The organism is Mesorhizobium sp. M0633 (genome assembly GCF_040320645.1).
Lineage (GTDB): Bacteria > Pseudomonadota > Alphaproteobacteria > Rhizobiales > Rhizobiaceae > Mesorhizobium.
On the sequence record NZ_JAMYQC010000015.1, the window covers coordinates 1 to 55,290 of the forward strand.

The following is a 55,290-nucleotide window of genomic DNA, read 5'->3' on the forward strand; positions in this document are numbered from 1 at the left end:
ACCGTCACCCCGTCCTTGGTGATGCGCGGCGCGCCATAGGCCTTGTCGATGATGACGTTGCGGCCCTTGGGGCCGAGCGTCACCTTGACGGCGTTGTTGAGGATTTCGACGCCGCGCAGCATGCGGTCACGCGCGTCGGTGGAGAATTTGATTTCCTTGGCAGACATGATCTTTTCCAGTTCGGTTGTCGTGGCAAGACGCTTGCAGCGCCTGAATCAAAGCTCGGAGCGTCCTTTGCGCGCGCGGGAGGGCGCGCGGCCTTCCAATCAGGCGGCCTTCTTGGCAGCCACGGTCTTGTCGATGATGCCCATCTCGCTTTTTTCGATGATGCCCATGATGTCGGCCTCCTTCATGATCAGAAGGTCCTCGCCGTCTATCTTGACCTCGGTGCCGGACCATTTGCCGAACAGAATGAGGTCGCCGGCCTTGACGTCGAGCGGGATCAGCGCGCCGCTTTCGTCCCGCGCGCCCGGCCCGACAGCGATCACTTCGCCTTCCTGCGGTTTTTCCTTGGCATTGTCGGGGATGATGATGCCGCCCTTGGATTTGGTGTCGCTTTCGGCGCGCCGAATGACGACGCGATCGTGGAGTGGCCGGAATTTCATGGGGACTCTTTCTGGGGCCGGCTTAGGCGGCCGCCCCCTCTCTATAGGCGCCTTGGCACTCGATTGATAGGAGTGCCAAAAAATATTCAGAGGGCATATAAAATATTGAACGTATTATCTTGCCTAGTCATGCCCTGGTGTTCGGGTCTTGCGGAATATTAATGAAATTGAATTTCTGTCTTTGAACACCTATTTTACGATGAAGTTCACATTCATGACTTTCGCTTCAAGGGAGATTTTACCGATGGCCGAAGGCAATCAGAACATCATGGAAAAAGCTCAGGCTCGCTTCATGGAAAATCAGAAGAAGACGGCAGAGCGGAACAAAGCAACTGCCGAATATCTCTCGGAGGCCAAGGCGAGGAGCATCAAAACGGCAAGGCTGAGGGAATTGCGACTGGCCAAGGAAGAGGCGGACCGCGCGGCGGAAGCTCTGAATCCGGTCGCACCAAAGAAGAAGCGGGCGTCGCGGACAGTTAAGAAGGCCGTATCTGCATCGACGGAGGCCAAATCATGAGCCTGACATTTCCCAACCCCAGCCGCAGCTACGACGAGGCAAGCAAACGCATTCGCTTCGTTGGCCATGACGGCATGTTCCAGATTTCCTTCTCTGTCGCAACCGATGCCATTTCCAAGATGCAGCCGGGAACGGCGGCTTCAGAAGCTACCTATCTGGCGGCCTTCGACACGGCTTCCAGCTCAATTCATGACGTCGCCAGGAATGCCTATGCCCGTACCCGCAGGAGCATGTACGTGCTGACTGCAGCCGATTTTCGCTAGATCCTTCGAGATCGCTCACAGGACGGTTGCTCAGGACTTGCGATCCGCCTTGGCTCGCCGCTTGACGTCGCGACTGTTCAGCCGGTCGACTTCATCGCGTCTGCATCGCGCGTATTCATGCCGACCATGAGCTGATGCTTGAGCTCGACCGGCTGGCCGGTGAAGACGTCGAAGACGGTCCAGCTGTGGGGATGCTCCATGCGCAGTGCGTAGCGGTTTGCCATCCTGGCGTCCTTTGGTTTCCGCCCGATCGATGAATGTCGCTCGATGAGGCCTGGGCGATCTCGGTCAGGCCTGGGCGATTAAGAATACTGCCGCTAGGACAAGCTCCGTCCACAAAACGACGGACAGTTTCAAGGCCAGGCTACCGTGCGCCGAGAGCATCTCCCGAGTGCGGCTCACCAAGCTCTTGATGTCATCGACATAGTCGGCGCCGCAATCGCGACCGGCGGCGCCTTGACCCCAAGCTTTCCGCAGCAGCGATGGCTCGCGCAGAAACCGACCTCGAATGTTTGGAAACCAGACATCTTCATAGCACCGTTCTTTCAAACTCCATGCATGCCAAATGAATTCGCGGGTTGGCATCACCCTAAAGGGCGTCCGTGATGCGAAACGTCGCGGGTTGCAGGAGCAGGGCTTATTGCCGAGATCATGAAGGTTCATAATCCGCATGAGACGCGCTGATTCGCGCTTTGCCGGGATGCCTTCATGCAACGCAGCTACGCAGCCGGGAGGTCGAGGCGACGGGCGAAGGGAAAGACGATGACCGCGCCGGCCGTCGAATTGCAGAGGGCCATATTCGAGGCAGTGAACGGCGATCCCCACCTGTCGGCGGCACTGGGCGATGCAAGATTGTTCGACCATGCGCCGGAAAATGTTGCGTTCCCCCACATGACCTTCGGCCGCACCAGCGTCTACGATTGGGCAACGGGGATGGAGAACGACGCAGAACAGTTGCTGACGTTGCATGTCTGGTCGAAATCAGAGGCCAGCAAGGAAACCAATGACATCATGGACCTTGTTAGCACCCGCCTGCGCGATACGGCTCTCTCGCTCGGCGAACATCGCCGCGCCTACCTCAAGCTCGAATTCGCCGAAGCCCGCTACGACGAGGACCTTTCGGCCCATCACGGGCTGCTGCGCTTCCGCGCCGTGATCAAGGACGAGGGCTGACCACCGGGCACTTTTTGCAAATCGGGCAATTTTGTTCTTGCTTTGTGCCGGCAGCTATGCTACTAATTTCCCTATGGTGCTGATGACGCCAGCGACCCGCCGCAGAGGCGGGTTTTTTGTTTCAGGTTCGGTTCGCCTGAACTGCCATCGGTTGTCTTGGGCCGGATGCTTCGTCCTCCCAAATGGTCCTGCCCGCCAGATGATGCCGGTTGTCGGCGAAGGATTGGAGGGCTAGGTTAAACATTGGCGATTTCGCGGAGCCGGGCGGCGAAATGGCAATCCGGTAATCTCGCGCTTCAGGGGTGTGGCGGGCATGCATTCGAGCGTTCACCGTTCATATCACGTTCAGCACCGGCGCGTTAGAACGCTGACCATGAAGATCCTTCGCCCCCACTTCCGGACCGCGGCACTGGCGCTCGCAGCCGCCGGTCTGCTTGCGTCGCAAGCGATGGCGATCCCCGTTGTCGTGCCCGAGCAGCCGCAGCCGGTCGTCCTCGCCGCCTCCGACTGCTACGCGATCGGCCAGCAGGTGGCCGAGCAGAATGGCGGCACCTTGGCCAAGGCCTCGCAGTCGACACGCGGCGGCCAGCCGGTCTGCGTCATCGTCGTGCTCGTTCCGGGCAAGGACGGGCAGCGTCCTCGTCGCTCGGAGATCGTCGTTCCGCTGAACTGAACCGTGCCGTTTCCCAGTCTGCCGGAATCGGCCTATATCTGAACAGCTTCAACAGGCCTTCCGCATGCGCGTACTCGTCGTCGAAGATGACAAGGATCTCAACCGGCAGATCGGCGATGCGCTGGTCGATGCCGGCTATGTCGTCGACCGCGCTTTCGACGGCGAGGAAGGGCACTTTCTCGGCGACACCGAGCCCTATGATGCCGCGGTGCTCGATATCGGCCTGCCGCAGATGGACGGCATCAGCGTGGTCGAGCGCTGGCGGCGCGGCGGCCGCAAGATGCCGGTGCTGATCCTGACGGCACGCGACCGCTGGAGCGACAAGGTTGCCGGCATCGACGCCGGCGCCGACGACTACGTCACCAAACCCTTCCACATCGAGGAAATCCTGGCCAGGGTGCGGGCCTTGATCCGGCGTGCTGCCGGGCACGCTTCGTCCGAACTGACCTGCGGGCTGCTCCGCCTCGACACCAAGGCCTCCAAGGCCGACGTCGACGGCGTGCCGCTGAAGCTGACCTCGCACGAATTCCGCTTGCTTGCCTATTTGATGCACCACATGGGCGAGGTGGTGTCCCGGACCGAGCTGGTCGAGCATCTCTACGACCAGGATTTCGACCGCGATTCCAACACGATCGAGGTCTTTGTCGGACGGCTTCGCAAGAAGATGGGCATCGACATGATCGAAACTGTTCGCGGCATGGGCTACCGCATGCGTAAGCCGGAGGCGTAACGCGGAACCGCTGCCTACAAAACCCGCCGTCTCGAACACGCCGTCGCTGCGGTCATGGCCGCGTTCGGTGGCGTTTCGCGTCATCGCCTTTTCCACGGTCTGGGCGATCCTCACTCTGGTCGTCATCTTCACCTTGATCACCACGCTCTATCGCCAGGCCAGCGAGCGCGGTTTCGACAGCCTGCTTTCGGCGCATCTGTTCAACCTGATCGGCTCGGTCGGCGTTTCTGAAAGCGGCCAATTGACCGGCGCCCCCGACCTTGGTGATTTGAGGTTCTCGGAACCGAATTCCGGCTGGTACTGGTCGGTCGAGCCTGCCTCGGAAGGCGTGCACGGCGATCTCCATTCGTCGTCGATGACCAAGGCGATCCCGTCGCCAAGCGTTGCCGAGGTGCCCTTCAATGCCAGCTTCCAGCGCAGCTATTCAGCGGACGGCATCGAAGGCGAGCAGTTGGAGGTGTTCGAGAGCGAGTTCGTGCTCGATGCGAAAAACCGCGCCGCGCGCTTCCGCGTCATGGGCAACCAGACCGAGCTCGAGCAGGAAATCGCCACCTTCCAGCGGCGCCTTTTGACCTATCTGTCGCTGTTCGGCGTCGGCATGATCGCCATCAATGCGATTGCCATCCTGCTCGGTCTGCAGCCGCTGCGCCGGGTCAGGAATGCGCTTGCCATGGTGCGCGAAGGAACCGCGCAGCGCCTAGACGGCCGTTTCCCGGCCGAGATCGAGCCGCTCGCCAACGAGACCAATGCGCTGATCGAAAACAACAGGCGTATCGTCGAGCGGTCGCGCACACAGGTCGGCAACCTGGCTCACTCGCTGAAGACGCCGCTTGCCGTGCTGCTCAACGAGGGACGGGCGCTGGGTGGCGCCAAGGGCCAGCTGATCGCCGAGCAGGCCGCTTCCATGCAAAAGCAAGTGGACCATTATCTGCAACGTGCCCGCGTCGCCGCGCAGCGCGACAGCGTCGTCTACCGTACGCCGGTGGCGCCGCTGGTCCAGCGCATGGTTCGGGTGCTGCAGAAGCTCAACCCGCAGACGGCGCTGTCGCTCTCACTGCCGGCCACCGACATCGTCTTTGCCGGCGAACGCGAGGACCTGGAGGAGCTGCTCGGCAATCTGCTCGACAATGCGATGAAATGGGCAAGGAGCGCGGTCGCCGTTTCGGTCAAGCCAATCTCCAGCAAGGGTGGCGCTGGCACGGAAGGCGCAGCCAACCTGTTCGAGATCAGCATCGAGGATGACGGCCCCGGCATTCCCGACGACAAGGCGCGCGAGGTGTTGCAGCGCGGCCGGCGTCTCGACGAGACAAAACCGGGCAGCGGGCTCGGACTTGCCATTGTCGCCGACCTTGTCAACGAGTATGGAGGCTCCCTGGCGCTGGAACGATCCGTCATGGGTGGATTGAAGGCGATGGTTCGATTGCGGAGCCTTCAGTAATGCTTTTCCAGATTGCTTTTCCAGGTGGCCGGCTGCGGCCAAATTTCCGACAAACATCGACATTATGGCCGCACCAGCTGCTGACAGCGCGGCGGTCCAGCTCAAGAAAGCCGGTATTGGCATGAAGATTCGCGTCGCGCTCGTTTCCGCCCTGCTCGCCGTCTCCGGCTGCACAACGCTCGACAAGGGCCCGGCCGTTACGGTGACGCCGGCCGCGACGCCCCCCAGCGGCGCCAAGGTGGCGACGACGATCATCTCCGCCATGGGCGGCGGCCTCGTCGGCGGCTCTATCGGCGCCGGCCTGAGTGAGACCGAGAAGCGCAGCGCGCTCGAGGCGGAATACAAGGCGCTTGAATACACGGCGAGCGGCCAGAAAGTGGCTTGGAAGAGCGACGGTTCGGCCCATCGCGGCGAAGTGGTCGCCGCCCAGCCCTATCGCGTCGGCTCGCAGGACTGCCGGCAATACACCCATACGGTGTTTACCGGCACCGCCGGCGCCACCGCGCGCGGAACCGCCTGCCGCAATGCCGACGGCAGCTGGACGCCGCTGACGTAGCTGGCCGGCCGTCGATCCGCCGATTCCGGTCCGGCACTAAAGCGCGTCGCGTTCGACCGGCCTCATGCGACGCGCTTTAGGTTCTTGTTTTGATGCATGGTCGTTATCGCAAAACCGCTGCACACTTTTGCGCGACATGCATTATCGATCGGAGCGGCCCCGCCAAAGCGTCGCAGCACGCTTGTGTTGGCAGGGCAAGGGTCTCGTTCTATTGGAAGAGCCATGCTGTTCTGGGTCATAGCCGCAATCCTGACGCTGGGCGCAAGCCTGGCGGTGCTGCTGCCCTTGGCCGGCGGATCGAAGAACGCGTCCGCTGCCGGCGATCACGATCTTGAAGTCTATCGCGACCAGCTGGCCGAGCTTGACCGCGATATGGCGCGTGGCCTGATCCAGCCAATGGAGGCCGAAGAGGCACGCGCCGAAATCGCCCGCCGCATCCTTCGCCTGAGCAATGCCGGCCACGCCGACGAGACGACGACGCAGCCGTCGCGGTCGACAAGGCTGGTGGCGACGGCGGCCGTGCTGCTGGTTCCGCTGGTCAGCTGGGGCCTCTATGGCCAGCTCGGCTCACCCGACCTGCCGTCGCAGCCGCTCAGCGAACGCCTGGCCAAGAACCCCGCCGACAGCTCGGTCGACGAGCTGATAGCCCGCGCCGAGGCGCACCTGGCGGCCAACCCATCCGATGGCCGCGGCTGGGACGTGCTGGCGCCGGTCTATCTGCGTATGCAGCGATACGCCGATGCGGTGACCGCCTATCGCAACGCCATCCGCCTCGACGGCGACAGCGCCGCCCGCCAGGCGGGTCTTGGCGAGGCGATCGCCAATGCGGCCGGCGGCATTGTCTCCGCCGAAGCGCAGGCGGCTTTCGAGGCGGCGTTGAAGCTCGATCCGGCCAATCCGAAGGCCTCGTTCTATCTCGCCATGGGCATGGCACAGGAAGGCCGCATAGCTGAAGCCACGGCGGCCTGGCAAAAGATGCTTGCCGCCTTGCCGCAGGGCTCGCCGTGGCGCGGCGCCGTCGAGCAGGCGCTGGCCGAATCCGCCGCCCGCAGCGTCGCTTCGGAGGCGCCCGCGAAAGGGCCGACCGCCGAGGATATCGATGCTGCTTCCTCGATGTCGCCGCAGGACCGGCAAGCCATGATCAGCACCATGGTTGCCGGCCTCGACGAAAGGCTTCGGCAAAATCCGCGCGACGAGGAAGGGTGGATGCAGCTCGTTCGTTCCTATGCCGTGCTGGGCAAGACAGATCAGGCGCGTGACGCGCTCAATCGCGGTATCGCCGTCTTTGGCGCGGACAGTGACCAGGCCAGGAAATTCACCGCCTTTGCCGCCTCGCTTGGCGTGACGGCGACGGAGTAGACGATGACGCGCAAGCAGAAACGACTGTCGGTGATCGCAGCGGGGCTAGGGTTTCTCGGTGTTGCCACGGGGCTGACCTTCTATGCGCTTGGCCAGAAGGCCTCCTATTTCTACATGCCGGCTGATCTGGCCACCGCCAGCCTTCAGCCGGGCCAGCGCATCAGGCTCGGCGGTCTCGTCGAAAAAGGCACGGTCGAGCGTAGCCAAGGCGCCACCGTCGCCTTTTCGGTGACCGACAACCAGAAGGACGTCAAGGTCACCTATACCGGCATTCTTCCCGACCTCTTCCGGGAAGGACAGGGCGTGATCACCGAAGGCTCGTTTGGCCCTGACGGAATCTTTGTCGCCGACAGCGTGCTGGCCAAGCATGACGAGACCTATATGCCCAAGGAAGTGGCCGACGGCCTCAAGGCCAAGGGCGTATGGCAGGAGAGCAAGAGTGACTAGCGGGTGCGGTGACAATGGTTGAAACCGGACATTTCGCCCTGATCCTGGCGTTTGCGCTGGCCCTGGTGCAGACGATGGTGCCGCTGTTCGGTGCGCGCACCGGCAACCATAAGATGATGGCCGTCGGCGCACCGGCCGCGCTGACCGGCTTTGCCTTGACGGCGCTGTCTTTCGTGGCGCTGGCAACCGCCTACGCCGGCTCCGACTTCTCGGTTGAGAGCGTCTGGGAGAACTCGCATTCGCTGCAGCCGCTGATCTACAAGATCACCGGAACCTGGGGCAATCACGAAGGTTCGATGCTGCTCTGGGTACTGATCCTGACCTTCTTCGGCGCGCTCGTCGCCGTCTTCGGCGGCAATCTTCCGGCGACGCTCCGGGCCAATGTGCTTGCCGTGCAGGGAGCGATCGGCGCCACTTTCTTCCTGTTCATCCTGACGACGTCGAACCCGTTCGTCAGGCTCAATCCGGCGCCTATCGAGGGCCGCGATCTCAACCCGATCCTGCAGGACCTCGGCCTCGCCATCCATCCGCCGCTGCTTTATCTCGGCTATGTCGGTTTCTCGATCTGCTTTTCCTTCTCTGTCGCTGCCCTCATCGAGGGCCGCATTGACGCTTCGTGGGCGCGCTGGGTAAGGCCGTGGACATTGGTTGCCTGGATGTTCCTCACCGGCGGCATCGCCATGGGCTCCTACTGGGCTTATTACGAGCTCGGCTGGGGCGGCTTCTGGTTCTGGGATCCGGTCGAGAACGCATCCTTCATGCCGTGGCTGGCGGGCACGGCGCTGCTGCATTCGGCGATCGTCATGGAAAAGCGCTCGGCGCTGAAGATCTGGACGCTGCTTCTGGCGATCCTGACCTTCTCACTGTCGCTGCTCGGCACCTTCCTGGTGCGTTCCGGCGTGCTGACCTCGGTGCACGCATTCGCCACCGATCCGACGCGTGGCGTGTTCATCCTCTGCATCCTGACGCTGTTCATCGGCGGCTCGCTGGCGCTGTTTGCCTTACGCGCCTCCCGGCTGACGGCCGGCGGCCTGTTTCACCCGATCTCGCGCGAAGGCGCGCTGGTCCTGAACAATCTGTTCCTGACCACCGCCACCGCCACCGTGCTGGTCGGCACGCTCTACCCGCTCGTCGTCGAAGCCCTGTCTGCCGACAAGATTTCGGTCGGCGCGCCGTTCTTCAACCTGACATTCGGCCCGCTGATGGTGCCGCTGCTGGTCGTCGTGCCGTTCGGGCCGCTCCTCGCCTGGAAGCGCGGCGACATTTTCGCCGTCGCCCAGCGCCTGATGGCGGCTTTCGCGGCGGCGCTGCTCGCCGTGCTGGTGACGGCCCTGTTCATCGATGGCGCTTCGGTGTTGGCGGCACTCGGTGTCGGCCTTGCCTTCTGGCTGATCTGCGGCGCGCTCACCGATCTCGCCGTCAAATCCGGCTTCGGCACCGTCGCGCCCGCCACCATGCTCAGGCGCTTCGCCGGCCTGCCGCGCTCGGTCTTCGGCACAGCGCTTGCGCATCTCGGCCTCGGGCTGACAACGCTCGGCATTGTCGGCACGCTTTGCTTCGGCACCGAAAAAATCTTGGCGATGCATGCCGGCGAGACCGTCGAACTGTCCGGCCACAAGCTGCGCTTCGAGGGGCTCTATCCGGCCCAGGGGCCTAACTACAGTGAGGATCGCGGCCGCTTCGCCCTGCTTGGCGCCGACGGTAGCGTCGCAGGCGAGATCACCTCGGCCAAGCGCTCATATCCGGTGCGCCAGATGACCACAACCGAATCCGGCATCAGGACGATCGGCTTCAGCCAGCTCTATCTTTCGCTTGGCGACGAGGGCAGCGATGGCTCTGTGGTCGTTCGTCTGTGGTGGAAGCCGCTGGTGACGCTGATCTGGGGCGGCGGACTGGTGATGATGGCGGGCGCGGCGATGTCGCTGCTTGACCGTCGCCTGCGCGTCGGCGCGCCGTCGCGCCGCAAGCCGGCGGGCGCGGTGCCATCGGCGAGCTCGTCATGAGGCAAAGGGTCACGCTGGCCTCGCTGGTCCTGCTGCTGGTGCTGTTGTTCGCTGGCGTCGCGCAGGCGGTCAAGCCCGACGAGGTGCTGGCCGACCCGGCGCTCGAGGCAAGGGCGCGGGCTTTGTCGGAAGGCTTGCGCTGCATGGTCTGCCAGAACCAGTCGATCGACGAGTCTGATGCCGACCTCGCCCGCGACCTGCGCATCCTTGTGCGCCAGCGCCTGGTCGCCGGCGATACCGACCGGCAGGTGATGGACTATGTCGTTTCGCGCTACGGCGAATTCGTGCTGCTGAAGCCACGCTTCAATCTGCGCAATGTCTTGCTCTGGGGGACGCCAGTTCTTCTGCTGCTCGTTGGCGGGACATTCATCCTGCTGGCCGCCCGCTCGCGCCGTTCGACGGCGACCGCTGTATTAACTGCCGAGGAACAGGCGGCGCTGGACAAGATGCTCCGCCGCGATTGATCGATACATTACGAAAGTTTCATGTACCGGAAATGGCGCCGTAATGTGCGGCTCTCTATTTCCTTTGTCGAGGATGCCAATCAAGGGGCGTCCCTTGAAAAGAGGATACGAGAACCATGAATGTTGCCCCCAATTCATATCTACGCACCCGCAAACGCCTGCTGGCCGCAGCCGCATCCCTGGCCATTGCCGGCGCGATCGGCTTTGGTGCTGTTGCCACCGGGACAGCCCCGGTGCTGGCCGACGCCGTGCGTGTCGAGGCACCGCAGGTCCCGAGCTTCGCCGATGTGGTCGAGCGCGTTTCGCCGGCGGTCGTCAGCGTGCGCGTCAAGGCCAAGATCCAGCCGACGGCCGATGACGGTTCCGGCCAGATGGACGACGAGGACGGCTTAGGCAATCTTCCCGACAACCCGCAGCTGAAGCGTTTCTTCCGCGAATTCCGCGGCTTTGGCGATCAAGGCGGCGATCAGGGCCCGAACGGAATGCGCCGTTTTGGACACCGTGACCGCAACAACGACCAGCCGCGGCCGGTGGCGCAAGGGTCCGGTTTCTTCATCTCCGATGACGGCTATCTCGTCACCAACAACCATGTCGTCGAGGAGGGCACCGCCTTCACCGTGGTGACCAATGACGGCAAGGAACTCGACGCCAAGCTGATCGGCACCGATCCGCGCACCGATCTTGCGGTGCTCAAGGTCGATGACGGCAACAAGTTCACCTATGTCGACTTCGCCGATGATTCCAAGGTTCGCGTCGGCGACTGGGTGGTGGCTGTCGGCAATCCGTTCGGCCTCGGCGGCACGGTTACCGCAGGCATCGTTTCGGCCCGCGGCCGCGATATCGGCGCCGGTCCCTATGACGACTTCATCCAGATCGACGCCTCGGTGAACCGCGGCAATTCGGGCGGCCCGACCTTTAACCTCAACGGCCAGGTTGTCGGCATCAACACCGCGATCTTCTCGCCCTCGGGCGGCAGCGTCGGCATTGCCTTCGATATTCCCGCTTCGACCGCCAAGCAGGTCGTGCAGGATCTGATGAAGAACGGCACCGTGCAGCGCGGCTGGCTCGGTGTCGAGATCCAGCCGGTCACGCCCGAAATCGCCGAGTCGCTTGGCCTTGGGTCCGGCAAGGGCGCGCTCGTTGCCAGCGCGCAGGACAACGGTCCCGGCAAGAAGGCCGGCATCACCGCCGGTGACGTGATCACCCAGGTGGACGGCAAGGACGTTGCTTCGCCGAAGGAACTCGCCCGCCTGATTGGCGCATACCCGCCCGGCAAATCTGTCGATGTCACGGTGTGGCGCAACGGCAAGAGCGAGGCGGTTAAGGTCGATCTCGGCAAGCTGCCGTCGAGCGACAAGCAGGCCTCGGCCGACCAGCAGCCTGCCCCCGCGCCGAAGACCGACACGCTCGCCGATCTCGGCCTGACCGTCACCAAGTCTGACAATGGCAAGGGCCTTGTGGTGACCGATGTCGACCCGGACAGCGATGCCGCCGATCGCGGCATCCAGCCCGGCGACGTCATCACCTCCGTCAATTCGGCGGAAGTGAACGGCGCCGGCGACGTCGACAAGGCGATGGCCGACGCGGTGAAGTCCGGCCGCAAGGCGGTGCTGATGCAGATCACCCGCGACGACAGCAACCGCTTCGTCGCACTGCCTGTCGCCAAGGGCTGAGCGCATGACCCCGAACACGTATTCCGTTTTCGGAAAGGCTCATGCGCCGATTCAAGGTGCTAGAGCGTCCTTTGCGCGTCCAAGAGGACGCGCGGCGCTCTAGTGGTCGACTTTTCCGGTGCGGCGGTTTTCAACACCCCCGAGCCGCCGCACGGGAAAGCACGGGGCCTGAATACGTTAGTCAGTCATCGTGTTCCGCCCCAGCGGCAGCGGGCCTCCCATCGCCCGCTGCCGCTCGAACATGCCGCTCAAGGCGTGAAGCGGTTTTAGGCTACGACATGCTAAAACAAAGACTTACCGCGTATCCCTGAATCACTTTGTTCGCGATACGCCATGGAGAAGGCCACGATGCATATGCCGGCCACTCAATCTTCCAGCGAAATCGCGTATAACGGTTCTATGAAGATTCTCGTCATAGAAGACGATCGCGAGGCAGCCGACTACCTGCAGAAGGCGTTCGCCGAGGCCGGCCATACCGCCCATGTCGCCGGCGACGGCGAAACCGGCTTCGCGCTCGCCGATTCCGGCGACTATGACGTCATGGTCGTTGATCGCATGATGCCGCGCCGCGATGGCCTGTCCGTCATTGCCGGGCTCAGGTCCCGGGGCAATACGACGCCCGTGCTGATCCTGTCGGCGCTCGGCGAAGTCGACGACCGGGTCACCGGTCTGCGCGCTGGCGGCGACGACTATCTGACCAAGCCCTACGCCTTTTCCGAACTGCTCGCCCGCGTCGAGGTGCTGAACCGCCGCGCCAGCGCCAGGGAAGCCGAAACCGTCTACCGGGTCGGTGATCTCGAACTCGACCGGCTGTCGCACTCGGTGCGCCGCGCCGGGCGCGAGATAACGCTGCAGCCGCGCGAGTTCCGCCTGCTCGAATATCTGATGCGCCATGCCGGCCAGGTGGTGACGCGCACCATGCTGCTCGAGAATGTCTGGGACTACCATTTCGATCCGCAGACCAACGTCATCGACGTTCATATCTCGCGGCTGCGGGGCAAGATCGAGAAGGGCTTCGACAAGCCGATCCTGCACACGGTTCGCGGCGCCGGCTACATGCTGAAAAGCGGCTAGAACCCCATGACTCTTTCCGTGCCGGCCATCATGAAGACGACGGCAGCGCGGCTTTCGGCGCTCTACCTCCTGCTGTTCGCCATCTGCGCGGTGCTGCTCGTGTTCTACATGACCTCGCTGTCGGCGCGCATGCTGACCGGCCAGACCCAGGACACGATCAACGACGAGGTGCTCGGCCTCGCCCGCGCCTATCAGCGCGGCGGCTTGCCGCTGCTGGTCCGTGTCGTCGAGCAGCGCTCCCGCCAGCCCGGCGCCAATCTCTATCTGATCGCCGATGCCAACGGCCAGATCCTGACCGGCAACGTGCAGAGCCTGGAGCCGGGCGTGATCGAGGCCGAGGGCTGGACCACCGAGCCGTTCTCCTACCGCCGCTTCGGTGAGGGCGAGCTCGAGCGGCAGCGCAACCCGGTCTCCGACCCGAACGAGCCCGCCCAGAGCGAAGTCCAGGCCGAAGGCGAGAAAGGCCACAACGCCATTGCCCTGGTGCTGCGCCTGCCCAACCAGATGATCATGCTGGTCGGCCGCGACCTCGGCGAGCCGGAGCGCTTCCGCGCCGTCATTCGCCGCGCCTTGATGCTGGCGCTCGGCATGATGGGCGTCGGCGGGCTGCTGATCTGGTTCTTCGTCGGGCGCGCGGCGCTGAAGCGCATCGACAGCGTGTCCGAGGCGAGCCGCCGTATCATGGGCGGCGATCTTTCCGGCCGGCTGCCGGTCACCGGCGCCGGCGACGAGTTCGACCGGCTGTCGGAAAACCTCAATTCCATGCTGGCCAGGATCGCCACGCTGAACGAGGGCCTGAAGCAGGTCTCCGACAACATCGCCCACGACCTGAAGACGCCGCTGACCAGGCTGCGCAATCGCGCCGAGGCGACGCTTTCCGGCAAGCACAACACCAGCGACTACCGGCAGGCGCTGGAAGGAACGATCGCCGAATCCGATCAGCTGATAAAGACCTTCAACGCCATCCTGATGATCTCGCGACTGGAAGCCGGCTATTCCTCGGAAAGCACCACCAGGGTTGATCTGGCCGCTGCCGTGCACGACGTCGTCGAACTCTACGAGCCGGTAGCGGAGGAGGCGGGCGTGACGCTCGAAACTTCGGTGCAAGGTTCCTTCGCCGTCAACGGCAATCGCGAGCTGATTGGCCAGGCGCTGTCCAACATCGTCGACAACGCGATCAAATATTCGACCGACTCGACCTCCAGGCCTACGGTTCGCGTGACGCTGGAGCGTGTCGGTAGCGAGATCAGACTCGCCGTCTCCGACAACGGCCAGGGCATTCCCGACGATGTCGACCGCGCCAGGGTGACCGAGCGTTTCGTGCGGCTGGAAAAGAGCCGCTCGCAGCCGGGTTCCGGCCTTGGCTTGAGCCTCGCCAAGGCGATCGTGACGTTCCACAATGGACGGCTTGAGCTTCTGCCCGGCAATCCCGGATTGTCCGTCGTCATGAGTTTTCCCGGGCGGGAGGATCGCTGATAGTGGCGAGGATGGCAGTGCGACGCCTCGAAACGGACTGGCTGTTGAAGCCGGCGATAAAGCTCGTTCCGCTGGATGCAAGCCGCGCCAGGCAGGGATTGTCGGAGATCGCCGACGCCGCGCGGCAAAAAGAACTGCCGCGACTGGCGAAATTCTTGGCAGGCAAGGGGGTCGTCCAGGATTTCCTCGCCGCCGTGTTCGACCTGTCGCCGTTCCTGCGCGATACCGCGCGCCGCCGGCCGCGGAGACTCGATGCGCTTTTCGACGAGACCATCGAGGCGCGGCTATCATCGATCGGCGCCGCGGTCGACAAGGCAGCACGCGTACAGGCCGTCTCCGAAAGCAGCCTGATGATGGAGCTGCGCCAATGCAAGGCGGAGGCGCATTTCCTGATCGCCTTGGCCGATCTCGCCGGCGAAGCCGAGACCTCGCTGACGGTGCGGCGACTGAGCGACCTTGCCGACGCCTGCACGCGTGCGGCTGTCGATTTCCTGCTCCGCGACGCGCATGAGCAAGGCAAGCTCCGATTGCCGGATGCCAAAAATCCGGCGCGACGCTCGGGCTGGATCCTGCTCGGCATGGGCAAGCTCGGCGCGCATGAGCTGAACTTTTCCTCCGACATCGACCTCGTCGTCTTCTTCGACCCCGATGCGCCAGCTGTCGTCGATCCGCTCGATGCAACCGAGCTGTTTTCGCGCCTGACCCGCCGGCTGGTCCGCATTCTCCAGGACCGCACCGAGCATGGTTATGTCTTCCGCACCGATCTCAGGCTTCGTCCCGACCCCGGCTCGACGCCGCTGGCGATCCCGGTCGAGGCGGCGCTGCGCTACTATGAGGCGCGCGGCCAGAACTGGGAGCGCGCCGCCATGATCAAGGCGCGCCCGGTGGCCGGCGATGTTGCCGCCGGCGCCGCGTTCCTGAAGGAGCTGCAGCCCTATATCTGGCGCAAATACATGGACTATGCGGCGATTGCCGACGTCCATTCGATCAAGCGCCAGATCCACGCCCACAAGGGCCATGGCGAGGTCGCAGTCAAGGGCCACAACGTCAAGCTCGGCCGCGGCGGCATCCGCGAGATCGAGTTCTTCGTCCAGACCCAGCAGCTCATCGCCGGCGGCCGCTTTCCCGAACTGCGCGGCCGCGAGACCGTGTCGATGCTCGGCGAGCTCTCCGCCCGCGGCTGGATCACCGCCGACGCGCGCGATGCACTCACCAGGCAATACTGGTTCCTGCGCCGCGTCGAACATGCCATCCAGATGGTTGCCGATCAGCAGACGCATATCCTGCCGGAGGACGAAGAGGGGCTGGAGCGCGTCGCCCGCATGCTGGGCTTTGCCGATGCGGCAGGCTTTGCCGAAACGTTCCGCGCGGCGCTGCACCAGGTCGAGCGCCACTATGCAGCGCTGTTCGAAACCGCGCCGGAGCTTTCGGCCGGCATCGGCAATCTGGTCTTTACCGGCGACGTCGACGATCCCGATACCTTGCAGACCTTGCAGCGGCTCGGCTTCCAGCGGCCGAGCGACATCTGCCGGGTTATCCGCGGCTGGCACTTCGGCCGCTACCGCGTCACCAGGTCGGCGGAAGCGCGCGAGCGGCTGACCGAACTGACGCCGGCGCTGCTGCAAGCCTTCGGCCAGACGCGGCGGGCGGACGAGGCAGTGATCCGCTTCGACGAATTCCTTGCCGGCCTGCCTGCCGGCATCCAGCTGTTTTCGCTGCTGCAGTCGAATCCGGCTTTGCTGAAGCTGATGGCGACTATCATGGGCGCGGCACCGCGGCTGGCCGCCATCATCACGCGCCGGCCGCATGTCTTCGATGGGCTGCTCGATCCGGCGCTGCTGAGCGAACTGCCAAACCGCGCCTATCTGTCGGCGCGCCTTGCCGCCTTCCTCGAAGGCGACAGAGCCTATGAAGACGTGCTCGACCGGCTGCGCATCTTTGCTTCGGAGCAAAAATTCCTGATCGGCGTCAGGCTGCTTGCCGGGTCGATCGACCCGCCGCGCGCCGGCCGCGCTTTTTCCGATCTCGCCGACCTGACCATCGAGGCGGCATTGCAGGCGGTGATGGCGGAATTCGCTTTGCGTCATGGCTATATTGCCGGCGGCCGGGTCGCGCTGCTCGGCATGGGCAAGCTCGGCAGCCGCGAACTGACGGCGGGCTCCGACGTCGACCTCATCCTGCTCTACGATCACGACGCCCATGCGGAGGAGTCCGACGGCGACAAGCCGCTTGCCCCGTCGCATTACTACAGCCGGCTGACACAGCGGCTGATCGCCGCCGTTTCCGCGCCGACCGCCGAGGGCGTGCTCTACGAGCTCGACCTTCGCCTGCGGCCGTCCGGCAACAAGGGGCCGGTGGCCACCCATGTCGACGCCTTCAAGAAGTATCAGCGCCAGGACGCCTGGACATGGGAGCACATGGCGCTGGCGCGCGCCCGCGCGATCGGCGGCGATGCCGAGCTCTGCCGCGAGGTCGAGGGAGAGGTTGCCGCAGTGCTCGCTCTGCCGCGCGATCCAGCCAAGGTGATGGCCGAGGCATCCGAGATGCGCGCCATGGTCGACAAGGAGAAGCCGCCGCGCGATCCCTGGGACATCAAGCAGATCCCGGGCGGCCTCATCGATCTCGAATTCATTGCCCAGGTTGCGCTGATCACCGGAAAGATCGAGGCAGGCCGCAGGGCCACCGGCACGGCTGAGGTCCTGTCGCGCCTGGCGCCGGATTTCGCCAGCGCCCAGGTCAGGCAGGAACTGGTGGATGCCTATTCGCTCTATCTGGCGCTGACCCAGATGATACGGCTTTGCCTCACCGGCGCGTTCGAACGCGACGACGTTCCGCCAGGGCTTTCGGATCTGCTTCTGGCCGTCACCGACCTGCCGGATTTCGGGGTGCTTGAAGCGCATCTCGGGGAGACGTCGCAGAAGGTCAGAAAGGATTTCGACCTTCTGCTTCGTGCGAGACAGCCGTGACGGTAACGGGCCGTAGGGTCGTTTCGGAAAGCATCGGGGGTGACGATGCAACAGGAGAAGACCATGAGAAAGACAACCAGACTTGCGCTCGTTTTCGCAGCCCTGGCCGGCGCCGTCGGCACCGCAGCCTATGCCGACGAGCACTCCGGCGCAGGGCCGCGCGACGGCATGATGATGCGCCTCGACAAGGTCATGAAGGACAATGACGGCACCATCACCTTCGACCAGTTCTCCGACGCCATGAACGCGCGGCTGAAGAAGATGGTCGCTGACAATGGCGGCAAGCTGACCGTGGCACAGCTCGCCGACGCGCTGGAGAAAGCACGCTTCGAGCAGATGGCCAGGCGCATCATCGCCCGTTACGACACCAAGGGCGACGGCACGCTGACCGCCGATGACATCACCAGCCGCCAGAAGAAGGTCTTCGCAGTGCTCGACCGTGACAATGACGGGAAAATCGAGAAGAACGAACTGCCGAAGGGTCCCGGCCGTCACCGCCAATGGGACGGCGAGGGCAATGATGGCGCTGACGGCATGCAGTGAGAATTGACAACCGCTCCGGCGGCGCGAGCCGCCGGAGACTTATTTTGTCATTCAGGCAGCGGCCCTGACCGCCTGCGCGGCTTTCTTGATCGGGATGCGTACCGAGACGATCGTGCCGACGCTTTCGGTCGAGCGGATCTTCAACGCGCCACCCTGAAGCTCGGCCAGCGAGCGCGAGATGGCGAGGCCGAGGCCGGAGCCGGCATGGCTCTTGGAGAACTGGTTTTGCACCTGTTCGAATGGCCGCCCGAGCTTGCTCAGCGCCGCCTTCGGGATGCCGCAGCCATTGTCCTCGATCGTCAGGATCAGCGCGCTGGAAATGCTGCGGGCTCTGACCGAGATGTGGCCGCCTTGCCCGGTGAACTTCACCGCATTGGACAGAAGGTTGATGAGGATCTGCTTGATCGCCCTGCGGTCGGCGAACAGCGTCAGCGAATCGGCGATGCGGGTTTCGACGGTGATCGACTTTTCCGCCGCCTGCAGAGAAACGACGCGAACCGTCTCCCTGATGAGCGGGCAGAGATCGATTTCTTCCTGATCCAGGGCGAACTGGCCGGCCTCGATCTTCGACATGTCGAGGATGTCATTGATCACACCGAGAAGATATTTGCCGCTGCCGTTGATGTCGGTGGCATACTCTTCGTAGCGCGGCGAACCCAGCGGCCCGAACAGCCGCCGTTCCATCAGTTCCGAGAAGCCGATGATCGCGTTGAGCGGGGTGCGCAACTCGTGCGACATGTTGGCCAGGAATTCGGATTTGGCCCGGTTTGCCGCTTCGGCGCGCTCGGTTTCCTTCATGTATTTGCGATTGAGTTCGACGAGCTCACGAGCCCGTTCTTCTTCCGCGCGGCGGGCAAGGCTGAGGTCATGGATTGTCGCCATCAGCCGGCGCTCGCTGTCGACCAGCTTCTCCTGGTGCAGCTTGATCTGGGTGATGTCGGAGCCGACGGAGACGGTACCGCCGTCCCTTGTCCGCAACTCGTTCACCTGCAGCCAGCGGCCGTCGGCAAGCTGGCGCTCGAAGGTCACGCCTCCCTGCGGTCCGTTGGTGTTGGCAAGCCGCCGCTCCGAGGCGAAGGCCAGCATGCGTTCCTCCAGAACGGCGCGCGGAGCGCCCGGCATCACGTCGCGATCCAACAGGCCGTTGTCCTGCTGGTATTTGGAATTGCACATGATCAGGCGCTCGGACGAATCCCACAGCACGAAAGATTCGTTGATGTTTTCGATGGCCGTTCTCAGGCGCAGGTCCGCCGCTTCGGAGCGCAGCGCCAGATGCCGCTGCTCGGTGACGTCGACGGCGATGCCGATCAGCTGGATCTCCGGCGCTTCCGGGTCGATAACGTGTGCTCTTGCGCGCATCCAAATCCATTGCCCGTCGGCATGGCGCATCCGGAACACCTGGTCGATATGGTCGATCTCGCGTGCGACGATCCTGTTGGCGAGTTCGAACAAATCGCCGTCCTCGGGATGAATGATTTCATCGACTTCGCCGAACGACAGCATCGTGTCACAAGGCTCGTAGCCCAGCATGTCGTACATCGAGCGCGACCAGTACATCTTGCCGCGCACCATGTCCCAATCCCACAGGCCGCAGCGGCCGCGCACCAGCGCCATGTCGATGCGCTGGTGGGCTTCGAGATAGATGCGATCGGCGGCCTGGGCGCGCGCCGCCTGGCCGAAATAGGCGTAGAGGATGATGATCAGCACGCCGGCCGTCAGCACGAACAGCGTGACGTTGAGCGAGACCGTCTTGCGCCAGGCGTCAAAAACTGCCTCCTGCGGCACGAACGCGGCCGCGGCACCCCTTCGGCCATTCGCCAGGCTCACTGCCGCGTACCAGTCCTGTCCGCCGATGTTGACCTCCATTACCCCGGCGCGGTCGCCGAACATGAACAGCGGCTGCCCGCCCTGCACGACGCCATCGAGCGATCGCCCCTCCCAGTGCATCGACTGCGGCGATACGGCAATGATCTTGAAGGCGCTATCGGTGATCGCCAGTACGTGGCTTCGGCCCATCGCGCCCTGACGACCGGTGCTCTCCAGCAGGTCCTGGATCGCGCCGGGCGCGGAAACCATGGTCGCGTCGGCGATCGAACTGGCCAGTTGGCCGGCGGCCAGCGCAAGGATCGCCTTGGCGTCGCGCTCGATCTCGTCGCGCTCGTTCATCAGCGACAGAAAGCGCAGTACTGCGATGATCAACAGAAACATGATGATGAGGGCCGGGATCGATCGCCGCAACAGCGGCTCGGCTGCCAGCAGCCGTCGGTAGGCAGGTTCGGCGATGAGCCGCGTATTGCCCGCGAGACCGTCGCTTCGCGCCTCGCGACGCTCAAACGCCGTCCCACCGGGCGCGCCCCACGCGTCCGCCTTCGCCATAAATGGCACTCCCCGATTTTCTGTCCCGCTTGACGATCCGGCAACGCCGCACTTCCGAATCGTCACTAAAGAATCAAAGGTGATTCGCCTTGTCCAGAGGCGCGACGAAAAAAGATTAAAAATCGACTAAAATAATGGGGTTTTCGGGTGGTCTTCCCTTTTTCCCACAAGGGGAGAACGGGAGGTCGCTTACGCCAGGGTGCGCTCGACGATGTCTCGCAAATCGGCCGACAGCTTCTCGGTATTGGCGATCGAAAGCAACGCCTCCCTTGCCTTGGCCTGCCGCACCGGTTCGAGCGAGCGCCACGACCTGAGCGCCGTCGCCAGCCTGGCGGCCACCTGCGGGTTGCGTTTTTCGACCTGCAGCACCGTTTCGACGAAAAGCCGGTAGCCTTGGCCGTCGGCGCGATGGAAGCCGGTCTGGTTGGCGCTGGAAAACGTACCGATGAGTGCCCGTACCCGGTTCGGGTTGGCCATCGAGAACGCCGGGTGGCTGGTCAAGGCGCGCACCGCGTCCACGGTTTGCGGGCCGGGCACGCTGGCCTGGGTCTGGAACCATTTGTCCATGACCAGCGGATCGGTTCCATATTTCGCCTCGAAATCGGCCAGTGCCATGGTCGCCTCAGGTGAGCCATGGTGACGGTGCGCAAGAACGGTCAACGCCGCGGCACGATCCGTCATGTTGGTCGCCGATTGGAAGTGCCCGGCAGCGAGTCCCGCACCTCCCGGCAGCAAGGAGAGATAGTCCAGCAGGACATTGCGCAGAGCCCGCCGCCCGGCACTGGCCGCGTCCGGGCTGAACGGGCCATTGTCGGCGAGCCGATCGTAAAGTTTGGAGAATATCTCGCGGTTGGCCTCGGCGATCGCAACTGCCAGCGCCTCGCGCGCCGCGAAAATGGCGTCGGGGTCGATGTTCTTGCCGATGTCGCGGGCGATATCGGCCTCGCCGGGCAGCGCCAGGGCCAGTGCCCGATAGGCGGGTTCGAGTGCTTCGTCGCCGGCTGTCTTGCCGGCAAGCTCGGTCAGCCGGGCGCTGATCTCGGTTGGCCTGTGGTCCAGGATCTGGCGGAAACCGGCAATCAGCGCATCGGTCAAAAGCGTGTTGAACGACTGCCAGCGCGAGAAGGCGTCACTGTCGTGGCCAGCCAGAAAAAACTGGTCGTCGGGCCGCTGCTCGACCGAAAGTGTCACCGGCGCCGAAAAGCCGCGGTTGAGCGACATGGCCGGACGCTCGACAATCCCGGAAAACCTGACGACATGGCGGCGTTTGCGGATATGGATGACACCGTCCTCGACATTCGCCCCTTCGACGCCGCTATGGGCTATCGCCTCGCCACCGGCGCCAACCAGGCCGAAGGCAAGCGGAATGTGCATCAGCCGCTTTCGGCTTTCCGCCGGTGTTGGCGGCACCGACTGCTCGATTTCGAGCGTGAATTCCCGCGCCGCCGGATTATACGCCGAACTGACGGTCAGGTTCGGCGTACCGGCCTGATGATACCACAGCGAAAACTGCGACAGGTCGCGACCTGAGACGTCTTCGAACACTTTGATGAAGTCTTCGATCGTCGCCGCCTGGCCGTCGTGACGTTCGAAGTAGAGGTCCATGCCGGCGCGGAACGTCTCGGCGCCGAGGATGGTATGGATCATGCGCACGACTTCCGAGCCTTTTTCGTAGACCGTCGCCGTGTAAAAATTGTTGATCTCGCGGTAGCGGCGAGGCCGGACCGGATGCGCCAGCGGCCCTTGGTCCTCGGGAAACTGATGGGCGCGCAGCGTACGCACCTCGGCGATGCGCTTGACGGCGCGCGAGCGCTGATCGGCCGAGAATTCGTGGTCGCGGAAAACCGTCAGCCCTTCCTTCAGGCAAAGCTGGAACCAGTCGCGGCAAGTGATTCTGTTACCTGTCCAATTGTGGAAATACTCATGCGCGATGATGGCTTCGATATTGGCGAAATCGGCGTCGGTCGCAGTTTCCTGGTCGGCAAGAACGTACTTGTCGTTGAAGATGTTGAGGCCCTTGTTCTCCATTGCGCCCATATTGAAGTCGGACACGGCGACGATGTTGAAGACATCGAGGTCGTATTCGCGGCCGAATGCCTCCTCGTCCCATTTCATTGACCGTTTCAAAGCGTCCATGGCGTAGCCGGCGAGCCTCTCCTTGCCCGGTTCGACATAGATTCCGAGCTCGACCTTGCGGCCAGACAGGGTGACGAGACTGTCCGAGATCTTGCCGAGGTCGCCCGCCACCAGCGCAAACAAATAGGACGGCTTGGGGAAGGGGTCGTGCCAGACCGCATAGTGCCAGCCGCCGGCAAGCTCGCCGCCATCGGCCGGGTTGCCGTTGGACAAAAGCAGCGGCGCCTCACGGCGCTGAGCTTCGATGCGGACCGTATAGACCGACAGGATGTCGGGACGGTCGAGGAAATAAGTGATGCGGCGAAAGCCTTCGGCCTCGCATTGTGTGCAATAGACGTCGCTCGAGCGATAGAGGCCCATTAGCGCTTCGTTCTGCGCCGGCGCCAACACGGTTTCAATTCTCAGCTGGAAGCGCCTTGTCGCAGGGGGGCTGATGATTGTCAGTTGATCGGGCGTGGCGAGAAAATCCGCAGGGCTCGGTTCCTGGCCGTCGATGGCGATGCTGCGGAGCGTCAGCCCGTCGCCATCCAGCACCAGTGGCACCGACGCCGCAATCCCGTCGCGGCGTTCGACCGTCAGCACGGCGGTCACATGCGTTGCTTCAGGCGAAAGGCGGAAAGTCAGGCTGGTTTCCGGAATGAGATAATCACTGGGGCGATAGTCTTCGAGCTTGAAGACCTGGCCGGTATCTGTGCGCATTCCTTGATTTTTCCTGTCGATCCGGGAGCGGCGGGCGGGTCCGCTGGTCCAAATAATTTGAAGTCTGCGCTCTTTACACGAAACGTTCCCTCGACAAAACTGCAGCGACGTCTATTTCAGGCGATCATTTCCCAAGCATCATCGCGAGGCTTCCATGACCGTCGTCACGCCGAAATTCGGAACGAGCGCCTCTGTGTTGCGTCGCGAGGATATGGCCTTCATCAAGGGCGCGCGGGAGGCGGGTACGATCGGGTCGACGCCTGCCGCGCTCAATGCGGTGACCGACGCGCTCTACCGCACCTACGGCATCAGGCATATCGACATGCCGGCAACGCCGGCGTGCATCTGGGCGGCGATCGAGGAAGCAAAAGGGGCGTGACAGCCAGACCGGATTTGCCAGTGCTTGCAGCTGGCGACCTTGCCGGCGAGCACAGCACGCTGACCGGGATCTTGCTCAAGATCGTATCGGTGGCGGTCTTCGTCGGCATGTCGTCCTGCATCAAGGCGGCAGGCACCGTGCCGGCGGGCCAGATCGTCTTCTTCCGCTCCTTCTTTGCCATTTTTCCGATCATCGCCTTCCTCGCCTTCCAGGGAAAACTCGGAACCGCCTTTTCGACAAAGCGCCCGCTCAACCACATTGCGCGCGGCGTCGTCGGTGTCTGTGCCATGGGGCTCGGCTTCTTCGCGCTGACGCGGCTGCCGCTGCCGGAGGCGATCACACTCAACTACGCGCAGCCGCTGCTGGTCGTGGTGTTCAGTTCGATCTTCCTCGGCGAAGCCATCCGCATCTATCGCTGGAGTGCGGTTGCCGTCGGCCTGGTCGGGGTGCTGATCATCTCGTGGCCGGAACTGACGCTGCTCAGTTCGGGCGCTGCCCTTGGCGATCAGGAGGTGCTTGGCGTCATCGCCGCCCTCATAGCCGCGGCGATCTCGGCCATCGCCATGCTCCTGGTTCGCAACCTCGTCCAGAGCGAGCGGACGGCGACCATCGTGCTGTGGTTTTCGGTAACCGCGAGCGTCATGGCGCTGCTTTCGCTGCCATTCGGCTGGCAGGCGCTGACGCCAGCACAGGCGGGGCTTCTGATTGCCGCGGGTTTTTGCGGCGGGCTTGGCCAGATCCTGATGACCTCGGCCTATCGCCATGCCGAGGCTTCCGTCGTAGCACCTTTCGAATACACTTCGATGATCCTCGGCGTCGTCGTCGGCTATCTGGTCTTTGGCGACGTCGCCACGATCAACATGCTGGTCGGCGGCATGATCGTGGTTGCGGCGGGGATTTTCATCATCTGGCGCGAGCGCCAGCTGGGTCTCGAACGCACCCGCACCCGCAAGGCCGTCGCGCCGGAAGGGTGATCAGCCCGCTGCGTCGGTCCGCTCTTTCGCCAGCCGCATCAGCACCGCCCGCGTCTGCTCGTCGGCGGGGAAAAAAGATTCGATCGCCAGCTCCGACAGCGTCACGTCGAGCGGCGTGCCGAACACGGTGATGGTGCTGATGAACGACAGCACCGCGTCGTCATGGGCAAGCTTGAGCGGATGGACAATCGCGTTCGGTTCGACCGGCGCCGGCCGGCTGCTTTTAAGGCCGGACGGATAGGCCCGAAGCTCGCGCTCGAGCTCGACCAGAACCGGATCGGCGGCAGCGTCGTTCTGCCGCTTCAGCCGCTCCAGAAGATGCGTCCGCCATTCCGCAAGGTTGACGATGCGCGGCGCGATGCCGCCGGGATGCAGGCTGAGGCGCAAAACGTTGACCGGCGGCTTCAGCAGGGAGGCGTCGGCGACATTGGCGAGGAACGGGCCGATGGCGGCGTTCGCCGACACCAGGTTCCAATGCCGGTCGACGGCAAGCGCCGGGAACGGCTCGTGCGCCTTGAGCACGGTCTCGACCGCCGCCATCGCCGGTGCCATCGAGGCATCGTCAAGTGGTCGTTCGCTGAAGCTCGGGGCAAAGCCGGCGGCCAGCAGCAGCTGGTTGCGCTGCCTGAGCGGGATCGAAAGCTGCTCCGCCAGATGCAGCACCATGTCACGCGAGGGTGCGGCGCGGCCGCTTTCAACGAAACTCAGATGCCGCTGCGAGACCTCGGCCTCCATAGCGAGGTCGAGCTGGCTCATGCGCCGGCGTGTACGCCATTCGCGAATGAGACTGCCGGCGGAAATCTGGGCTGCTGTCATGACGAGATGACTAGGCCGGCAGTGGGCGCATTTCAATTACCTGCTAGGTCATGATGCCGCCCTTCCTTCCTCGCAAGGGGAGGACGGAAGACGCGTTCTGCACCGTTACCCAAGTGCCCGCAACTTCGCCTTCACTTCGAGGAAATCCCGCCACGCCAGCTTCTTGTGCGCCGGCGTTCTCAACAAATAGGCCGGATGCAGGGTCGGCATCGCGGGAATGGCGACGCCAGACGGAGTCGTGTGGACGCGCCAGTTGCCGCGCAGCCGCAATATGCCTTCGGAGGTGTTGAGCAGGGTCTTTGCCGACGGGCCGCCGAGATTGACCAGCACCTTCGGATTGACCAGTTCGATCTGCCGCTCGATGAACGGCCGGCAGATCTCGGTCTCGTGCGGCGTCGGCGTGCGGTTGCCCGGCGGCCGCCAGGGAATCACGTTGGCGATGTAGGCAGATGTCCGGTCAAGACCGATCGCGGCCAGCATGCGGTCGAGCAGCCGGCCCGAGCGGCCGACGAACGGCAAGCCCTCTATGTCCTCGTCGCGGCCCGGTGCTTCGCCGACCAGCATCACCGCGGCAGTCGGATTGCCGTCGGCGAACACCAAGTTCTTGGCGGTGAATTTAAGATTGCAGCCGTCGAATGCCGCCATGTGCTGGCGAAGCTCGTCGAGGCTTGCCGCCGATCTCGCCAGTTGCCGCGCCAATGCCGCCTGCGCCTCGTCGGGCACCGTTGACATGGCCGCGGACGTTCGCACTGCCGGTGCCGTATTCGGTCTCTCGCCCATTTCGGCGCGCGACACGCTCGTCGAGCGATGAGGCGATGCATTTTCACCGGCCGGCAGAGCGGCCGCCGCAGGCACCCGCTCCGGCGGCCTGGCTTCTGCAAACCTGTTTACCGGCTGTTCTTCAAGTGCCTCGTCGACGCCGGCGCTGGCGTAGAAGGCCAGCAGCTCGGCGAGATCGGCTCGGCTAGTGTGGGGGGCGGCAGTCATGGTTTCACATTCGGCCGCGGAGCTTGAATTTGCAAGTTCAGCTCGACGGTATGCGCGGATCCTGCACCAGATAGAACGTCCAGCGCGGCGTGTAGTCGGTGATCAGGAAATAGAAGCTGGCGGTCTTCAGCGGGTCGATCTTGCCGTTCTTGAACAGCAGGCGGTCATACGGTTCGAAATTGCGGTCGAAATCGGCGTAGCTGCTCGACCAGATATTTTCGGGCGTTTTGTTGCGCTGGTCGAACGACAGGCCGTCGCCGAACACGCTCGGCTGGTCGAGGATCTCCTGGAGTTCGAACTGGAACTCGACCCAGGCTTGGCCGCTATTGTTGAGCACGTCGATGCGCATATACATCAGACCATTGGCGAAGTCTCCCGCCTTGCCGAACGGCTGGATCGGCCTTGTCGTGCGAATGGCCAGCGTTACCGGCGTCGCTGAATTCAGCTCTTCGGTGATGACCAGCGGATCCTCCTTCGTGCCGATGCCGGAAGCCCCGGTGATGCGGAAACCGCCGCGCTCGTCGGAAAAGGAATAGGCGCCGGTCGCCCAGACCAGTTGCTGCTCGGCACGGGCATCGAGGGCCGTCAGTGGCAGAAGCGCCAAGAGCGCCGCACGGCAAAACCGGCCGGGCGTGAAAAAAAAGCGCGTCGATGAAAAGCCAGCCGGCCCGAATATGCGCATGGCGGGAAGTATGGCCGATAAGCAAGCCGTCGAACAATTAAAAACATCAGTGCGACATATCTGTGCAAACGGAATAGGATTGAAGATTGATGCTCGTCACCGCGAATCTGTGCGGCAGGACGCGACTTTTTGACGAAATCGGTATTGTCACGTCCGCGCCGGTTTCCCGTCGCTATTTGATGCGCTATGCAGCGCGTGAGCCAGCAAGATGCCGGGAATAGCGAGCCAGTGAGGGATCGATGAGCGATATCGAACGCGAAAGCATGGAATTCGACGTGGTCATCGTCGGCGCCGGCCCGGCCGGCCTCGCCGCCGCGATCCGTCTCAAGCAGGTCAATCCCGAGCTTTCCGTCGTCGTGCTGGAAAAGGGCGGCGAAGTCGGTGCGCACATCCTGTCCGGCGCCGTCGTCGATCCGATCGGCATCGACCGGCTGCTGCCCGGCTGGCGCGAAGAGGAGGGTCATCCCTTCAGGACACCGGTCACCGACGACCATTTCCTGGTTCTCGGCCCCGCCGGTTCGTTCCGTCTGCCCAATATCCTGATGCCGCCGCTGATGAACAATCACGGCAACTATATCGTCTCGCTCGGCAATGTCTGCCGCTGGCTGGCGACCAAGGCCGAGGCGCTGGGCGTCGAGATCTATCCGGGCTTTGCCGCGGTCGGCCTGCTCTACAACGAGGCCGGTGCGGTCACCGGCGTCGTCACCGGCGACATGGGCGTCGAGAAGGACGGCACGCACGGTCCGGGCTTTGCGCCGGGCATGGCGCTGATGGGCAAATATGTCTTGATCGGCGAGGGCGCGCGCGGCTCGCTGGCCAAGCAACTGATCGCCAAACACCACCTTTCCGACGGTCGTGAGCCCGGAAAATACGGCATCGGCCTCAAGGAACTCTGGCAGATCAAACCGGAAAACCACCGGCCCGGCCTTGTCCAGCATTCCTTCGGCTGGCCGCTCGATATGAAGACCGGCGGCGGCTCCTTCCTCTACCATCTCGAGGACAACCAGGTGGCAGTCGGCTTCGTCGTTCACCTGAACTACAAGAACCCCTATCTGTCGCCCTTTGACGAGTTCCAGCGCTTCAAGACCCATCCGGCGATCCGCGGCACCTTCGAGGGTGCCAAGCGGCTGGGCTACGGTGCCCGCGCCATCACCGAAGGCGGCTGGCAGTCGGTGCCGAAACTGTCCTTTCCCGGCGGTGCGCTGATCGGCTGCGCGGCCGGCTTCGTCAACGTGCCGCGCATCAAGGGCTCGCACAATGCCGTGCTCTCCGGAATGCTGGCGGCCGAGCATGTCTGTGATGCGATAGCCGCCGGCCGCACCAATGACGAGCTGGCCTCCTACGAGGCCACCTGGCGCGCCACCGATATCGGCAAGGACCTGAAGAAAGTGCGCAACGTCAAGCCGCTATGGTCGCGCTTCGGCACCATTGTCGGCGTCGGCCTTGGCGGCCTCGACATGTGGCTGAACACGCTGTTCGGCTTCTCGCCCTTCGGCACGATGAAGCACGGCAGGGCCGACTACGCGACGCTGGAACCGGCCGCCGCGCACCAGAAGATCGCCTACCCGAAGCCGGACGGGGTGCTGACCTTCGACCGGCTGTCGTCGGTGTTCCTGTCCAACACCAACCACGAGGAGAACGAGCCGGTGCATCTGCTCGTCGCCGACATGGACCTGCAGAAGCGCTCCGAGCATGACGTCTATGCGGGGCCCTCGACGCGTTACTGCCCGGCCAGCGTCTACGAATGGGTCGACAAGGATGGCAATGCCGCCGCCGATCCTGCGGCCAAGGATGTGCGCTTCGTCATCAACGCGCAGAACTGCGTGCACTGCAAGACTTGCGACATCAAGGACCCGAACCAGAACATAAATTGGGTGCCGCCACAGGGCGGCGAGGGCCCGGTCTACCAGAACATGTAAGTCACAAGGTTTGCTCCGGACTAAACAAGATGAGGAGCAGCGCAACCGTAGGATTGTTGAATAAACCGCCTGCCTGTGTTTCCTTTCTGCGGCGACAGGGAGGAAGGAAAAATGCGCCTGGCAGTTCTGACGAGCGTTGTGGCGATCGGGGCATTGTGCGCCCCTGCAGCCTTGGCCGGCACTAAGGTGCTGGTCAAGACACGAACTTACAGCATTGCCGGAACCACCGGCGCGGCCCTGATCGAGGCCATGGATCGCAGTGGGCCGAAGCACGGCTTCATGACCCACGCCATCGCGCAGACCGGCTACAGCGTCGATGATTGGACCTTCGACGCCCATCGGGAAAACGGCGTCTGCCGCCTGCGCCAGGCCAACGGGACGCTCAATCTCTTCTATACCTATCCCAAACTAGTCTCAGCCACGTCGCCTGCGCTGCAGAAGCGCTGGAAGCGGTTCTTCGCTGGCGTCCGCGCCCATGAAGAGACCCATGGCCGCATCGCCAGACAGATGATGCGGGCCACCGAAAAGTCGGTTCGAGGGCTGACAGTCGGTGATGACCCGCACTGTTTCGAGGCACGTCGCGAGGCAAAGCGCCGGATCAATGCCATCTATGCCGAATACGAGGCAAAGCAGATCGCCTTCGATGCGCACGAGCATCGCGACGGCGGCCCTGTCGAGCACCTCATCCGCGCTTTTGTGGGCCAGTAATAAGCCAGGTCGAGATTGGACTGCGGATTTTCAGCTTCGCGTCCCGCCAGGCAGCGCCGCAAGCGCGGTCGCCGTCTGGTGCTCGTCGAGCGGCTTTTGTTCATCCGACCGTAGCGAAAACTCCACCAGCACCGGCAGATGGTCTGAGCCGGTGTCCTCAAGGGTCGACGCCGAACGGATAACGATGGCGCCCTTGCTGAAAACCTGGTCGATCGGCAGTCCGGCGAAGCGCAGGAAATCCGGCAGCCTTCTGTAGAGCCAGGTCGGCCCGACCGACGGCATTACAGTCAGCTTGCCAAGCGATGCGACGCGCCGGACGGCGGCGCTCCATGGCGCTGCGTTGCAGTCGCCTGCCAGGATCGACGTCTCGCCAAGCGAGGCGATTTCGTCAGACAACCCTCCAATCTGCCGTGATTGGTTGTGCGGCCATGGCCAGGTGAGGTGGATGGCGGCGACATCGACGTCGGTTCCGCCGAAATCGACCGTGGCGATCGCCATCGCGCCGCGGCTGTCGCAGTGCGGCTCCGTGCCTATGGCAAACGGTCGTCTGGACAGCAGCGCAACGCCGAACACGCCATTGGGATATGGGCAGAGGATCCGGTGGGGATAGGCGCCGGATAGCAGCCCAAGCTTTGCCTTCCACATCTCGGACACCTCGTCGAGGGTGATCACATCAGGCTGGGTCCGGCCGATCAGCGACAGCACCTTCTCAGGCGTTGGATTGTTGAACCTGAGGTTCATCTGCAGCAGGCGGTAGACTGGCTCGTCACCGGGTTTGGCTTCGTAGCCGGCCTGCACCTGCCATAGCCGCGAAAGCGGCAAGGCATTCGACGTAGTGGCAAAGGAGGCTATCGCAAACAGCAATGCGGCCGCGGCCTGCAGGCGAAACGAGGTGGCGAGCAGCGGCAGCGCGCAAAGCGCCATCAGCACCGAAAAATGGACGCGGAAATGAGCAAAGGAATCGAGGGCCGGATGCAGCGATCCGAAGAACCCGGCCACCAGCGCGGCCGAGAGCGCAAGCATTGCGACGAATGCCAGCGCAACCGTCATGTCCCGAACACGTGCCATCGCTTTGTCTATCGGCAGAAGTGCGGCTCAATCAAGATGACGAAATGTCCTGACCTGGACCGACACATGCAATTCGGCATTTACTGGAAGGCAGTTTCCGAAAAGCTCCTGAGCTTGCGCGAATGCAGCCGCTCCATCGGCATTTCAGCCAGCTTCTCCATCGCCCTGATGCCGATGGTCAGATGCTGCGCTACTTGCCGCTTGTAGAACTCGGTCGCCATGCCCGGCAACTTCAATTCGCCATGCAGCGGCTTGTCGGATACGCAAAGCAGCGTGCCATAGGGCACCCGGAAGCGGAAGCCGTTGGCGGCGATCGTCGCCGATTCCATGTCGAGAGCGATCGCCCGCGACTGCGACAGCCGCTGCACCGGCCCGCGCTGGTCGCGCAGCTCCCAATTGCGGTTGTCGATAGTGGCGACGGTGCCGGTGCGCATGATGCGCTTGAGATCATATCCGGAAAGCCCGGTGACCTCGGCGACCGCTTCCTGCAGCGCCACCTGGATTTCGGCTAGCGGCGGGATCGGCACCCAGACCGGAAGATCGTCGTCGAGGACATGGTCTTCCCGTACGTAGGCATGCGCCAGCACATAATCCCCGAGCGCCTGCGTGTTGCGCAGGCCGGCGCAATGGCCGAGCATCACCCAGGCATGCGGCCGGAGCACCGCGATATGGTCGGTGATCGTCTTGGCGTTGGAAGGGCCAACGCCGATATTGACCATGGTGATGCCGCCATGGTTCGGCTTCTTCAGATGATAGGCCGGCATCTGCGGCAGGCGAGGGGGCGCAGCACTCTCACCGGGCGCGCCGTCCCCCACTTTGGTCACGATGTTGCCCGGCTCGACGAACTCGACATATCCGTCACCGCCATTGGCCATCAATTCGCGTGCACGGGCGACGAATTCGTCGATATAGAATTGGTAGTTGGTGAACAGCACGAAGTTCTGGAAATGCTGGGGGCTGGTCGCCGTATAGTGCGACATCCGGTGCAGCGAATAATCGATGCGTTGCGCGGTGAACGGCGCCAGCGGCCGTGCCTCGCCCAATGCCACTTCGAACGTGCCGTTGGCGATCTGGTCGTCGGTGCCGTCGAGATCTGGCACGTCGAACAGGTCACGGATCGGCCGTTTGATGCGTTCGGCAGCAGCGCCGTCGACATGGGTGCCTTCGAGGAAGGCGAAATGCAGCGGGATGGGAGTGGTCGATTCCGAAACCGTGACGGGAACGCCGTGGTTGCGCATGATTAGCCGAAGCTGTTCGGTGAGGTAGCTTTCGAAAAGAGCAGGCTGGGTGATGGTGGTTGAGAAATGCCCCGGCGTCGGCATGTGGCCATAGGCCTGCCTCGAGTCGATTTGGGTGAACGAACTCGTGGTGACGCCGATCTCCGGATAGAAGGCCCGGTAGCGTTTGTTGTTGTCGCCGCCCGCGGCGAGCGCGGCAAATGAATCGCGCAGGAACTTGGTGTTGCGGTCGTAAAGCACCTGCAGGGCCGCGACCGCCTTCTTGGCATCGTTGAAGCTCTGTTGGCCAAACGGCTCCGGCGTGACGACCGATTCAATGGCTTGGGGATAGATTCGCTTTTCCATGACTCAATATAGAGAGTTGGACGCGCGGTTGGGAGGGGGTAAGGCGGCCTCAATACGCGCTGTCGGCGTTTTTCGGTCTGCTAACCGCGCTGCAGGCTAACCAGCAGCACAAAGCCGAGGCCTGACTTCCTCAACGCAGGCGCCTCGATCGTCGAGCCAGCATTGGTGCGCATCGTCGGCACGGCCAGTACCGGGACCGAAAGAACAGTCAGGATGAGCGCCGCGCGCGGCAGCAGCCGAAGCGTCTTGAGGGTGTTGGCGGCGAGGCGGTTCATCGGCGTTTTGCTTTTCTCTAAAGGTTCAGCTCTTTGTCGTTTCAGTGGTGAAGATGGTTCAAGCAACCGAGTCGGCAGGAACTTGCGACGTCCCAGGAGCGGGACGGCCGGCCGGCTTCGGCGACAAGGACGGCGAACAACATGCCGAACAGGCTCATCAGCAGGCAGACGATGGTGAAGCGGCGGGCAAGCATTGCGCGGTGTCTCCTTCAATACGCATGACAATGCCTTGCCCCGGCTGAACCGGCTCTGATGGCTCCGTTCATCTGGGGTTCAAAATGGTTGATGATCTCTGGGCGGGCCGCCTTGAAAGCAGCGACCTATGGCGACGCCGCGGCTACGAGACCGATAACATGAAAACGGGGCCGACTGGCCCCGCTCACCCCTGGCAGGAATGGCACGATCAGAGCTTATGCCAGGTCTGGCTCTTGCAGATCAGCCCGCCGAGCACGCAGCCGCTCATCTTGAGCGAACTGCCGGAAAGCGATGCTTTGCCCGAATAGGTCTTGTCGGTTTCCGGGTCGGTTATGGTGCCGGCATATTTGTTGTCGCCGGCAACCTTCAGTGAACCGATGTTCTTGCCGGCAAATTTGCCGGATTTGAGCGTAATCGAAAATGCCCCGCCGCCACCCGAAATGGCGGCAGTCGATCCGGCTTGCGTTTTCCAATTGCCTTCGATCGGATCGGCCCATGCCGCGCCGGTCATCATTATTGCGGCCGCGAGGGCCAGGCTCACTTGTCGAAACATGTCTTTCCTCCCTCAGGTAAGTCCAATCGGGCTCCGTCCCGGGTGTCTGCCCCTTACGCAAACGTAAGCTAGTCCAGCTCCCGGAAAAACAAAAGCGGTGCCGCGACGGAAGGGTTGCGGGTTTTTGCCCGCTCCCGAACGGCCGCGCCGGCGAAAAATGAAACGGGCCGCACACGTCTTTGTCTTCTGTGGTTAGCGGAGTCTTGATCCGCGCCTCGCAAGTTTTCTTCAGATCTTGTGCAAACCGGCGCGATTGCTGGCTTTGTATCCTTAACGAATTTTCGCGTTTACCTCTTGTTTTAGCTTTGTTTTCCTCAAATTAAGCACGCCATTTAACGACGGATTCAAGCCTCCAGGGCATTCTCGAAAGCATCGAAAGAGCGGCCGCCCCCGACGGTAATCAAGGACACCGAGGGACAGACGGAGACAGCTCTCGGGAGCCAGAACAGGGGATTTGAAATGGCACGTTTTGAAATGCTTGAAGCCGGCTTCGGCGCCATGGGGGCAACTGCCCAGGCCGATATTCTTTTCGAGTTGGGCATGATGTATGCGACCGGCCGCGATTGCGAGACCGATGTCGTCGCCGCCCACAAATGGTTCAACATCGCCGCGATCAAGGGTTCGGCCCGCGCCGCGGAACTGCGCTCCGAATTGTCTGCCGCCATGTCGAAGGTCGAGATCGCCAAGGCGCTGCGCGAAGCTCGCGAATGGATGACGATGCACTGAATTCGCCGGCATCGACTTCACAAGGGTACTGACCTCACAACAGGGATGCTTCGGGTCAAGGCCGCGCAGAGGGCCGGGCCCGAACAATCAAGGCCGCGCAAGACGGCTGAGCCAACAAGATCAAGAACACGGCGGCAAGCTGTGCAATAGACAGGGAAGGCGAGCGGGTCCTGGCACCGATTCGTTGGGAAGCTCATGGCAAAAGCCGCGACCGGCCGGAACAAGGCTGGCGCGGCTTTGTCTTTGGGACTGCGTGTTGCAGGCCCAATCGAGTGCCGACGATGCGTCTAGACAGCCCCGGTGAAGGATGAAATTCTCCCGCCACTCTGGAAGAGGCGCGGCCGGGATGGTCGCGCGAGAGTGGAGGAGTTGTGTCACCATGAAGAAATTCAGTATTTTGAGCGCCGCCATATTTGGCCTAATGATGACCGCGCCGGTAGCCTTCGCCGACGACATCACCTTTTCGGTGGTCGGACCGATGACCGGTCAGCTTGCCACCATCGGCGATCAGTTCAAGCAGGGCGCGCAAGCCGCCGCCGACGCGATCAACGCGGCGGGCGGCGTCGACGGCCGCCAGATCAAGCTCGACATCGAGGACGACCAGTGCGATCCGAAGCAGGCGGTTTCGGTCGCCAACCGCATCATCGCCAATGGTGTCAAGTTCATCGATGGCCACGCCTGCTCGGGCTCCAGCATCCCGGCCTCCGCCGTCTACGCCGAAGCCGGTGCGCTGATGATGAGTCCGGCTTCCTCGAACCCGGTACTAACCGACGCAGCGGCGAAGGCCGGCTGGCCGACGATCATGCGCCTCTATACGCGCGACGATGCGCAGGGCGCTTTCATCGGTCCATGGATCGCCAAGAAATATGCCGGCAAGAACGTCGTCATCATGCACGACAAGAGCGCCTATGGGCAGGGCGTGGCCGATGCCGTCAAGGCAACGATGAACCAGAACGGTCTCAAAGAGATCCTCTACGAGGGCATCAACGCCGGCGAGAAGGACTATTCCGCTCTTGTTACCAAGCTCAAGGAGCTGAAAGCCGACGTCGTCTATTTCGGCGGCTATCACCCCGAAGCCGGCCTGATCCTGCGCCAGTCGGCGGAGCAGAACTTCAAGTTCCAGTTGATCATGCCGGACTCGATCGCTTCGCCGGAATTCTGGCAGGTTGCCGGTCCGGCCGGCGAAGGCACCATGTTCGTCTTCCCGTCGGATCCGCAGGCGAAGCCCGAAGCCAAGGAAGCCATCGCCAAGATCAAGGCCGGCGGCTTCGTGCCGGAGGGCTTCACGCTGTTTTCCTATGCGGTGATCCAGGCCTTCGCCGAAGGCATCAAACGCGCCGGCAGCGACGATCCGGCAAAAGTCGCTGAAGCGTTAAAGAACGGCCAGCCGATCAGCACGGTTGTCGGCTCGGTCACCTTCGACGAGAAGGGCGACCTCAAAAACGCCAGCTACGACATCAACCAGTGGCACGACGGCAAATACGCGCCGATCCAGCCGTGATGGCCGCGGCGCCAAGACGCGCTGCTGTAATTGAACATGGCCGGGGTCAAACCCGGCCATGTTGTTTTTGGCGACGCCTTTGTCACGCGTTCGAGATCACTTCGTGGATAGGGAAACAGCAGTCAACTGAGGTTCCTCGGCAAAGCGAACCAGCACGGTGCCGTCGGTTACCTGCGCGCCTTCGGCAGCAATCTCGGCGATAACCCCGTCATGGGGCGCGGCAATGGTGTGCTCCATCTTCATCGCCTCCAGGATCAGCAGCGGCTGGCCCTTGATCACGGACTCGCCTCTGGCTGCACGCACCAATTTGACTAGGCCGGGCATTGGCGCGCGCAGGCTGCCGGAAGCGGCGGCGGCTTCGTCGGCTCGCGCCAGCGGATCCGGCACGGCAAAACCGTAGCCTATTGCACCATCGAAGACCGTGACGTGGCCCGGCCAGCGGGCGAGGCGAGGCGCGGCGCGAAGATCATGCGAATTGACGCTGTCATAGGGCGCATCCAGCGCCACCTCGAACCGTCCGTCCGGCCGCACCGACACGCGCGTGACGATCTCCTGCTCGCCAAACTTCAGCAGCATGCGCCGCGCTACAGTGTGGAAATGCGCATAGCCGGCCAGTGACGACCAGGGATCGTCCGAGGACGGCAAGTCGCCCGCACCGGACGCGGCAAGTGCCGCGGCGGCAATCGTCTCACCGCTCGGCGGCGGAACCGCCGTCAACGCCTGCAGATGCCTAGCGATCAGGCCGGTATCGACATCGCCCGCCGCAAAATCTGCATCAGCGACTAGGGCGGCAAGGAAGGCAGTGTTGACCGTCGAGCCGGCGATTTCTGTCTGCGACAGCGCCGCGCCAAGCGCTGTGAGCGCTGCCCGTCTGTCCTTGCCGTGGATGATCAGCTTGGCGATCATCGGGTCGTAAAACGGCGAAATCGCATCGCCGGCGCGCACACCGGTTTCGATGCGCATGGTCGCACCCTCCGGTGCCGGCTGCGGAAATTTCAAATGGTGCAAGGTGCCGGTCGCCGGCAAAAACCCTCTTGCCGCGTCCTCGGCATAGATGCGCGCCTCGAAGGCGTGGCCGGAGAGCGCGATCTCGCTCTGCGTCTTCGGCAGTTTTTCGCCGGAGGCTACCCGCAACTGCCACTCGACCAGGTCGATGCCGGTGACCATTTCGGTGACGGGGTGCTCGACCTGCAGGCGGGTGTTCATTTCCATGAACCAGAAACGGTCGGCCTTCAGCCCTTGCGAGGCATCGACGATGAACTCGATCGTGCCGGCGCCGGAATAGTGGATTGCCTTGGCGGCTTTCACCGCCGCCTCGGTCATCGCCTTGCGCAGTGCCGGCGTCATGCCCGGGGCAGGCGCCTCCTCGATCACCTTCTGGTGGCGGCGCTGTGCCGAGCAGTCGCGTTCGTGAAGATGCACGGCGTTGCCGAAATTGTCACCAAACACCTGCACTTCGATGTGGCGCGGCTTGTCGACATATTTTTCCACCAAGACGCGGTCGTCACCGAACGCGGCTTTCGCCTCGCGCCGCGCGCCCGACAGTGCTTCCGAAAAATCATCGGGATGCTCGACGCGCCGCATGCCTTTGCCGCCGCCGCCGGCGCGCGCCTTGATCAGTACGGGGTAGCCTATCTCGCGCGCCTTGGAGGCGAGCAACACGATCTCCTGCGCTTCGCCATGGTAGCCCGGAACGACAGGCACGCCGGCCTTTTCCATCAGCCGCTTGGCCGCGTCCTTCAGTCCCATGGCGCGGATCGAGGCCGCCGACGGGCCAATGAAGATCAGCCCAGCCGCCGCGACCTGGTCGACGAATTCGGGGTTTTCCGAAAGAAAGCCGTAGCCCGGATGGATGGCCTCGGCACCTGTGGCCAAGGCCGCCGCAATGATCTTGTCGCCGCGCAGATAGCTTTCGTTGGCGGGAGAGGCGCCGATATGCACCGCTTCGTCGGCCATTTCGACATGCAAGGCGCGATCGTCGGCGTCGGAATAGACGGCGACGCTGCGCACACCCATCCTGCGTGCCGTGCGGATCACCCGGCAGGCGATCTCGCCACGGTTGGCGATCAGGATCTTGGCGAACATCGGGCCTCCACAGGCAGAGCTGCCGCCAACGGCGCGAATTCTCGTCACGCGAACTGCGGCAATGCCCTGCTTTGTAGTCTGGCGGTCAAAGGGTAGGCAAGCGAGGCCTGCCTACTTTGAGGCCGCGATTTCGCAAGCTCCCCCGGTCGTGACCCTGTAACGGTCGCGGGTGACCTGGCAGGATTTCATCGCCATATCCTCGGCAGCCTTTTGCGAGGGCGCATTCAAGCGCGAGCCGCACAGGATGTACAACGAACGCACCCGGGAATACGGAGTGGTCGCATAAGCTGAATGGCCGCTGGCCGCCACATAGGCCTTATATGCCTTGGTGCATGGCCGATCCGCGGTCGCCGGAAAATACGGGTAGAAGCGGACGTCGCCCTTGCTTCCAGCCAGCGATTCCGCCGCGCCGACATTGGGGCTCGAGATTAGAAGCAACCCGGTTATTAGCGAGAAGACTGCTTGTTTGACGCCTATAGATTTCATTTTTCCCACCCATTGAATACGTCGAAGGCCGACGAGTGTCGGTCTATTTGGAGGCAGCTATGGCGCAGGCCCCTGCAGTCGTGACCTTGTACTTGCTGCGCGCGGACTGGCAGGATTTCAACGCCAGCGCCTCCGCAGCCTTCTGGGATGTTGCATTCAGATAAGCACCGCAAATAGTGAATTCGGTTGCCCAGTTGAATGGCGTCATCGCATAGGCCGAGTGACCGCCAGCCGCCACATAGTCCTTGTAATTCTTGCCGCAGCCTCCGATTGTACCCGGTGCAAAATAGACCGGAAAGCGGCTGTCGCCCTTGCTTCCCGCCAGCGATTCGGCGGCGCTGACATTCGGTGCAGAGGCCACAAGCAGTGCAAGTACCGACATGGTTGCTCGCTTGATTGATAAAGATTTCATTGCCAAACCCATTTGAACCCCAAACACTGAAATATATTCGCCTACTTGGAGGCAGCGATTTCGCAGCCGCCGCCTGTTGTAACTCTGTAACTGTTGCGGGCGGCCTGACAGGATTTCAACGCCAATTCTTCGGCAGCTTGCTGTGACGGTGCATTCAAGCGCGAGCCGCAGATGATGTACAGAAAACGCACCCGGGAATACGGAGTGGTTGCATAGGCTGAATGGCCGCCGGCCGCTACATAGGCCTTGTAGGCCCTGGTACACGGATCCTTCGGGCTCTGCGGCAAATAGGGATAGAAACGGGTCTCGCCCTTGCTTCCCGCCAGCGACTCCGCTGCGCCGATGCCAGGGGTCACTAATATAAGCAACCCTGCAAGTAAATGCACAGTTGTTCTCTGAAAAACCCGCCGCCTCATCTTCGCCCAATCCCCATTGGTATTTGCGATGATCAATAGCCGTGATTCTTTCGTCTGGCCAGATCGAGAAGCAAAAAATAGTCTGGAGATGTGGTGGGTTGTCTCCCGCGCAGGGTCACACCCTGCCGAGTGCAGCGACGACCCGCTGATACAATTCGGCCGTCGGCTCGTCGAAGCAGCAGAAAATGACGGTTTCCGGAACGATGTTCTGGCCGATGAAGGCGCTCACGGTCCCGACAGCAATTTGCGTCGCCTGATCCTTCGGATAGCGGTAGGCCCCGGTCGAGATCGCAGGAAACGCCACCGTCCGGCAGTCCTTTGCGGCGGCGATTTCGAGCGACCGGCGATAGCAGGAGGCGAGCAGTTCGGCTTCTCCTTTGCTGCCACCTTGCCAGACCGGCCCGACCGTATGAATGACGTAGCGCGCGGGCAGCCTGTAGCCCTTGGTGATTTTTGCGTCTCCGACCTTGCAGCCATGCAAGGTCCGGCATTCTGCCACAAGCTCGGGGCCGGCCGCGCGGTGGATAGCGCCGTCGACGCCGCCGCCTCCGAGAAGAGAGGTATTGGCGGCGTTGACGATGGCATCGACCGCCAGCTTCGTGATGTCGCCGGTTTGAATGCGAATCCTCTGGCCGGTATCGCTCATCTCACATCCTGAACACGCCGAATTTTATCTCCTCGACCTCGGCGTTGAGCGCGGCCGAAAGGCTGAGCGCCAGCACCTCGCGGGTCTTGGCCGGGTCGATGATGCCGTCGTCCCAGAGCCTTGCCGACGAATAGAGCGGGTGTCCCTCGTGCTCGTACTTCATCAGAATCGGCTTCTTGAATTTCGCTTCCTCCTCAGCGCTCCATTCCCCGCCCTTGCGCTCGATGCCTTCGCGCTTGACCACGGCCAGCACCGTTGCCGCCTGCTCGCCGCCCATCACCGAAATGCGGGCATTCGGCCACATCCACAGGAAGCGTGGCGAATAGGCGCGTCCGCACATGCCGTAATTGCCGGCACCGAACGAGCCGCCGATGATCACGGTCACCTTCGGCACCTTTGCCGTTGCGACCGCCATGACCAGCTTGGCGCCGTCCTTGGCGATGCCGCCGGCCTCGTATTTTCGCCCGACCATGAAGCCGGTGATGTTCTGCAGGAAAATCAGCGGGATCTTGCGCAGGCAGCACAGCTCGATGAAGTGCGCGCCCTTCAGCGCGCTTTCCGAAAACAGCACGCCATTGTTGGCGACGATGCCGACCGGCATGCCGCTGAGATGGGCAAAACCGGTGACCAGCGTGGTGCCATAATTCTGTTTGAACTCATCGAACTCGGAGCCGTCGACGGTGCGGGCGATCACCTCGCGCACGTCGTAGGGCTGGCGCAGATCCGTCGGCACGATGCCGTAGAGTTCATGTGGATCGTGAAGCGGCGGAATCGATTTCTGTAAGGCAAGGCTTACATTCTTGTTCCGATTCAGGTTTTTGACGATACGCCGGCATATGGCCAGCGCATGCTCGTCGTCGAGCGCATAGTGGTCGGCAACGCCGGAAAGCCTTGTGTGCACGTCGGCGCCACCGAGGTCCTCGGCGGTGACGTCCTCGCCGGTGGCCGCCTTCACCAGCGGCGGCCCGCCGAGAAAGATGGTCGCCTGGTTGCGCACCATGATTGTCTCGTCCGACATCGCAGGCACATAGGCGCCGCCGGCCGTGCACGAACCCATGACGCAGGCGATCTGCGGAATGCCGGCGGCCGACATGTTGGCCTGGTTGTAGAAGATGCGGCCGAAATGATCGCGGTCGGGAAACACCTCGTCCTGGTTGGGCAGATTGGCGCCGCCGCTGTCGACCAGATAGACGCAAGGCAGATTGTTCTGCAATGCGATCTCCTGTGCACGCAGATGCTTCTTCACCGTCAGTGGATAATAGGTGCCGCCCTTCACCGTGGCGTCATTGACGACGACCATCACTTCGGTGCCTTCGACGCGGCCGATGCCGGCGATGAGGCCGGCCGAAGGGATGTCCTCGCCATACATCGACCATGCCGCGAACTGGCCGATTTCGAGGAAGGGCGAGCCTGTATCGAGCAATTGGGCTAGGCGTTGCCGCGGCAGGAGCTTGCCGCGGGAGACGTGCCGCTCACGCGCCTCTTCCGAGCCACCGCGCTCGATGGCGGCGGCTTTTTCAGCAATATCGGCGACTAGCGCCCGCATGCGCTCGGCATTGCCGCGGAAGGCATCGGAGGCGGACGACATCTGAGAGGTGAGGGGGGCCATGGCGCTACCGGATCAGCTCGATCTTGCAGCCGACATCGAGGTCGCCCCAATCGCGATCAGCGGTGACGGCAATGGCATTCTCGCGAATTGCCAGCGCCAGGCAAGCCCGATCGCCCAGCGACAAGCCGCGATGCCGCGTCAATTGGCGAAGCTGCCCAGCGGCGATGCCCATCGCGTCGTCGAAAACGGCGATCGGCATGCCGAGACTGGCGAGGTCGTCCGCGGCCTGTTCCATGCTGCGTCCCTTGTCGATCAGCTTGGCGATGATTTCGGCCGCATTGACCGAACTGCATTGTGCATCCGGCGCGAACCCCAAAGCATTATCGGTGCCTTGCTCGTTGAGCAGGATTGCGAGCGCCGCCGAACTGTCCATGACGTAGGGCTTCATTTCGCCCGCTTTCCAGTCGTCCCTTCGGCGTGAAGCCGGTCCAGACGCTTGTCGCTTCGACGCTGCTCTTCCCGCCGCTCCTTCAGAAATTCGTCGACGACGCTTTCACCGGGCTGTTTCAGCGTCGACAATTCGGCCTGGACGCGTCGCAGATTCTGCAGCCACGATCTTACCCGCAGCTCGCCGTTTTCGACATGAAGGATCATGTCCTCGCCAGGCTTCACGCCCATCTCCTCGCGCATCGCGGCAGGAATGACGAAGCGCCCGCCCTCGCCAAGCTTGACACGCTCGCGTTTCGCCGGAGCACGAAGCTGTGGTTGGCGAGCGCCGGCATCGAACCGTGCTTGCGGATCTTCGTCAAATCCGGACTTTCCCGTTTTGCCAGCCATGGTCCGTCTCGCCTGTGTTGTGGCACATATTCCGAAGTATGCCACATCGTGCGGCTTCTGGCAAAATCTCAAAAAGACGCCATCAGGCGCCCTCCACCATGATTTCCCGCCCGATCAGCCAGCGACGGATTTCGCTGGTGCCGGCGCCGATCTCGTAGAGCTTGGCGTCGCGCAAAAGCCGGCCGGTCGGGTAGTCGTTGATGTAGCCGTTGCCGCCCAAAAGTTGGATGGCGTCGAGCGCCATCAGCGTTGCCTTTTCGGCGGCGAAGAGAATACAGCCGGCAGCATCCTTGCGGGCCGTCTCACCGCGATCGCAAGCGGCGGCCACGGCATAGACGTAGGCGCGCGCCGCGTTCATCGTCGCATACATGTCGGCTAGCTTGCCTTGCACCAGCTGGAACTCGCCGATCGGCTGGCCGAACTGCCTGCGTTCGTGCACGTAAGGGATCGCCACGTCGAGGCACGCAGCCATCAGCCCGATCGGGCCGCCGGCCAGCACGGCGCGTTCGTAGTCGAGGCCCGACATCAGCACCTCGACGCCGCGCCCTTCCTCGTGCAGCACATTGTCGAACGGCACTTCGACATTCTCGAACACCAGCTCGCCGGTGTTCGAGCCACGCATGCCGAGCTTGTCGAGCTTTTGCGCCACGGAAAAACCGGCAAAGGCCTTTTCGACGATGAAAGCGGTGATGCCGCGCGAATGGAGTTCCGGATCGGTCCTGGCGTAGACGACCAGCGTCTCGGCATCCGGCCCGTTGGTGATCCACATTTTGGTGCCATTGAGCACATAGCGATCATTGCGCTTTTCGGCGCGCAGGCGCAGCGACACCACATCGGAGCCGGCTCCCGATTCCGACATCGCCAGTGCGCCGACCTTCTCGCCGCTGCAGAGCGAAGGCAGATATTTTTCCTTCTGCGCCTGCGTCGCCCAGCGGTTGATCTGGTTGACGCAGAGGTTGGAATGGGCGCCGTAGGAGAGGCCGACCGAGGCCGAGGCGCGCGAAATCTCCTCCATCGCCACGACATGGGCGAGGTAGCCCATGCCGCTGCCGCCGAAATCGGGATCGGCGGTGATGCCGAGCAGGCCGAGCCCGCCGAGCTCCGCCCACAGATGTGCCGGGAATTCGTTCGAGCGGTCGATCTCGGCGGCGATCGGTGCGATCTTTTCCTGGGCGAAGCGCCGCACCAGGTCGCGCAGCGCCTCGATGTCTTCGTCAAGCCCGAAGTTGAGCGTATGCGTGTACATGCCGTTCCTCCCGGCGCACGACCGCGAAAATCGGGATCATGCGCGAAATCAAAGTGCTGCAGCGTCCGTTGCGCGCTCGAATGGACGCACGGCGCCGTGGCTCGTCCTCGCGCCATCGCTCTTTGCTCCAACAAGGCGCATTGTCATTGCTAGATATGTAGCGGTGACTTCGGCGATCGACAGCCGTTCGCCCGGCCGGAACCAGACGATGACGCCGGTCATCATCTGGATCAGCGCCATGGCGGTGAGCCCGGTGTCTTCGATGCTGAATAACCCCCCTTCGACGCCGTCGCGCAGGATGGCGCGCAGCTCCTTCTCGTAGGCCGTGCGCATGCGCAGGATCTGCGTGAGTTTTTCATGCGACAGGCTGCGCAGCTCCATGTTCGAGACATGGGTGGAGTGGCGGCGTTCGATATGGAAAGCGATGTGGTTTTCGACATAAGCGGCAAGCCGCGCTGCCGGATCGGCGCCGACAGGGCGTGTTGCGCGCCACGCCTCGATCAAGCCTTCCATATGCTCACGCATCAGCATGAACAGAAGGTCCTGCTTGGTCGGGAAGTAGCGGTACAGCGCCGCTGCCTGGACGCCGACCTCGGCCGCCAGTTGGCGCATCGACATCGCCTCGTAGCCAAGACGCGCAATCAGGCTGACCGCCGCCTCGCGGACCGCAGCTTCGGTCTTCTCTCCGTCGGAACCGGTCGTACGCGCCATGACAAGCCGCCTTTTCGCGGACAATAAAACAAACGTTCAATTAATTCAAGAACCGAGGCATGTCCGGGCAGGGCAATGGCTTCAGATTTGCTCTATCTGCACCCTGGAGAATTTTGTGCGATGGAAGCGAATGAGCAGGACCATGCCTTGCTAGGCAACAATCCTGAAATCGGCCGACGTGTCGCGAGCCTCGATCTCTTCGACATCGACCTTTGAAACCGCTGCCCCTGGCGGCCCTTGCCAAAACCGTTCGATCATCGTCGAGACCGCCGCCCCGGTTCCTGCAATCAAGGCTGTCACCGAGCCGTCAACTTCGTTGCGCACCCACCCGGCAAGGCCAAGCGCCGACGCCTCGCGCCGCACCCAAACCCGGTAGCTGACGCCTTGCACCTTGCCGTATATGCGTACCTGCACCGTACGATCGGTCATCGCGCTCTCCATCCTTTGAGTCGAGTCTGGCGCATCGCCGCGCAAATTCAACCGCGCAACGTGCATCGAAGGTTTCTCTCCGGTCGCTATCCGCCAGATTTCGCACTGCGAGATGGGTGGCGCCTCCACCGATGATTGACTAAGTCAAATAATAGGCGATCATGGCCCTGACGGAGCGGTCCGTCCGAAGGAGGTCGACATGCCGGCCGATCGGAATGCCCTTGTCGCGGAGATACGTGGCTTCAATCGCTTCTACACGCGCCTGATCGGGCTGCTCGACCTGACCTTGACGCACAGCGCCTATACGCTGGGCGAGGCGCGGCTGCTGTTCGAATTGGGCGGCCGATCCCGCGCTGTCGCCAATAGCGGCGGTGAGGCAGGGTTTCTTGCACGGGCGTTCCACCTCGATCTCCGGCCGGCGGCCTCCGAAATCGCTGCCGAACTCCGGCTCGATCCGGCCTATGTCACACGCGTCCTGAGGAGGTTCGCCGCCGCTGGCCTGACCGAGACACGCTCTGACCCAGCCGATCGGCGCAGACGTATCCTGTCGCTGACCGCTCGCGGAAGTGCTGAGCTCGCCAGGCTTCACGCTGCGGCGGATCGCGACCTCGCCCGGCTGACGGCCGGCCTCGCCGATGACGCGGCTGCCGAATTATCGGACGCCTTGAAGTGCGTCATGCGCCTGCTCGGAGAGAAATAGCGGGCAGCACTGGAATCCCGGCGTTGCGCTCTTCAGTTCCCCCGCGCTGCCGCCAGTGCGCCAGGCAGTTCCTCGGCAAAGATGTCGAGCTCGTGGTCGAGGCCGACACTGACCCGGATGCAGCGGTCGAGAACCGGCACCATCGGCTTGCGGATGAAGACGTCGCGTGACAACAGCGCCTGCAGCACTTTTAGTGCGAAAGCGCCGTCGCGGCCGCAGTCGATGGTGACGAAATTGGTCGCCGAAGCCAGCGGCTTCAGCCCGTTCGCTTCGGCTATTGCGGCGGTACGCCGGCGGCCGGCGGCGACCCGCGCCACCACGCTATCCAGCCAGGCCTGATCGGCAAGCGCCTCGACACCGGCGATCTGCGCCATGCGGCTGACGCCATAGTGGTTGCGGATCTTCTCGAAGTCCCGAATCACTTGGGCCTCGGCCACCGCATAGCCGCAGCGTATGCCGGCCAGCCCATAGGCCTTGGAAAAGGTGCGCACGCGGATGACGTTCGGCCGCGCCACATCGATCGGCGGCAGCGCTGAGGCTGGCCCTAATTCGCCATAGGCTTCGTCGAGCACCAGCATTGTGGTCTCCGGCAAGGCTTCGATGAAGCGGCTGAGCTCGGCGGCTTCCCACCAGCTGCCCATCGGATTGTCCGGATTGGACAGGTAGACCAGTGGCGCCTTTTCCCTGGCCACTGCCGCCAGCAGGCCGTCGAGGTTTTCCCGATCGTTCTCGTAGGGCACTGCGACCAGCCGGCCGCCGACGCCGGCAACATGAAAGTTGAAGGTCGGATAGGCGCCGAGCGAGGTCACCACCGCATCGCCCGGCGCCACATACATGCGCGCAACCAGGCTGAGCAGCCCGTCTATGCCTTCGCCGACGACGACGTTTTCGGCGCCGACACCGAGATGCCGGGCCACGGCTACCTTCAAATCGTGATTGTCAGGGTCGCAGTACATCCACATGTCGCCGGCAATCTCGGCCATACGGGCAATGACGCGTGGGGAAGGGCCAAAGCTGCTCTCATTGGCGCCGATGCGGGCGCGAAAGGCGCGACCGCGATCACGCTCCTGCGCCTCCGGGCCGACAAACGGTACCGTGGAGGGAAGCGCGTCGATGAGCGGCGTAAGGGGAGGGCGCATGGCAAAGGCTCGTTCGAAAAGGGGCCTTCTTGCTAGCCTGCTGGCTTGGCCTGCGCAAGTTCCGCGGCAGGCGGGCACGTCAGGCTGGATTCTCCCGGATCATTTTGCTAGCGAGACATGATGAGCAACCGACTGCCGCCCGCTTGGTCCAAACACATAAAGTCCCGCCCGGCGCCGAAAGTGCAGCCGCCGAAAGCGAAACCGCCGTCGCGCGCGCAAGCTGACGATGCGCTGCTGAAACAGGCGTATGGCTTGCAGCAGGCCAAGCGGTTGGCCGAGGCTGAGGAACTGTGCCGCCGCGTGCTGGAGCGCACGCCCAACCATCCCCTGGCTTTGTATATCATGGGCACGCTGTTCATCGGGCTCGACGATGAAACGGCGCTGCGATATTTGGCCCGAGCCGTCGGCGAGGAGCCTCAAAACCCCTTTTATCACCTTAGTCTGGGTGAAGTTTATCTAAAAGTCAGCGAATATTCGCCCGCAATCAGGCATATTCAGCAAGCATTGAAGTTGAAGCCCGATTTGCTGGAAGCGCTTTGCGCGTTGGGACGCGCTTACGTCGAATTCGACAAGGCTGACATGGCTGTCCCGGTTTACGAGAAAGCGCTCAAGATCAACCGCGATCATCCTCGCGTTCGGACAGGACTGGTCAGCGCACTCACCGGTCTCGGTCGCGTGGACGAAGCCGAAGTCTATCTGAAAGAAGCGATCGAACGTCGCATCGCGATGCCCGCTGCCTATAACGAGCTTGTGCATACGCGCAAATTCACCGAAGAGCCGGCCGAACTTAAGTCCATCCTGCGCGAACTGGGCTACCCAAAGCTTGACCCCGAAAGTGCGATGAGACTTCATCACGCAGCCGGCAAGGTGCTGAACGACCTTGGGCGCTACGAAGACGCGATAGATCATTTCAAGAAAGGCAAGCAGGCCGCAGGCTATAAGTTTGATCTGGAAGCCTATCGCCGCTGGGTCGACTCTACGATCGAGCTCTTCAACCCGGACATGGTGGCTACCAAGGCGGGTCATGGAAGCCCATCGGAAGTGCCCGTGTTTGTATTGGGAATGCCCCGGTCGGGGACCACCCTGACCGAGCAGATTTGCGCGAGCCACCCGGATGTTCACGGCGCAGGAGAACTTAAAAAGCTAAGGCGAGCCGCAAATGCTACCGGCCTCACCAGGCTTTCGGCACGGGCTTTGGGCCAATCGATAGTGCCGATCACCCCTGACCTGTCCAAAATCCTGGCCGAGGAGCACCTGTCCTACCTTCGTGAGCGTGCGCCGACCGCACGTCGCATAGTCGACAAGATGCCCCGGAATTTCGAATTGATAGGCCTCATAGGCCTCCTCTTTCCCAACGCGCGGATTATTCACTGTCGCCGCGACGCCATCGACAATTGCCTCTCGTGTTTTTTCCAGAATTTCTCCAAGGGACACAGCTACATCGCCGACCTGCAGACGCTCGGGCTGTACTACCGTGAATACGATCGCCTGATGCGACATTGGGACAAGGTTTTTCCGGGACGCATCCTCGAAAGTCGCTACGAGACGCTGGTTGCGGATCAGGAGGCACAATCGCGCCGTCTGATCGATTATCTTGGATTGCCCTGGGACGATGCCTGCCTGCGCTTCTTCGAGAAGGGCGGATCGGTCAACACGGCCAGTCGCTGGCAAGTCCGGCAGCCGATCTACAACTCGTCCATCAAGCACTGGAAAAATTATGAGGGCAAGATCCAGCCGCTGATCGACGCCTTGGGCGACCTAGCCGAACTTTGAACAAGGAGGGCGCCCGACAGGATAGGCCAGCCTTCAGGCCAGGCTGGATTCTCCCGGACCATTTTGCTAGCGAGACATGATGAGCAACCGACTGCCGCCCGCTTGGTCCAAACACATAAAGTCCCGTTCGGCGCCGAAACTGCAGCCGTCGAAAGTGAAATCGCCCTCGCGCGCGCAAGCTGACGACATGCTGCTGCGACAGGCGCTCGAACTTCAGCAAGCCAAGCGGCTCCCGGAGGCGGAGGAATTATGCCATCGCGTTCTCGCCCGCACGCCCAACCACCCGCTTTCGCTCTACGTCCTCGGCACGTTGGGGCTCGGTATCGACGACGAGTTGGCTCTCAAATATTTTGCGCGGGCAGTAAGCCAGACGCCTCAGAATCCATATTTCCACCTTAGCCTGGGAGAAGCCGGTCTGAAGCTTGGCGACAGCTTGCTTGCGATCAGGCACCTGCAGCGCGCCTGCGAATTGAAACCCGATCTGGTGGAAGCGCTTTGCGGACTGGCGCGTGCCTACGTCAACTTCGACAAGGCCGAGATGGCTTTGCCCCTTTACTGGAAGGCGCTAAAGATCAACGGCGACCATCCCATGGTCCGGATTGGTCTGGCTGGTGCGCTCACCAGCCTCGGCCGCATGGACGAAGCCAGAGCCTATCTCGATCAGGCAATAGAACGTCGCGTCGATGTTGGGGCAGCCTACAATTACCTGGTCGACACGCAAAAGTTCACCGAAAAACCTGCCGAGCTCGACTCTATCCTGCGCGAACTCTCCAATCCCAGGCTCGAACCCGTTGCTGCATCGCAGCTCCACCACGCGGCAGGCAAAGTGCTGAACGATCTTCAGCGCTATGAAGAGGCGATAGATCACTTCAAGAGGGCGAAAAAGGCCGCTGGTCACGATTTCGACCTGGAGTACTACCGCCGAAGCGTCGATTCCATGATCGAGATATTCAGCCCATCACTATTGGAAGCCAAGGCTGGCCACGGCAGTCCGTCTGAAGTGCCTGTGTTTGTGCTGGGCATGCCCCGGTCGGGGACGACGCTGACCGAGCAGATCTGCGCGAGCCATCCGGATGTCCATGGCGCCGGGGAGCTTACGAAGCTGCGGCGAATCGCGAACTCGATGGGCTTTAGAATACTGTCGGATGAGGACCTGCGCAGTTCGATTATGTCGATGACGAGGGATCAGTCGAGGGCGCTGGCCGAAGAATACCTGTCTTATCTGCGCCAGCACGCGCCTGCCGCGCCCCGCATCGTCGACAAGATGCCGCACAACTTCGAGTTTATCGGCGTGATTGGAATTCTCTTTCCCAACGCACGCATCATTCATTGCCGGCGCGATGCCATCGACAATTGCGTCTCCTGCTTCGTCTTGCATTTCACCAAGGACCACGGCTACAACGCCGACCTTGAGACACTCGGGTTGTACTACCGCGAATATGATCGCTTGATGCGGCACTGGGACAAGGTCTTTCCCGGACGTATTTTCGAAAGCCGCTATGAGACGCTGGTTGCGGATCAGGAGACGCAATCGCGCCGTCTCATCGATCATCTCGGCTTGCCTTGGGACGATTCCTGCCTGCGCTTTTTCGAGAGGAGCGGATCGGTCAATACCCCCAGCCGCTGGCAGGTCCGGCAGCCGATCTATAGTTCATCCGTCAAACGCTGGAAAAAGTATGAGAGCGCAATTCAGCCGCTGATTGACGCCTTGGGCGATCTGGCTGAAATTTGAACAAGTAGGATGCGCCCGATCGGCCGAGGTCGATCGTGACTTGCTGTCGAGATACATTGATCCGGTAGGCCAGCTCTTCAGATCGGCCCAAGTTTTCTTTTGCACGAACAAGCGTGCGGAGCGAGCATTGCATTCGACCAGCCCTGCGATCGGCTGCTCAGCAGCAGCCTGCATTATGCATCGAGAGTTGACAGCTGCGTCGCGCCGATACGAAAAACCCGGCGGTTGCCCGCCGGGTTCAATCTCAATCTAGCTCGGACTGTTAGAATGAGCGCTGGAAGCGGAGCATGCCGCCGACGCTGTCCTTGTCGTCGGCATTGGTCCAGTTGCGATCGTAGGCTTTGTCAAACTGACCGTCGCGGGCCCAATCGACTTCGGCAGTGATCGTGAGACCGGGAACGATATCGTAGGCAATGTTCGCGGCGACGCCGTAGTTTTTGTCATCGTCAGCCGACGCCTGGAGGTTGAACGAGGTCTTCTCGTTTATGGTGTAAGTGCCACCACCCCAGACTGCCCAGTTGCCGCCCCATTGCTTGTAGAAGTTGCGGTCGATGTTGTCGTCAGAGCCGTAACCGGCCATGAGGAACAGTGTCAGGTTCTGTATCGGCGTAACGTCGACGCGAACCTTGCCGGCCCACTCTTCCCAGGTGCTGTCGTAGGCGGCGACACCGGTGATCGAGCCCCAGCCCTGCGTGTATTTGATACCGCCGACGACATACGGGACATAGCTGTCGATGGAATCATTGCCGCTGTTGCTGTCTTGGAAAATGCCAGGATCCGCGGCGGCACTGCCCGAACCGGTTTCCAACGAAGCCACGGCCGAGAAGCCGTTTCCGGCATCGAAGTAATACTGGACGACATTGGTGTCGAAGCCGCCGTAGGGGACCAGCGTATCCTGGATGACGTTGCCGGCGTAGCCGATGAAGGTATCGAAGGCCGATTCGTCCTTGCCAACGCGCAGACCACCGAGCTGGACCCAGGCAAAGTTCAGCGAAACGCTCGTACCGCCATTGAAGTTGTCATCAAGGTAATCGTTGTGGTTACCCCAGTTGAAGCGCGTCTCGGTGTAGGTCTTCAAGGTGCCGAGCTCGGTTTCCTGGCCGGTCCAGGTCTTGAGCGTGAAGCGGGCGTGCTTGTAGTAGGTATCCTGCGAGTCGCCGTCCTGCTGATCGGTAGTCTTTGCACCGTCAAATGAGCCGACGTCACCGATGCCGATGTCATAGCGGACGTAGCCGCCGATGCGCAGGCAGGTCTCGGTGCCGGGGATGTAGAAGTAGCCGGCGCCGTAGACGTCGCAAATCTTGACGTATTCGGCGGGTTCAGGCTCGGCGACCACAACAGCGTCGGCGGCGCGCGCACCGGAGACCGCGACGAATGCCGCGGCTGAGCCGAGAAGAAGGCTCTTGATATTCATTTTCTGACCTCCAGTCAGAATCGGGACGGAGGTCGGCGAAAAGCAGCTCGTTGGGTTTGTTTTTATTTATATTTCAAATAGATAGGTCCTAAGGCCGTCAGTGAGGCCGTGTCGGCCAAAAACGTTTACTCGCAAAGGTCTTGCCCGAACCGGTCTTGAAATATCGCTCGAGTTGCCGTGCGTTGGCCTCGGTTTCAACCCCGATGTAGGACTTCAAAGCTACAGGCAGATAGGCCTTAGTCGAAGTCACATAGCCTGATCGATGCGATTCGAAACGGCGCCGAAGGTCGTTGGTCGACCCGACGTAGACATCGCCGTTACGAAGTTGCAGGAAATAGACGTACCACATGGTCCCCCTACGCTACTTCGTAGCTTCGGGCGACACCCTACGCCCAAAATGCGGTTTCGGGTGGCCTGCCACCCGAAGCCCGCAGGGCGTAGGGTGGCGGAGAGGATGGGATTCGAACCCACGAGAAGCTTTTGACCTCTACTCCCTTAGCAGGGGAGCGCCTTCGACCACTCGGCCACCTCTCCGTTGCGCCGGTGGATAAAGAAAAGCGCCGGCACAATCAACAAGCTGACGCTATTATCCTTGAAAAATCGACCCTTCGCCAAAGCGCCGCGCGGCGATGTGGCGATTCTACGGCAATTCCCTGGTTCGCGACTCGGGCCACGGTCACATTTCGGGCCGACCATCGCCGGAATCCGCGGTTTGCAACGGCTTGCGAAGGGCTGTTGGTTAACGGGAGCTTTCGGAGTGAGGCCAAATCGTGTCATTTGTGCAACAACGCCGGGGTATAGCGCCAACACAAACCTTTTGCCGGTACGATCGTGGTTGAACGCCGCCGTCTCATGGGTAATGTCGGGTTTGAAGGAGCGGCGCGGTGCGCATCTTTTTCGGTAGTGGGGATGGGGCAGGGAACGCTGTCCTTCAGCAAAGAATACCCAGACCCGTTTTTTAACTTTTGACTGGAGGTCAGAAAATGAACATCAAGAGCCTTCTTCTCGGCTCCGCTGCGGCACTGATCGCAGTTTCCGGTGCGCGCGCCGCCGACGCCGTCGTCGTCGCCGAGCCGGAACCCGCTGAATACGTCAAGATCTGCGACGTCTACGGCGCTGGCTACTACTACATCCCCGGCACCGAAATCTGCCTGCGCATCGGCGGCTATGTCCGCTATGACATCGGCGTGGGCCAGGCTGGCTCGTTCGACGGCGCCAGGTACCAGGACCTGTTGGATGCCTTGAATGGTGAAGACAACGAGAACGACGGCTACTACAAGCAGGCTCGCTTCACGCTGAGGACCTATACCGGCCAGGAAACCGAGATGGGCACCTTGAAGACCTACACCGAGACCCGCTTCAACTGGGGAACTGGTTATCAAAGCGTGCCTGGGTTCGACACGGGCTTCTCCGACTTTGGCAGCAGAGGCGTTTCGCTGAACTTCGCCTGGATCCAGCTTGGTGGTCTCCGCGTCGGTAAGGACGAAACAGCCTTCAACACGTTCACCGGCTACGCCGGCAACGTCATCCAGGATACGATCGTTCCCTACGGCGGTTTCGACACCAACGTCGTCCAGTACTACTTCGATGCCGGCAACGGCTTCTCGGCCGTGGCTTCGTTGGAAACCGGTGAAGGCTTTATCCTTAACGACGCTAATACTGCCCTCAATCTCGGTCACGACTCGGTCGACAGCTTCGTTCCGTATGTCGTCGGCGGCGTGAAGTACACGCAGGGCTGGGGCTCCATCAGCGGTGTTGTCGCCTATGACAGCAGCCTGGAAGAATGGGCCGGCAAGGTTCGCCTCGACGTGACGCCGATGCAGAACCTGTCGCTGTTCTTGATGGCCGGCTACGGTTCTGACGACAATCTCCCGCGCAACTTCTACAAGCAGTGGGGCGGCAACTGGGCAGTCTGGGGTGGTGGCACCTACACCATCAACGAGAAGACCTCGTTCAACCTCCAGGCGTCGTATGACGAAGCCAAGGAAGCTGGCGTCGCGGCCAATATCGCCTACGACATCGTTCCCGGCTTCACGATCACGGCCGAAGTGGACTGGGCTCATAACAGCCATCACATCGATAGCGACTCGCTGCCCGGTTATGAATACAACTGGACCGGCATCCCGGGCGACAAGAAAAACGCCGTTGGCGGCTTCCTCCGCTTCCAGCGCTCGTTCTAAGGGCTGGACTTAAGGCAAGTGAAATCCAGCCCGGGCGCTTTAACGCCCGGGCTGTTTTTGTTCTCGCGACTGGTCGCAAATAGAAGGAAAAGGGGGTTCGGTAGCTGAACAGAGTTGTGGAACGATGTCGTTGGGATCCGCCGCTGGCGGATGAAATCGGCCGCAACGCTTAAAACTCTTGAAAGGGCACCGCCAAGCAGGTAGGTCTAGGCCTATTCCACTCGGGGGGTGTGGCGAATAATGACGAACGATGCGATTCAAGAGGGAGGAACCTCTGATCATTTTTCGATATTTTCTTCTCAAACTGCAAAGATAAAATACAGTTATAACAAGATACGAGAAGTAAAGTCGCACAGGATCGGAGAACTGTTTTCAGCATACCGGGACATACTTTGGGATGACGGGCGGCATAAATACAATGTCAGCTCCTTCATCGGCGAGATAGACGAGATTCTCCTTGGGGAGCGTTTCAGCGCCTTTGACCAAAGCACCCTCGACAACCTTATCGGCACCTTGCGCCAGCGCGGCAACAGCAACGCAACCATCAACCGGAAGATGGCTGCCCTCAGCAAACTGCTGCGCAAGGCTTACAAGATGGGGGATATCCACAGCCTGCCCGAGTTCCGCCGCCAGAAGGAGCGGGCGGGACGGATTCGTTTCCTCGAAAGAGACGAGGAGGCCCGGCTCTTCGCCGCCATCAAGAGCCGCAGCGAGGACGCTTATCGGCTTTCCGTCTTTCTCGTCGACACCGGCTGCCGCCTCGGCGAAGCGCTGGGTTTGATCTGGAACGATATCCAGGAGCACCGCGTCAGTTTCTGGATCACCAAATCCGGCCGCAGCCGCACCATTCCGATGACCGAGCGGGTAAAAGAGGTGATCAAGCTGCCGGCCACCGAGGGCCGCCGGCCCAAAGGCCCGTTCACCAAGCTCAGCCAGGCGCAGTTTCGCGCCATCTGGAACGATGCCAAGGCCGAAGTCGGGCTTGGTGCCGACGATCAGGTCGTGCCGCATATATTGCGCCATACTTGCGCCTCGCGTCTCGTCCAGGGCGGCATCGACATCAGGCGCGTGCAGATGTGGCTCGGCCATCAGACGCTGTCGATGACCATGCGTTACGCCCATCTGGCCACCAACGACCTCGACGGCTGCGTCACCGTGCTGGAAACGCCTCGGTCCGGTGGCTCGGACTTCGGCGGCGCAAGCGCTTTGTCTGCTCATTCAGCGATGGATGAGCAGAAGAATAAGCCGGCTAAGAGCGAAAAGTCTCCGAAAACCGTGGTGAAAAGGGCAAAATCCCGGTAGTGTCGCTCATCTGGCTCGCGTACGGCTCTCCCTTCTCCCCTTGTGGGAGAAGGTGGCCGAGCGCAGCTCGGTCGGATGAGGGGTGTTCCAGGGAACGCCAACGCCTCATTTCTTCCAACACCCCTCAACCGTCTTGGCGCTACGCGCCAATCCACCTTCTCCCACAGGGGGAGAAGGGAAGAAACGTGGGCACCGACTTCGACAATCTGTCACCACTAAATAGGGTCCGTGTAAAGCTTTCAAGGTGGTTATTTGATCTTGAGCTTTACTTCCTGCCACCCCGCCGCTCCGCTCGATCGAAAAAACCAGCGATCCTGCCCGGCAGGATCCCGGACTCCAAAAACGGTGTATGCCCTTGGCCCTCCACGGTGATCGTCTCGACGTCGGCATGGCGTATCCGCATCTGCTCGAGGGTCCTGGGAGACAGCAGCTTCGAATTGGCGCCGCGTATGACGAGCATCGGGATGGCCGCCAGCGCGTCGAACTGTGGCCAAAGATCGGGCAGCGGCCGGCTGGGATCGAGCCCCGCCAGCGTCTCGACCAGTTTCGGATCGAAATCGGGCAGAAATCCCTCCTCGGTCTCGCGGTAGAGGGCTGATGCCATCCGCTCCCAATCCGCATCGGTCAGCGCCGGAAAATCCGCGCCATGGGTGCTGCGCAGGTCGCGGACCACCTCTGCGTACGTCTTCGGCCTTG

The 55,290-nt window shown here is 62.2% G+C and carries 55 protein-coding genes, 1 tRNA gene and 1 pseudogene (1 of these 57 only partly in view); 28 read left to right on the plus strand and 29 right to left on the minus strand.

Annotated elements, in window-relative coordinates:
- Both groEL and NKI47_RS17240 read right to left on the minus strand, forming a co-directional pair.
- Positions 1 to 167, minus strand: a pseudogene (gene groEL / locus NKI47_RS17235) (chaperonin GroEL); the annotation flags it as partial.
- Between the two features lie 99 nt (positions 168 to 266).
- Positions 267 to 605 carry a co-chaperone GroES gene (locus tag NKI47_RS17240; RefSeq protein WP_352591912.1) on the minus strand — a complete coding sequence of 113 codons (339 nt, stop codon included), beginning with the start codon at positions 603 to 605 and terminating at the stop codon, positions 267 to 269.
- A 244-nt stretch (positions 606 to 849) separates the two neighbouring features.
- On the opposite strand from NKI47_RS17240, the gene NKI47_RS17245 reads away from it, so the two are divergent.
- Together NKI47_RS17245 and NKI47_RS17250 are read left to right on the plus strand one after the other, a co-directional pair.
- Entirely contained in the window at positions 850 to 1,122 is a 273-nt protein-coding gene (locus NKI47_RS17245) for a hypothetical protein (RefSeq protein ID WP_352454325.1), read from the plus strand.
- The gene (locus tag NKI47_RS17250; RefSeq protein ID WP_352591915.1) at positions 1,119 to 1,385 is read left to right on the plus strand and encodes a DUF1488 family protein; all 267 of its coding nucleotides are present in this window, start codon (positions 1,119 to 1,121) and stop codon (positions 1,383 to 1,385) included. Before NKI47_RS17245 ends, NKI47_RS17250 begins: the two co-directional genes overlap by 4 nt.
- A gap of 77 nt (positions 1,386 to 1,462) precedes the next feature.
- Here the strand turns inward: NKI47_RS17250 and NKI47_RS17255 are convergent, their stop codons facing one another.
- Positions 1,463 to 1,609 (minus strand): hypothetical protein, encoded by a 147-nt coding sequence (locus NKI47_RS17255; RefSeq protein ID WP_352591918.1) that lies wholly within the window; start codon positions 1,607 to 1,609, stop codon positions 1,463 to 1,465.
- Between the two features lie 538 nt (positions 1,610 to 2,147).
- Here NKI47_RS17255 and NKI47_RS17260 point away from each other — a divergent pair.
- The 14 genes from NKI47_RS17260 to NKI47_RS17325 all read left to right on the plus strand — a co-directional run bounded on the left by NKI47_RS17260 (position 2,148) and on the right by NKI47_RS17325 (position 17,960).
- Positions 2,148 to 2,558: a DUF3168 domain-containing protein gene (locus NKI47_RS17260; protein WP_023677827.1), complete on the plus strand. Its 411-nt coding sequence runs from the start codon at positions 2,148 to 2,150 to the stop codon at positions 2,556 to 2,558.
- 373 nt (positions 2,559 to 2,931) lie between these two features.
- Positions 2,932 to 3,231 carry a hypothetical protein gene (locus NKI47_RS17265; RefSeq protein ID WP_023677826.1) on the plus strand — a complete coding sequence of 100 codons (300 nt, stop codon included), beginning with the start codon at positions 2,932 to 2,934 and terminating at the stop codon, positions 3,229 to 3,231.
- A 64-nt stretch (positions 3,232 to 3,295) separates the two neighbouring features.
- Complete coding sequence (locus tag NKI47_RS17270) at positions 3,296 to 3,961, plus strand: response regulator transcription factor (RefSeq protein WP_023677825.1); 666 nt, start codon at positions 3,296 to 3,298, stop codon at positions 3,959 to 3,961.
- A 10-nt stretch (positions 3,962 to 3,971) separates the two neighbouring features.
- On the plus strand, positions 3,972 to 5,399 hold the full coding sequence (locus NKI47_RS17275; protein ID WP_352454424.1) for an ATP-binding protein: 1,428 nt from the start codon (positions 3,972 to 3,974) through the stop codon (positions 5,397 to 5,399).
- 121 nt (positions 5,400 to 5,520) lie between these two features.
- On the plus strand, positions 5,521 to 5,955 hold the full coding sequence (locus tag NKI47_RS17280; protein ID WP_352591921.1) for an RT0821/Lpp0805 family surface protein: 435 nt from the start codon (positions 5,521 to 5,523) through the stop codon (positions 5,953 to 5,955).
- A 222-nt stretch (positions 5,956 to 6,177) separates the two neighbouring features.
- Positions 6,178 to 7,314, plus strand: a complete 1,137-nt coding sequence (gene ccmI / locus NKI47_RS17285) for a c-type cytochrome biogenesis protein CcmI (RefSeq protein WP_352591924.1) — start codon at positions 6,178 to 6,180, stop codon at positions 7,312 to 7,314.
- A 3-nt stretch (positions 7,315 to 7,317) separates the two neighbouring features.
- Positions 7,318 to 7,761 carry a cytochrome c maturation protein CcmE gene (gene ccmE, locus NKI47_RS17290; RefSeq protein WP_023677821.1) on the plus strand — a complete coding sequence of 148 codons (444 nt, stop codon included), beginning with the start codon at positions 7,318 to 7,320 and terminating at the stop codon, positions 7,759 to 7,761.
- 14 nt (positions 7,762 to 7,775) lie between these two features.
- On the plus strand, positions 7,776 to 9,764 hold the full coding sequence (locus tag NKI47_RS17295) for a heme lyase CcmF/NrfE family subunit (protein ID WP_352591927.1): 1,989 nt from the start codon (positions 7,776 to 7,778) through the stop codon (positions 9,762 to 9,764).
- A complete protein-coding gene (locus tag NKI47_RS17300; RefSeq protein WP_352591930.1) occupies positions 9,761 to 10,228 on the plus strand; it encodes a cytochrome c-type biogenesis protein in 468 nt (155 codons plus the stop codon). The genes NKI47_RS17295 and NKI47_RS17300 overlap by 4 nt, the downstream gene beginning before the upstream one ends.
- A gap of 116 nt (positions 10,229 to 10,344) precedes the next feature.
- Positions 10,345 to 11,901, plus strand: coding sequence for a Do family serine endopeptidase (locus tag NKI47_RS17305; protein WP_352591933.1), 1,557 nt, complete (start codon positions 10,345 to 10,347; stop codon positions 11,899 to 11,901).
- A 399-nt stretch (positions 11,902 to 12,300) separates the two neighbouring features.
- Complete coding sequence (locus tag NKI47_RS17310) at positions 12,301 to 12,975, plus strand: response regulator transcription factor (RefSeq protein WP_254819962.1); 675 nt, start codon at positions 12,301 to 12,303, stop codon at positions 12,973 to 12,975.
- Between the two features lie 6 nt (positions 12,976 to 12,981).
- Positions 12,982 to 14,451: a sensor histidine kinase gene (locus NKI47_RS17315; protein ID WP_352591936.1), complete on the plus strand. Its 1,470-nt coding sequence runs from the start codon at positions 12,982 to 12,984 to the stop codon at positions 14,449 to 14,451.
- Between the two features lie 11 nt (positions 14,452 to 14,462).
- On the plus strand, positions 14,463 to 17,417 hold the full coding sequence (locus NKI47_RS17320; protein WP_352591939.1) for a bifunctional [glutamine synthetase] adenylyltransferase/[glutamine synthetase]-adenylyl-L-tyrosine phosphorylase: 2,955 nt from the start codon (positions 14,463 to 14,465) through the stop codon (positions 17,415 to 17,417).
- Between the two features lie 63 nt (positions 17,418 to 17,480).
- Entirely contained in the window at positions 17,481 to 17,960 is a 480-nt protein-coding gene (locus NKI47_RS17325; protein WP_352591942.1) for an EF-hand domain-containing protein, read from the plus strand.
- Positions 17,961 to 18,011: 51 nt separating this feature from the next.
- Here the strand turns inward: NKI47_RS17325 and NKI47_RS17330 are convergent, their stop codons facing one another.
- Both NKI47_RS17330 and pepN read right to left on the minus strand, forming a co-directional pair.
- Entirely contained in the window at positions 18,012 to 20,336 is a 2,325-nt protein-coding gene (locus NKI47_RS17330) for a PAS domain-containing sensor histidine kinase (protein WP_352569857.1), read from the minus strand.
- Between the two features lie 189 nt (positions 20,337 to 20,525).
- Positions 20,526 to 23,171: an aminopeptidase N gene (gene pepN / locus NKI47_RS17335; RefSeq protein ID WP_352569856.1), complete on the minus strand. Its 2,646-nt coding sequence runs from the start codon at positions 23,169 to 23,171 to the stop codon at positions 20,526 to 20,528.
- A 154-nt stretch (positions 23,172 to 23,325) separates the two neighbouring features.
- On the opposite strand from pepN, the gene NKI47_RS17340 reads away from it, so the two are divergent.
- Both NKI47_RS17340 and NKI47_RS17345 read left to right on the plus strand, forming a co-directional pair.
- Entirely contained in the window at positions 23,326 to 23,550 is a 225-nt protein-coding gene (locus tag NKI47_RS17340; RefSeq protein WP_352570006.1) for a hypothetical protein, read from the plus strand.
- Complete coding sequence (locus NKI47_RS17345; RefSeq protein ID WP_502894781.1) at positions 23,547 to 24,524, plus strand: DMT family transporter; 978 nt, start codon at positions 23,547 to 23,549, stop codon at positions 24,522 to 24,524. Before NKI47_RS17340 ends, NKI47_RS17345 begins: the two co-directional genes overlap by 4 nt.
- Here NKI47_RS17345 and NKI47_RS17350 read toward each other — a convergent pair whose 3' ends face one another.
- From NKI47_RS17350 to NKI47_RS17360, 3 genes are all read right to left on the minus strand, one after another.
- The gene (locus NKI47_RS17350; protein WP_352591946.1) at positions 24,525 to 25,340 is read right to left on the minus strand and encodes a helix-turn-helix domain-containing protein; all 816 of its coding nucleotides are present in this window, start codon (positions 25,338 to 25,340) and stop codon (positions 24,525 to 24,527) included. It lies immediately after the preceding gene.
- 105 nt (positions 25,341 to 25,445) lie between these two features.
- Positions 25,446 to 26,327 carry a uracil-DNA glycosylase gene (locus tag NKI47_RS17355; RefSeq protein ID WP_352569853.1) on the minus strand — a complete coding sequence of 294 codons (882 nt, stop codon included), beginning with the start codon at positions 26,325 to 26,327 and terminating at the stop codon, positions 25,446 to 25,448.
- Positions 26,328 to 26,364: 37 nt separating this feature from the next.
- Positions 26,365 to 27,009 (minus strand): hypothetical protein, encoded by a 645-nt coding sequence (locus tag NKI47_RS17360; RefSeq protein WP_023677808.1) that lies wholly within the window; start codon positions 27,007 to 27,009, stop codon positions 26,365 to 26,367.
- On the opposite strand from NKI47_RS17360, the gene NKI47_RS17365 reads away from it, so the two are divergent.
- The 3 genes from NKI47_RS17365 (at position 26,960) to NKI47_RS17375 (ending at position 29,636) form a co-directional block, all read left to right on the plus strand.
- Entirely contained in the window at positions 26,960 to 27,142 is a 183-nt protein-coding gene (locus NKI47_RS17365; RefSeq protein WP_198023574.1) for a hypothetical protein, read from the plus strand. The genes NKI47_RS17360 and NKI47_RS17365 overlap by 50 nt on opposite strands.
- Positions 27,143 to 27,248: 106 nt before the next feature.
- Positions 27,249 to 28,928, plus strand: a complete 1,680-nt coding sequence (locus NKI47_RS17370; RefSeq protein ID WP_023677807.1) for an electron transfer flavoprotein-ubiquinone oxidoreductase — start codon at positions 27,249 to 27,251, stop codon at positions 28,926 to 28,928.
- A gap of 111 nt (positions 28,929 to 29,039) precedes the next feature.
- Positions 29,040 to 29,636 carry a DUF922 domain-containing protein gene (locus NKI47_RS17375; protein ID WP_352454346.1) on the plus strand — a complete coding sequence of 199 codons (597 nt, stop codon included), beginning with the start codon at positions 29,040 to 29,042 and terminating at the stop codon, positions 29,634 to 29,636.
- Positions 29,637 to 29,666: 30 nt separating this feature from the next.
- On the opposite strand, the gene NKI47_RS17380 is transcribed toward NKI47_RS17375, so the two are convergent.
- The 5 genes from NKI47_RS17380 to NKI47_RS17400 form a co-directional block, all read right to left on the minus strand.
- A complete protein-coding gene (locus NKI47_RS17380; RefSeq protein WP_352591950.1) occupies positions 29,667 to 30,704 on the minus strand; it encodes an endonuclease/exonuclease/phosphatase family protein in 1,038 nt (345 codons plus the stop codon).
- 80 nt (positions 30,705 to 30,784) lie between these two features.
- Positions 30,785 to 32,287: an AMP nucleosidase gene (locus NKI47_RS17385; RefSeq protein ID WP_352591953.1), complete on the minus strand. Its 1,503-nt coding sequence runs from the start codon at positions 32,285 to 32,287 to the stop codon at positions 30,785 to 30,787.
- Positions 32,288 to 32,367: 80 nt separating this feature from the next.
- Complete coding sequence (locus tag NKI47_RS17390) at positions 32,368 to 32,562, minus strand: hypothetical protein (RefSeq protein WP_352454349.1); 195 nt, start codon at positions 32,560 to 32,562, stop codon at positions 32,368 to 32,370.
- A 41-nt stretch (positions 32,563 to 32,603) separates the two neighbouring features.
- Entirely contained in the window at positions 32,604 to 32,756 is a 153-nt protein-coding gene (locus NKI47_RS17395; RefSeq protein WP_023677802.1) for a hypothetical protein, read from the minus strand.
- A 209-nt stretch (positions 32,757 to 32,965) separates the two neighbouring features.
- A complete protein-coding gene (locus tag NKI47_RS17400; RefSeq protein WP_023677801.1) occupies positions 32,966 to 33,310 on the minus strand; it encodes a DUF2147 domain-containing protein in 345 nt (114 codons plus the stop codon).
- 459 nt (positions 33,311 to 33,769) lie between these two features.
- On the opposite strand from NKI47_RS17400, the gene NKI47_RS17405 reads away from it, so the two are divergent.
- On the plus strand, positions 33,770 to 34,036 hold the full coding sequence (locus tag NKI47_RS17405; RefSeq protein ID WP_010915070.1) for an SEL1-like repeat protein: 267 nt from the start codon (positions 33,770 to 33,772) through the stop codon (positions 34,034 to 34,036).
- Between the two features lie 379 nt (positions 34,037 to 34,415).
- Positions 34,416 to 35,537, plus strand: coding sequence for a branched-chain amino acid ABC transporter substrate-binding protein (locus NKI47_RS17410; protein WP_352591957.1), 1,122 nt, complete (start codon positions 34,416 to 34,418; stop codon positions 35,535 to 35,537).
- Positions 35,538 to 35,633: 96 nt separating this feature from the next.
- Here the strand turns inward: NKI47_RS17410 and NKI47_RS17415 are convergent, their stop codons facing one another.
- The 11 genes from NKI47_RS17415 to NKI47_RS17465 all read right to left on the minus strand — a co-directional run bounded on the left by NKI47_RS17415 (position 35,634) and on the right by NKI47_RS17465 (position 44,354).
- Complete coding sequence (locus NKI47_RS17415) at positions 35,634 to 37,622, minus strand: acetyl/propionyl/methylcrotonyl-CoA carboxylase subunit alpha (protein ID WP_352591960.1); 1,989 nt, start codon at positions 37,620 to 37,622, stop codon at positions 35,634 to 35,636.
- A gap of 111 nt (positions 37,623 to 37,733) precedes the next feature.
- The gene (locus NKI47_RS17420) at positions 37,734 to 38,108 is read right to left on the minus strand and encodes a hypothetical protein (protein ID WP_352591963.1); all 375 of its coding nucleotides are present in this window, start codon (positions 38,106 to 38,108) and stop codon (positions 37,734 to 37,736) included.
- A gap of 43 nt (positions 38,109 to 38,151) precedes the next feature.
- Positions 38,152 to 38,532: a hypothetical protein gene (locus NKI47_RS17425; protein WP_352591966.1), complete on the minus strand. Its 381-nt coding sequence runs from the start codon at positions 38,530 to 38,532 to the stop codon at positions 38,152 to 38,154.
- 29 nt (positions 38,533 to 38,561) lie between these two features.
- On the minus strand, positions 38,562 to 38,936 hold the full coding sequence (locus NKI47_RS17430) for a hypothetical protein (protein WP_352578451.1): 375 nt from the start codon (positions 38,934 to 38,936) through the stop codon (positions 38,562 to 38,564).
- Between the two features lie 115 nt (positions 38,937 to 39,051).
- A complete protein-coding gene (locus NKI47_RS17435; RefSeq protein ID WP_352591969.1) occupies positions 39,052 to 39,582 on the minus strand; it encodes an O-acetyl-ADP-ribose deacetylase in 531 nt (176 codons plus the stop codon).
- Between the two features lies 1 nt (position 39,583).
- Entirely contained in the window at positions 39,584 to 41,191 is a 1,608-nt protein-coding gene (locus tag NKI47_RS17440; protein ID WP_352591972.1) for a carboxyl transferase domain-containing protein, read from the minus strand.
- A gap of 4 nt (positions 41,192 to 41,195) precedes the next feature.
- A complete protein-coding gene (locus tag NKI47_RS17445) occupies positions 41,196 to 41,579 on the minus strand; it encodes a type II toxin-antitoxin system VapC family toxin (RefSeq protein ID WP_023677795.1) in 384 nt (127 codons plus the stop codon).
- A complete protein-coding gene (locus tag NKI47_RS17450; protein ID WP_352591975.1) occupies positions 41,576 to 41,968 on the minus strand; it encodes an AbrB/MazE/SpoVT family DNA-binding domain-containing protein in 393 nt (130 codons plus the stop codon). The genes NKI47_RS17445 and NKI47_RS17450 overlap by 4 nt, the downstream gene beginning before the upstream one ends.
- Before the next feature lie 82 nt (positions 41,969 to 42,050).
- Positions 42,051 to 43,214, minus strand: a complete 1,164-nt coding sequence (locus tag NKI47_RS17455) for an isovaleryl-CoA dehydrogenase (protein ID WP_352454356.1) — start codon at positions 43,212 to 43,214, stop codon at positions 42,051 to 42,053.
- Between the two features lie 48 nt (positions 43,215 to 43,262).
- Positions 43,263 to 43,925, minus strand: a complete 663-nt coding sequence (locus NKI47_RS17460; protein ID WP_352591978.1) for a TetR/AcrR family transcriptional regulator — start codon at positions 43,923 to 43,925, stop codon at positions 43,263 to 43,265.
- 150 nt (positions 43,926 to 44,075) lie between these two features.
- Positions 44,076 to 44,354 carry an acylphosphatase gene (locus NKI47_RS17465; RefSeq protein WP_023677791.1) on the minus strand — a complete coding sequence of 93 codons (279 nt, stop codon included), beginning with the start codon at positions 44,352 to 44,354 and terminating at the stop codon, positions 44,076 to 44,078.
- A gap of 199 nt (positions 44,355 to 44,553) precedes the next feature.
- On the opposite strand from NKI47_RS17465, the gene NKI47_RS17470 reads away from it, so the two are divergent.
- The gene (locus NKI47_RS17470) at positions 44,554 to 45,054 is read left to right on the plus strand and encodes a MarR family winged helix-turn-helix transcriptional regulator (RefSeq protein WP_352591981.1); all 501 of its coding nucleotides are present in this window, start codon (positions 44,554 to 44,556) and stop codon (positions 45,052 to 45,054) included.
- Positions 45,055 to 45,086: 32 nt separating this feature from the next.
- Here the strand turns inward: NKI47_RS17470 and NKI47_RS17475 are convergent, their stop codons facing one another.
- Positions 45,087 to 46,193, minus strand: a complete 1,107-nt coding sequence (locus NKI47_RS17475; RefSeq protein ID WP_352591984.1) for a pyridoxal phosphate-dependent aminotransferase — start codon at positions 46,191 to 46,193, stop codon at positions 45,087 to 45,089.
- Between the two features lie 120 nt (positions 46,194 to 46,313).
- Here NKI47_RS17475 and NKI47_RS17480 point away from each other — a divergent pair, with 120 nt between their 5' ends.
- Positions 46,314 to 47,966, plus strand: a complete 1,653-nt coding sequence (locus NKI47_RS17480) for a tetratricopeptide repeat-containing sulfotransferase family protein (RefSeq protein ID WP_352591987.1) — start codon at positions 46,314 to 46,316, stop codon at positions 47,964 to 47,966.
- A 79-nt stretch (positions 47,967 to 48,045) separates the two neighbouring features.
- Positions 48,046 to 49,698, plus strand: a complete 1,653-nt coding sequence (locus NKI47_RS17485; protein WP_352591990.1) for a tetratricopeptide repeat-containing sulfotransferase family protein — start codon at positions 48,046 to 48,048, stop codon at positions 49,696 to 49,698.
- Positions 49,699 to 49,960: 262 nt separating this feature from the next.
- Here the strand turns inward: NKI47_RS17485 and NKI47_RS17490 are convergent, their stop codons facing one another.
- The 3 genes from NKI47_RS17490 to NKI47_RS17500 all read right to left on the minus strand — a co-directional run bounded on the left by NKI47_RS17490 (position 49,961) and on the right by NKI47_RS17500 (position 51,646).
- A complete protein-coding gene (locus NKI47_RS17490; protein WP_352591993.1) occupies positions 49,961 to 51,112 on the minus strand; it encodes a porin in 1,152 nt (383 codons plus the stop codon).
- Between the two features lie 97 nt (positions 51,113 to 51,209).
- Complete coding sequence (locus tag NKI47_RS17495) at positions 51,210 to 51,461, minus strand: GIY-YIG nuclease family protein (RefSeq protein WP_352591996.1); 252 nt, start codon at positions 51,459 to 51,461, stop codon at positions 51,210 to 51,212.
- 94 nt (positions 51,462 to 51,555) lie between these two features.
- A tRNA-Ser gene (locus tag NKI47_RS17500) sits at positions 51,556 to 51,646 on the minus strand.
- A gap of 449 nt (positions 51,647 to 52,095) precedes the next feature.
- Between NKI47_RS17500 and NKI47_RS17505 the strand changes: the two genes are divergently transcribed.
- Positions 52,096 to 53,292 (plus strand): porin, encoded by a 1,197-nt coding sequence (locus NKI47_RS17505; RefSeq protein WP_352591998.1) that lies wholly within the window; start codon positions 52,096 to 52,098, stop codon positions 53,290 to 53,292.
- A gap of 240 nt (positions 53,293 to 53,532) precedes the next feature.
- Entirely contained in the window at positions 53,533 to 54,594 is a 1,062-nt protein-coding gene (locus NKI47_RS17510; RefSeq protein ID WP_352592001.1) for a tyrosine-type recombinase/integrase, read from the plus strand.
- Between the two features lie 265 nt (positions 54,595 to 54,859).
- Here the strand turns inward: NKI47_RS17510 and NKI47_RS17515 are convergent, their stop codons facing one another.
- Positions 54,860 to 55,290 carry the 3' portion of an alpha/beta fold hydrolase gene (locus NKI47_RS17515; RefSeq protein WP_352592004.1) on the minus strand. Its footprint extends 463 nt past the window's final position, so the window shows 431 of its 894 coding nt (coding positions 464-894); the start codon falls outside the window, past its right edge; it ends in the stop codon at positions 54,860 to 54,862.

Excerpts from the sequence above, each read along its gene's own strand:
- NKI47_RS17480 (WP_352591987.1), top strand. The coding sequence starts at position 46,314 with ATGAGCAACCGACTGCCGCCCGCTTGGTCCAAACACATAAAGTCCCGC.
- NKI47_RS17325 (WP_352591942.1), top strand. The coding sequence starts at position 17,481 with ATGAGAAAGACAACCAGACTTGCGCTCGTTTTCGCAGCCCTGGCCGGC.
- NKI47_RS17360 (WP_023677808.1), bottom strand. The coding sequence starts at position 27,009 with ATGCGCATATTCGGGCCGGCTGGCTTTTCATCGACGCGCTTTTTTTTC.
- NKI47_RS17250 (WP_352591915.1), top strand. The coding sequence starts at position 1,119 with ATGAGCCTGACATTTCCCAACCCCAGCCGCAGCTACGACGAGGCAAGC.
- NKI47_RS17375 (WP_352454346.1), top strand. The coding sequence starts at position 29,040 with ATGCGCCTGGCAGTTCTGACGAGCGTTGTGGCGATCGGGGCATTGTGC.
- NKI47_RS17425 (WP_352591966.1), bottom strand. The coding sequence starts at position 38,532 with ATGGGTTTGGCAATGAAATCTTTATCAATCAAGCGAGCAACCATGTCG.
- ccmE (WP_023677821.1), top strand. The coding sequence starts at position 7,318 with ATGACGCGCAAGCAGAAACGACTGTCGGTGATCGCAGCGGGGCTAGGG.
- NKI47_RS17450 (WP_352591975.1), bottom strand. The coding sequence starts at position 41,968 with ATGGCTGGCAAAACGGGAAAGTCCGGATTTGACGAAGATCCGCAAGCA.
- NKI47_RS17245 (WP_352454325.1), top strand. The coding sequence starts at position 850 with ATGGCCGAAGGCAATCAGAACATCATGGAAAAAGCTCAGGCTCGCTTC.
- NKI47_RS17340 (WP_352570006.1), top strand. The coding sequence starts at position 23,326 with ATGACCGTCGTCACGCCGAAATTCGGAACGAGCGCCTCTGTGTTGCGT.
- NKI47_RS17315 (WP_352591936.1), top strand. The coding sequence starts at position 12,982 with ATGACTCTTTCCGTGCCGGCCATCATGAAGACGACGGCAGCGCGGCTT.
- pepN (WP_352569856.1), bottom strand. The coding sequence starts at position 23,171 with ATGCGCACAGATACCGGCCAGGTCTTCAAGCTCGAAGACTATCGCCCC.
- NKI47_RS17265 (WP_023677826.1), top strand. The coding sequence starts at position 2,932 with ATGAAGATCCTTCGCCCCCACTTCCGGACCGCGGCACTGGCGCTCGCA.
- NKI47_RS17420 (WP_352591963.1), bottom strand. The coding sequence starts at position 38,108 with ATGAAATCTATAGGCGTCAAACAAGCAGTCTTCTCGCTAATAACCGGG.
- NKI47_RS17405 (WP_010915070.1), top strand. The coding sequence starts at position 33,770 with ATGGCACGTTTTGAAATGCTTGAAGCCGGCTTCGGCGCCATGGGGGCA.
- ccmI (WP_352591924.1), top strand. The coding sequence starts at position 6,178 with ATGCTGTTCTGGGTCATAGCCGCAATCCTGACGCTGGGCGCAAGCCTG.
- NKI47_RS17395 (WP_023677802.1), bottom strand. The coding sequence starts at position 32,756 with ATGCTTGCCCGCCGCTTCACCATCGTCTGCCTGCTGATGAGCCTGTTC.
- NKI47_RS17390 (WP_352454349.1), bottom strand. The coding sequence starts at position 32,562 with ATGAACCGCCTCGCCGCCAACACCCTCAAGACGCTTCGGCTGCTGCCG.
- NKI47_RS17430 (WP_352578451.1), bottom strand. The coding sequence starts at position 38,936 with ATGAGGCGGCGGGTTTTTCAGAGAACAACTGTGCATTTACTTGCAGGG.
- NKI47_RS17465 (WP_023677791.1), bottom strand. The coding sequence starts at position 44,354 with ATGACCGATCGTACGGTGCAGGTACGCATATACGGCAAGGTGCAAGGC.
- NKI47_RS17410 (WP_352591957.1), top strand. The coding sequence starts at position 34,416 with ATGAAGAAATTCAGTATTTTGAGCGCCGCCATATTTGGCCTAATGATG.
- NKI47_RS17270 (WP_023677825.1), top strand. The coding sequence starts at position 3,296 with ATGCGCGTACTCGTCGTCGAAGATGACAAGGATCTCAACCGGCAGATC.
- NKI47_RS17300 (WP_352591930.1), top strand. The coding sequence starts at position 9,761 with ATGAGGCAAAGGGTCACGCTGGCCTCGCTGGTCCTGCTGCTGGTGCTG.
- NKI47_RS17445 (WP_023677795.1), bottom strand. The coding sequence starts at position 41,579 with ATGAAGCCCTACGTCATGGACAGTTCGGCGGCGCTCGCAATCCTGCTC.
- NKI47_RS17330 (WP_352569857.1), bottom strand. The coding sequence starts at position 20,336 with ATGGCGAAGGCGGACGCGTGGGGCGCGCCCGGTGGGACGGCGTTTGAG.
- NKI47_RS17415 (WP_352591960.1), bottom strand. The coding sequence starts at position 37,622 with ATGTTCGCCAAGATCCTGATCGCCAACCGTGGCGAGATCGCCTGCCGG.
- NKI47_RS17350 (WP_352591946.1), bottom strand. The coding sequence starts at position 25,340 with ATGACAGCAGCCCAGATTTCCGCCGGCAGTCTCATTCGCGAATGGCGT.
- NKI47_RS17510 (WP_352592001.1), top strand. The coding sequence starts at position 53,533 with ATGACGAACGATGCGATTCAAGAGGGAGGAACCTCTGATCATTTTTCG.
- NKI47_RS17385 (WP_352591953.1), bottom strand. The coding sequence starts at position 32,287 with ATGGAAAAGCGAATCTATCCCCAAGCCATTGAATCGGTCGTCACGCCG.
- NKI47_RS17305 (WP_352591933.1), top strand. The coding sequence starts at position 10,345 with ATGAATGTTGCCCCCAATTCATATCTACGCACCCGCAAACGCCTGCTG.
- NKI47_RS17370 (WP_023677807.1), top strand. The coding sequence starts at position 27,249 with ATGAGCGATATCGAACGCGAAAGCATGGAATTCGACGTGGTCATCGTC.
- NKI47_RS17280 (WP_352591921.1), top strand. The coding sequence starts at position 5,521 with ATGAAGATTCGCGTCGCGCTCGTTTCCGCCCTGCTCGCCGTCTCCGGC.
- NKI47_RS17355 (WP_352569853.1), bottom strand. The coding sequence starts at position 26,327 with ATGACTGCCGCCCCCCACACTAGCCGAGCCGATCTCGCCGAGCTGCTG.
- NKI47_RS17455 (WP_352454356.1), bottom strand. The coding sequence starts at position 43,214 with ATGTACACGCATACGCTCAACTTCGGGCTTGACGAAGACATCGAGGCG.
- NKI47_RS17435 (WP_352591969.1), bottom strand. The coding sequence starts at position 39,582 with ATGAGCGATACCGGCCAGAGGATTCGCATTCAAACCGGCGACATCACG.
- NKI47_RS17505 (WP_352591998.1), top strand. The coding sequence starts at position 52,096 with ATGAACATCAAGAGCCTTCTTCTCGGCTCCGCTGCGGCACTGATCGCA.
- NKI47_RS17490 (WP_352591993.1), bottom strand. The coding sequence starts at position 51,112 with ATGAATATCAAGAGCCTTCTTCTCGGCTCAGCCGCGGCATTCGTCGCG.
- NKI47_RS17380 (WP_352591950.1), bottom strand. The coding sequence starts at position 30,704 with ATGGCACGTGTTCGGGACATGACGGTTGCGCTGGCATTCGTCGCAATG.
- NKI47_RS17400 (WP_023677801.1), bottom strand. The coding sequence starts at position 33,310 with ATGTTTCGACAAGTGAGCCTGGCCCTCGCGGCCGCAATAATGATGACC.
- NKI47_RS17495 (WP_352591996.1), bottom strand. The coding sequence starts at position 51,461 with ATGTGGTACGTCTATTTCCTGCAACTTCGTAACGGCGATGTCTACGTC.
- NKI47_RS17440 (WP_352591972.1), bottom strand. The coding sequence starts at position 41,191 with ATGGCCCCCCTCACCTCTCAGATGTCGTCCGCCTCCGATGCCTTCCGC.
- NKI47_RS17260 (WP_023677827.1), top strand. The coding sequence starts at position 2,148 with ATGACCGCGCCGGCCGTCGAATTGCAGAGGGCCATATTCGAGGCAGTG.
- NKI47_RS17485 (WP_352591990.1), top strand. The coding sequence starts at position 48,046 with ATGAGCAACCGACTGCCGCCCGCTTGGTCCAAACACATAAAGTCCCGT.
- NKI47_RS17295 (WP_352591927.1), top strand. The coding sequence starts at position 7,776 with ATGGTTGAAACCGGACATTTCGCCCTGATCCTGGCGTTTGCGCTGGCC.
- NKI47_RS17255 (WP_352591918.1), bottom strand. The coding sequence starts at position 1,609 with ATGGCAAACCGCTACGCACTGCGCATGGAGCATCCCCACAGCTGGACC.
- NKI47_RS17460 (WP_352591978.1), bottom strand. The coding sequence starts at position 43,925 with ATGGCGCGTACGACCGGTTCCGACGGAGAGAAGACCGAAGCTGCGGTC.
- NKI47_RS17310 (WP_254819962.1), top strand. The coding sequence starts at position 12,301 with ATGAAGATTCTCGTCATAGAAGACGATCGCGAGGCAGCCGACTACCTG.
- NKI47_RS17475 (WP_352591984.1), bottom strand. The coding sequence starts at position 46,193 with ATGCGCCCTCCCCTTACGCCGCTCATCGACGCGCTTCCCTCCACGGTA.
- NKI47_RS17320 (WP_352591939.1), top strand. The coding sequence starts at position 14,463 with ATGGCAGTGCGACGCCTCGAAACGGACTGGCTGTTGAAGCCGGCGATA.
- NKI47_RS17470 (WP_352591981.1), top strand. The coding sequence starts at position 44,554 with ATGCCGGCCGATCGGAATGCCCTTGTCGCGGAGATACGTGGCTTCAAT.
- NKI47_RS17240 (WP_352591912.1), bottom strand. The coding sequence starts at position 605 with ATGAAATTCCGGCCACTCCACGATCGCGTCGTCATTCGGCGCGCCGAA.